This is a genomic window from Flavobacterium sp. IB48 (assembly GCF_016405855.1).
GTDB lineage: Bacteria > Bacteroidota > Bacteroidia > Flavobacteriales > Flavobacteriaceae > Flavobacterium > Flavobacterium ginsengisoli.
This window is the reverse complement of record NZ_JAEFCA010000001.1, coordinates 559533-617203: the sequence shown is the minus strand read 5'-3', so window position 1 is coordinate 617203 and position 57671 is coordinate 559533. Positions and strand designations below refer to the sequence as shown.

Here is a 57671-nt window from a genome sequence, read left to right as displayed (position 1 = left end):
ACAGGGACAGTATATGCCCAAAATAAAATGCGTGCTGTTTTAAGCAGTTTAATGGAAGTAACAGCTTCAAGCGAGGTTCCTGGCGTTACGGTAGGAAACACCGTAAAAATCAGCGGTGTTGATATACAGCAGGAAAGCACCTATCGCGTAACCGAAATTGTGCATACCTGCGATGACGGCGGCGGTTACGAGAATCATTTTAAAGCGGTAAATACCAGCGACTCTGTATTTTCGCCCAAAACAAATCCTGATTTAGTGCCTTATTGCAACAGTCAGACTGCGGTGGTTGTTGCTAACGCAGATCCTGACGGACTTAGTGCTGTAAAAGTACAAATGCCGTGGCAGAAAATAAAAGGCGAAACCACGCCCTATATACCATTAGTACAAGAATACGGAGGAAACGGAAGAGGTAGTCATATGCTGCCAGAAATTGGCGATACGGTGTTTGTAGATTTTCAAGGCAATAATGCCGAACTGCCAATTGTAGTGGGAACTATGACCAGCCGAAAAGAAAAAAGCGGGTATGTCACTGAAAATAATGATATTAAGGCAATAAGAACAAAAAGCGGAATAGAAAACATTAGTAACGATGCAGAAGGAAGCTGGAAACAAAGCACGCCAGATGGCAATTTTTTATCTTTTGATGGTAAAGGGAATGCAGTACTCAATATTCCTCAAGACTTACTTATAAATGTTGGACAGCATTTAAATATTAAAGTCGGAAATAATATGACTTTTGATGTCGGTGATATTGCGAAGTTTAACATTTTTAAAGAGATGCTGGTAAAAACGCCGCATCTGCAGCAGCTCATATCCGATTATTACTTTACTCAGGCGGGCAAAACTTTTATTAACGCCGAAAATGAGATAAAAATTGAAGCCAAGCAGACTCATGTAGCAGGTTCGCAAAAATTGTTGATGCATTCAGATGAAAATACTGTTGTTAATAGTAAAGGTGTTGTTGATCTTCATGGCAAGAAAGGAAATAACCATACTAATAAACCAGTAAAATATAAGTATGTTCCGGTTTATATTGATGAAAGATGCCTAGTCCATTTTAGACCAAAAAATGACTGGGATGGCAATGGTTACGGGTTTGACTGGATACGAACCGGGGACACTGCGATTCCCGGAGATGTTTATTACGGACAAATTATGGGAAAATACGGATCTATTTATGCATCACAACCGGGTGCAGTTATGGCAAAAGATAAAAATGAATTTATTAAACTGATGTCTTTATTTGATCCGCATGTATTTACAAGCAAAGATAAAAACGGTAAGAAAACGAAACTAAATTACTGTGTGCCATGGCTGTCTCTTTATCCTCAAACAATTTTGAAAAATGTTAAACAATCTGATGGCAAAATTAAGCGGACAGAAGTAAAAACATCTTATTCTAATACCGCTGCAACCTTAAGAGTAATTATAAATATTCAGAAGAAACCAGAAAAATTATATCTAGAGTACGATGATAAATTATTTAAAATTACACACAAACCATTCCCTTTAGAAATTGGCAATCACGAACTGGAAATGACAATAGTCTGCTTAAAAGAATTCTCAAATGACCAGCCTATTAAAGTAATTACAGCTTATAAAAATGCAGAAGAAAAAGAAGAGCTTTCGTTAGCAGGAAAACTTAAAGTCGCTAAAAACAAAGATCGATATAAAGCTAACGTAGTTTTTATCCAAGTATGGACAGATATTGGAAATGGATTAATAAAAGGAGAGCCAACTGGAAGGGCAACAGAGTTAAAAAAATATATGAAGCAGGCATTGGTAACGCCTTATTTTGCAAAGACATTGACATTAAAATTTAATACAGATATTGATCCTGTAACAAAACAACGACATAACCGGAAAACTAATTTTAATGCGATAGTAACCCCTGTTAATGGTCCTTATAGCGGTGCTAACAAGTGGATTTATGATGGAACTGATGATAAAATTTATAAGTTTTTGAATGAAGAATTGTACAAGCAATATGGCAACGTTTATGAAAAATTTTATAAAGTATATTTTATTGACGAAAACAATGGCCATTTAGATAGCAAAGGTGATTTAGTCGGGTCAGTTTTTGGTATTGGAAGAACTATGAATGATCCTGACCTTAAAACTATCTTAGTTTACACTTTAGGCTTTAATGACAGTACCATTGCACATGAAGTTTTTCATTCGATGGGGTTGCATCATAGTTTTGACAATGATGGCGAGTTTACATTTGAATATAAAAAGACAGATAACATTATGGATTATTCAGATAATATAGGAATACCGGTAATTAGTACGTACCACTGGCAATGGAAAATTTTACAAAAAAGAGCAGTAGAAAAAGAATAAGATATGAAAACAATAATATATATAAGCTTCATTCTTCTTATCACTTCTTGCAACCCGCAGGAAAAGAAGAAGATTGATCAGACAATAACAGTAAAGAAACCACAACCTGTAAAACATACCGCCATGGAAAATGAATATGATTATAAAAAACTCATAGGGGCAAAGACAGAATATTTTGATATTAAATATTTTGATGAGCATAAAGACCAAGAAGAAAATTTAATTTATACAGATAAAAGTGGAACACATGTTAACATGTTTGGAGACGTAGAAAGTGGATATGTAAGCAATAAAACACCCAATAAATCTATGTTTACAATCTACAAACAATATAATAATAAAGGTGTTATTTATAGAAAATGGGTATATTTTAGGAATAGGGGCTCAGCAGTAGGAAAAAAATATGAATTTGACGAATCAGGGAAATTAATTTCTGAGATAGATACCGATATACATTTTAAAATCACTCCGCAAGATATCATAAAATACTGCGAAGAGAAGAATATAGATTTATTTTCTAACTATAGTTATATTGAAAGGTTTGTAGAGGAAAATAAAAGTTTTTATAATATTAATTACAGGGGGAAATATGAGGAAAAACAAGGTGATAGAATCATTATTCAGATAGATGGAACTACAGGAGAAATTAGAAGAGTGGTCTGCATCAATGGGAAACATAATGATTCGGTAGAAACACTTTATGATGCGATAGCTGAAAAGCAAAAAAAAGAGGCAGAAGATAATGCTTATTACAAAACCTACAAAGGAAAAAAGTATACCAAAAAAGAATGGGAAATTTTTGAAGAAGAGTGGCATAAAAACTATGAGCAGAACAAAAACAAAGGTTTTTGGGATGATATATTTCCTCAACGAAAGAAATAGTGATTATTGTTGAATGGTTTTAAAATATTAATTCTGGTATTATTTAGATTATGAAAACAATACTTTACATAAGCTTCATTCTTCTTATCACTTCTTGCAATCCGCAGGAAAAGAAGAAAATTAAACAAACAATAACAGCAGATAAACCACAACCCGTAAAACATACCACCATGGAAAACGAATATGATTATAAAAAACTCATAGGTTCAAAAACAGAATATTTTGATATTAAATATTTTGATGAACATAAAAATAGTAATCATAATTTAGTATATACCGATAAAAATGGAGCAGATGTTGAAATATTTGGGGATGAAGGAAGTGGATATTTCAGCAACACCACCTATAAAAACTCTGTTTTTACAATTTATAAAGAATATAATCCCAAAGGTGTTATTTATAAAAAATGGGTAAATTTTAGGAATGATGGTGAAGTAGTGGGTATAAAATATGAGTTTGATGTGATTGGAAAATTAATTTCAGAGGAGGATACCGATTTACATTTCAAAATCACTCCGCAAGATGTTATAAAATACTGCCAAGAGAATAAAATAGACTTATTTTCTTTTTACACTAATATAGATAGATTTTTAGATGAAAAAAGTAAACAAGGTTTTTATAATATTAATTATAGAGGAAAATATGGAGAGAAATTTGGTGCTAAAATTATTATTCAGTTAGACGGTACTACAGGCGAAATTAGAAAAGTGATTTGTATTAATGGGAGAGATAGTGAATCGGTAGAAATACTTTATGATGCACAAGCTGAAAACAAAAAGAAAGAGAAGGAAGATAATTCTTATTACAAAACCTACAAAGGCAAAGACTACACCAAAAAAGAATGGGAAATTTTTGAAGAAGAATGGCATAAAAACTATGAGGAAAACAAAAACAAAGGTTTTTGGGATGATATATTTCCTGGGCGAAAGGAAAAGTGATTTGATTCTATATAAAAAAATTAAAGATGAAAAAACAGGCATTACTACAGGTATTGATCATAATATTTTCTTCCAATATTTATTCACAAAATCTGCTTAATGAGCATTGGAATATCAGTGAAATTATCGGTCAAGATACAACCAATACAGGAGAATTTACTTTACATTGGAATGATAAAACCGACAAATATTATTCAATATATGGAATGAAAATAATATTTAAAAAGGACAATTCATTTGTCTGCAGTTATTCTGCGAAATGTGGCAATGATTGCTTTCCATCTTCTATTGGAATGTTTAAAATGATTGATCGAAAACATATCAGTTTGTTTGTTAAAGAATTTCAGCAGTCTGGTGATTGTGATAGTAAAAATATTAAACTCAATCTCAGTTTAGGAAATTATTATATTTCTAAGAAATCGGATAAGATTATCAAGCTTATTAAAAGTAATGGAGATTTGTCTCAAGATAAATTGAATGAAAAGTATTCTAGTTTGATTGATAGCTATATTGAAGAAATAGGAAATGGAAGTTCTAATCTGCTAAATTTTAAGACTAAACTTCGAGATAATGATCAAAGAATAAAGGAGTTTATAAAAATGAAAATGAAGATCGAAAATTATAAAATATTGTATACTAAAAAACAGAATGATTCTTTTCTTATTAGTTTAATTAAAAGAGAGAATATTGAAGATGAATATTTTTATATCATAAATGCATTTCAAAATAATTATGAGTATCAGGTTGGTTATTATGAATTTGAGAAAAAGTAAAGCTTATGAGAATTAAACATGTAATATGATGTCAGAAAAAATAACAGAAACAGCAATTCTAATCTGCAATAAAGGAGCAAAACCCAGCGAACTAAAAGTGACAAGCCAGGATTTTTGTATGGCAGAAAATAAATTAATTGCTACAGAAAATGACAAACAAGCCGAAACTAATATTCCTAACTTTAGTGCTTGCAGCATTACGAGAAGCCAATGCAATCCTGCTGTACTTAAATGGGAGAATACGGCAGAAAGAGATACAATTAACAATTATAAAATCCTTACCGATAAATCTACTTGTCAATGTAGTACTGGGGGTAAAATTTCAGTTCAGTTTAAAGGGTATAATGAGAAACACAATCTTGATTATTAAGATGTTTTATTTAGATAACGTGTTTAAAATAAAAAAGCTGTTCAGAAATGAACAGCTTTTTTTAGTTGGTTTCCAATCGCAGTAAAAAAAATAGACACTGAACACGGGACTGCGACTGAAAACCTTGAAACTTTTATTTTTTAGCTTCGTCTATGCGTTTTTGGATTAAATCCCAAGTATAATAGTGGAAAGTCATTCCGTTGCTCATCGCTACGAAAAGTCCGTTTTTGAATTTTGGGCCTAAATTTACACTAGTAGCATCTGCGCCATCACATTCAATTGTAGAAGTTGGAACTTCAGCCAATAACGGATGATTGTTTGGATTTCCGTTTGCACCTTCTCTTGGGTAAACCATAAAAGAATTTGCCTGCTGGTTAGATACTAAAATATATCCTGTAGAATCTGTTTTTTTGTAAATAGCAATTCCTTCATGATCTGCTTTGAAATCTTTTTGACCAAAGAAAGCCAATTCTTTATTATCGTTTAAAGCCGGATCTGCTTTGTATTTTCTTATTCCAGCTTGTTCATCGCAATAGTACACAAAACCTAATTCGTTGTCTACTGCAATAGCTTCGATTTCTTTCTTTCCGCTGTACGTTCCAAATTTGCGAACCACTTTCGCAACAGCAAATTTTCCATTTCCAGAAAGTTCATATTGCCATAAATAACTTCCAGAAGGTCCCGTTTTTCTTCCTACAATAGCAAAAATCTTCCCATCGCTTGGGCGAGTGTATAATGAAACTCCCATTGGATCGCGTTGTGTTTCTCCTTCAAAAACAGGAATTCCGCCGTTATCAATTGGCTCTAAATCAGGTAAACTGAAAATTCTGATTTTGTTTTCTTCACGTTCAGTTGTTACGGCAACATCTACTTTTTTTCCGTCAATAATTAATCCGTAAGCGATATCAACGTTGTTCGGACGTTTTAGCGGAATTGATTTTTTAAGGATTTTTCCATTCAAATCAAAAGCGTACAAACCTCCGTCTGTATCTTTATCTGTTCCAACAATAATACTCTTTGAAGCATCTGTTGGATTGATCCAGATTGAAGGATCATCTGTGTCGTGTGGAAGTGCTTCTGTAACAATTGTAGGTTTTACTGCGTTTGGCTGAACTGGCGCTAATTTATCGTTTTTGCAAGCTGTAAAGGCTAAGCTTAAAAGTAAAAAAGCGACTAAAGATTTATTTTTCATTTGTATAGTATATTTTAATGCAATTAGACAGAGCATTAAACTCTGTCTAATTTAAGAATTTTATAAAAGTGCAGAATTACAAGTCTAATTTCAATCCGAAATTGTAACGTGGCTGGTAGTATTCTGCTTGTTTTGTATGTGCAGCAACTCCTTGGTAGTAACGTAACGGTTGGTTTGTTAAGTTATTAGCTTCTGCAAAAAAGCGCAATTTTGGAGTGATTTTATAAGCAGCATTTGCATCTAAGAAAAACTGTTTGTCATAGTAACTGTCTTTGTAAGACTCAGAACCTAATTCATCTAAATAATCAGATGTAAAGTTGGTTGAGATTCTTGCAGAGAAACGTTTGTTTTCCCAAGATAAAGATCCGTTAAACATGTGAGGTGTTGTTCCAGGAAGACTGATGTCGTTTCTTTCGTTTCCATCCTCATCAGCAATACCTTTTGCTTTAGATTGTGTATAAGTATAGTTTAAGTAGATTGCAAAACCTTTTAAGAATTTACCAGGCAAGAAATCCAATTGGCGTTGGAACGCAACTTCAAATCCGTAAACATCAACATTTTTTCCATTTCTTGATTGTAAGAACGACCAGTTTTCTCCCGCAGGAATTGGGTTTACTTGATTAGGGAAATCTGCGGCAAATTTCGCATCAGTATATTGATTGTCGCTGTAGTTGTAAATGAAATCATTTAATCTTTTGTAGAAAACGCCTCCAGAAATTAAACCAACAGATTTGAAATAGTTCTCTGCCATGAAATCATAATTGTATGAGTATGTAGCTTTAAGATCTGGATTTCCAGCTGTAATTTCTTTATCTGCAGCGATATTGTTTACATAAGGAGCTAATGCGTAATAGTTAGGTCTAGCTAAAGCTGTTGTAGCAGCTGCTCTTAAAACTAAATCTTTTGTTGCATTGTATTGGAATGAAATACTTGGCAATAAATTAGTGTAAGAGTTTGTATTGTTGATTTTGCTTTCTAATTCTTCCTCGTCTAATACACGGTTTCCTATGTAGTCAATGTGCGTGTTTTCCATACGGAAACCTAAAACCATAGAAAGTTTATCGTTAAAATCCTGATCCCATCTTACGTAAGCAGCAGTAATTCTTTCTTTAGCATTATAGTTTACAGCTAAATATTCTGCTGGATCTGCTTCTTTTTCGAATAGAGAAGCATTATTCAAATCTAAACTTCCTAAGAAAGAAGCTGAAGCAAAAGTTCCTGGTACATATTTGCTTCCTGGATTAAAATCTTTTCCGTCATAATAACTTGTTGGAACTTGTGATAATAATTCCATATCATCATTAAGTGGAGTATAAGAATAGAACATATTGTTTCTTTCTTTTTCTTTTAAACGAAGTCTAAGACCAGTTCTCAATCTTCCTTTTTCTCCAGCAATTACAGAGAAAGGGAAACGGATATTTACTTTTGCGCCAAATTCGCTTTCGCTTGTTTCGTCTGTGTTTTCAGTAACAGAATCAAATTTAAATTCGTCAACAGATTCTCCAACTGTTGTTATTAAAGGAAATCTGATATCAGATAAATCTTCAAACATTTCTAAACCTTTCTGACGGTATTCGATATAACGCTCACCCGGACGGTATTCTCTTGCTTTTGCATAGTTAGCAGACCAATCTAAATCTAAAGTTGAGTTGATTAAGTGCTCTCCACGAATAGAATAATTTTGTACTCTTTGGTCTTCTAACCTTCTGTTTTTATTTCTGCTGTTGTCTAAACCTCCTTTTGTCTGACGTTTTACACGACCTTCAAAACCAACAATTTCTTCACCATTATAAAGTGGCTCAATATCGTCGTAAGTAGTTCTAAAACGGTTTTCTCTATCATCTCTCCAGTTGTAAATTGCATTAGCAAAAATCGTATTGTTATCGTTGAATTTATAATCTAAAGCAACAGAAGCACTACGACGGATACGTTGTACATCATATTTTCTAATTTCTGAAGCTTGTAAATATTGATTTCCAAAATCATCTTTTACCCACTCGTTTTCGATGTTATCAGAACCGTAATCTACATTGTTGTAAGATCCGCTAAAAACTACTCCAAGTTTATCATTAGCAAAACGGTTACCGTAAACAAAACCAGCAGTGTAAGAAGCGTGGTCACGAATTGGCAAATATCCTCCAGCAAGAGTTGCAGAAATTCTTTCTCCGTTTGGAGTTGCTCTTGTAATTAAGTTTACAGAACCTCCAATTGCATCGGCATCCATATCTGATGTAAGCGTTTTGTTTACTTCAATAGTAGAAATCATATCAGACGGAATTAAGTCCATTTGTACGTTTCTGTTATCTCCTTCTGCAGATGGAATTCTATCACCATTTAAAGTAACGGAGTTCAAAGATGGAGCTAAACCTCTAATAATAATGTTACGCGCTTCACCTTGGTCATTTTGCATTGTGATACCAGGAACACGTTTTAAAGCGTCTCCAACGTTAGCATCAGGAAAACGACCCATTTGATCTGAAGAAATTACGTTTCCGATGTTTTTGTTGTTCTTTTGTTGGTTCAGCGCTTTTGCTTGACCTTTTAAGATGTCTCCAACAACAACTTCTTTCAATTCATTTTCAGAAGCTTTAAGAGCAAAGTCAATTACATTGTTTTTTCCTTGCTCTACTTTTATTTCTTGAGTTAAAGTAGCATATCCAATATATTTTACTTCAACTTTGTAAGTTCCTTCGTTAATATTTAATAACTCGAAACGACCGTTATAATCAGAAACGGTGTATTTTTTCTCGCCTACAATTTGAACCATAGCTCCAGGAAGAGGTAGTTTGTCATCGGCGTCTAATATCTTTCCAGATATAATCGCTTTCTGTGCAAAACCTGTAAAGGCGAATAAAAAGAATGCTGTTAATAGATAAAAATTTTTCATTGTGTGTGTTTAGTTTGATTTTCGGTTGCGAAACTAAAACCTACGTATTACTAAAGCCTTGAAAAAAAATTAACATAGTGTTATGATTCCCGGCCAACATTAGAGATAGATTAATGTTAAAATAACATTTAAAAAAAAGAAATTTTATAGAATCGATTAAAAACAAATTGACTATTTGCCTGAGAATTAAATTTTTGGCGCTAAATTTGCCGTATCATCTTAATCAAAAATCATCAATCATGTTAAAACAATTTTTTATTCTATGTTCAGGAGTCGACCGAGACATCCTGAAAGACTGCTCAGAAGGCGAACAAACCAAATATGTTGGTATTGGAGCCACGGTGTTCTTTACAGCAGTAATGGCTTTTCTAGCCAGTGCTTATGCACTTTTTACCGTTTTCGATTCTATTTATCCAGCTTTAATTTTCGGATTTGTTTGGAGTTTACTAATCTTCAATTTAGACCGATTCATTGTTTCTACTATTAAGAAAAGAGATCGTTTCTTAGACGAATTTTTGCAAGCAACTCCGCGTATTGCTTTGGCTATTATTATTGCTATTGTAATTTCGAAACCTTTGGAGATTAAAATCTTCGAAAAAGAAATCAATACCGTTTTGCTTAAAGAGAAAAACGAAATGGAATTGGCCAACAAGAAACAAATTGGAACATATTTCAAAACAGACTTAGATAAAAATAAAGCAGAAATTGCCACTTTAAAAGCTGATATTGTAAAGAAAGAGAAAGAAGTAAACGATTTGTATTCGGTTTATATTACCGAAGCAGAAGGAACTGCTGGAACTAAAAAGCTAGGCAAAGGACCAGTTTATAAAGAGAAGCGAGAAAAACACGATGCTGCTTTAAAAGAATTCGAAACGCTGAAAAAGACCAACGAAGCTAAAATTGCCGAAAAAGAAAAAGCAGGTGTACAGCTGCAAGCCGATTTAGACAAAAAGGTTTCGCAAACGCAGCCAATCATTGAATGTTTCGACGGACTAATGGCGCGTATTAATGCATTGAATAAACTGCCTTGGCTGCCATCATTTTTTATTATGCTGTTGTTTCTGGCAATTGAAACATCGCCTATTATTGCTAAATTATTAGCACCAAAAGGAGAATTCGACTTCAAGCAAGAAGAAGCCGAAACAGCAATGAAAGCAACATTGGCACAAAATAAATACCAACGTGATTTACTGATAAAAACAAGCGCCGAAATGCATGATAGAGTCTACGCTGACATTGCAGAAGACAAAGGATTATTTGACCTTCAGCGAAAGAATGCAAAAGAATTGCTAGAACTGCAATCGCATAAATTTGTAGAAAAACAGAAGGCGACTTTATAAGTCGAAAGTTGGAAAGTCTAAAGTCATAAAGTCGATGTAGAGACTTAAAAAAAGAAAACCAGAAATAGAATTTCTATTTCTGGCTTTTTTATTTATAAAGAGAAGAAAACTTTAAGACTTTTGACTTTCGGCTTTACGACTTAAAAATACTTTAAGACTTTCGACTTTTGACTTTAAGACTAACCTACATATAGCTTAAAATCTCTTTTTTATAAGCGTCATATTCTCCTTGCATGATTAGACCATTGTCAAGAAGTTTTTTGTAATTCTGTAATTTATCAAAAAGTTCTTCTTTAGATAAATCGCTTAATCTGCGTTCTCCAGCTGGTTGAGTTGGCTGAGTTGGAAGCGGTTCATAAGTTTCTGTAACAGCTGGCGCAGCTGGTAAAATTTCAGCAAAACTAGTTACTTCTTCAGTTTCTATTTCTTCTATTTCGTCTTCAACTTCTGCTTCTTCTACAATTTCTTGAACTGGAGCTGTTGCCTGAACAGGATTTTTTAATAAATCTAATTGTTCTTTAGCATAGGTATACATTTTTCTAGCCTGAATTTTCGGAATATAATCTATAGAAAGAATCAGGTCAGTATTAGTGCTAAATGAAAATTCAGAACCTAAAATATTTTCTTTTACAAATGAGCTTGTAATATCATCCCAAGTATAATCTGTAAAATTCATTGAAAGACCTAAATTTTTAGGCGTGCAAATAATAATACGTTTATTGGTTAAGATTATACTATCTGGAAAAACAGTAATAGCGGGTTTTTTCTGCACTGCGATATATCCAACCTCTTCGCCTTTCATTAATAAATCTGTAAGTTTCGAAGTGATTTTTTCAATCGCTTTTGGATCTTGTTCTTCGTTCAGAAATTTTTTAAATTGTTCTTTCATGATTGTTATAAGTTGCTAAGTCACACTGTAACTAAGTTGCTAAGATTTTTTTCTAACGATGCAAATGTAATGCCTAATTTTCTAATTGCTTCGCCTGTTCGATAAAAATTTTATCTCGAGTCGGTTATTTCAATTTGAATTTTCTTTGTCAAACTTTTGAAAACTAATTCGTACGAATGATCTATAAGTTCTTTCACGAATTTATCAGGCAAACCTCCGTTTAAAGCCACAGTATTCCAATGTACTTTACTCATATGAAAACCCGGTTGTATCTCGTCATATTCTGCTCTGAGTTCCTGTGCGCGTTCTGGATCACATTTTAAATTTGTCGATTGCTCATTTTTTTCCCATTGCGAAAGAGAAGACAAAGCAAACATTTTTCCGCCTACTTTAAAAACCAGCGTATCTTCATCAAAAGGAAAGTGCTCACTTACTCCTTTTTTCGACAAACAATATTCGTAAAACGTTTCTAAATTCATAATTGTTTATTTACCAATTTCACCTAAATGTGTGTATTTAAAACCTTTTTCGTATTTGAGACCATAGCCAAAAATACGATCCATTGCAGAATGTGAAAATAAAATAATTCCTGCTAACTGCGCAATTTCAATATTTAAATAACAGCCAGCGGCATAAATTAAAAGTGCTATTCCTTTATGGTGAAAGATGTTGTATAGAAGTGCTCCGATCTTGTTTCCAAAAGCGTAGCCAATCATAGATAAATCGGGAGCTAAAATTAAAACCAAAAACCACCACCATTCATAATTTAAACGGTTGAATAAAAATATTCCGAGAACAAATAAAGCGACTTCCTCAAGTTTTAAAACTGTTTTCATTTTATTATTTTTTCCATCATCTTTTCAGGATGATTCAGTTTTGTAAATCCGAACTTCTCGTATAAAAAGTGAGCGTCGGTAGTTGCTAATCGCCAGATTTTAACTTCTTGCAATTGAGGGTCGTTCATCAGAGCTTCAATTAAAATGGATGAAAACCCTTTTCCGCGATGCTCTTCAGTAATAAAAACATCCATTAAATAAGCAAACACAACATAATCAGTTATGACTCGCGCAAAACCAACTTGTTTACCATCTAAATAAATTCCGAAACAGACAGAAGCATCAATCGTACGTTGGACTTCTTCCATGGTTCGTCCCGCAGCCCAATAAATGTCTTTTAAAAAGTTCTGTATAAACGGAACGTCGAGTTTTGTTTTATCTGTAGAAACAGTAATCATATTGTTTAGTTTTTTTGTCACTAATTACACGAATTTGCACTAATTTTTTTGCCACAGATTAAAGGATTAAAATGATTAAATCTGTGCAAATCTTTTTAATCTGTGGCAAAATAAAAAAGAAATTCGTGGCAAACCTTAAATCGTATATAAAATTGGTTTTGATGGGCTAGCATCATTTTCAAACGAAGCGATTTGGAGATTTAGGATATAATTTCCGTCTTCAATTTCGTCTGAAACATAAATCATTTCAGTAATTGTAGCATTAAATCTTGCATCTGGATTTACCTTGTGCGTGTCTTTTACATTCCAAAACGCTTTGTGTGCTAATAATTTTCCTTCGTCATGTTCTTTGTCTACACTTGGCAAATCGATCAATAAATGCTGAATTTCGCTTTCGCGGATGAAAATCGCGGCTTCTTCAGACAAATATGGTGGATTTGTATTCGAATATTTTCTTGATTTCTTTTCTTTTTGATTTGGAACTGTTCTTATAATTAAAGCCTCATTTGTCACGCTGAGCGAAGTCGAAGCGCTTAAAGCTTTTTGAACCTGTTCTTTTGTAATCACAAAATCATCTCCAATTTTTTCAGGTTCAACTGTAATTAGTTTAGCAAAAAAGAAAAACTGTTTTAGCGATTGATTAATGCTGTAAAAATCATTCGTAATATGACCTAAACATTCCGTATGCGTTCCGTGTCCATGCGGATTGAAGAAAATATTATTGAAATTAGTAGATGATTTTCCTTCTGAAACTTTACCAATCCAGTCGCCAAAAACTACTGGTTCAATGACCGGTTTTTCAATATACCAAGCAATCGGATTTTCATCTGTATTGGTTAAAGGAATAGAAATATCAATGGGTTTTGATAAGTCAATTTCGAAGTTGTTGATTTTTGCTATCATAATTTAACCGCAAGGTTCGCTAAGGTTTACGCAAAGGTCGCTAGGATTTTATTAAAGATTGTTTGCTATTCTTTTAACTCCATGTTTTAGTAATGCAACATTAAAATTTATTAATAAGCCTAGTTTGCAATTTGTTAATTTTAAGTAAGTCAATAGTTGAGCAAAATGAACTTCATTTAAGCAATCTACAGACTTTATTTCCAAAATTAGTTTATTTTCTACTAAAATATCTAATCGATAACCAACATCTAATTTTACATCTTCGTAAATTAATGGTAGAGCCTTTTGTTTTTCAACTGTCAAGTTAAATTTTTTTAACTCATAAAATAGACATTCTTCATAAGCACTTTCTAAAAGTCCAGGTCCTAAAGTTTGATGAACCTTCAAAGCTGAATGAAACACAATTCGTGATAAATCATTTTCGGGCATAAAATCAATATTTAAAAGCTTCAAATATAATACTTGCGCCTTAAAAATATAGATTTATTCCTACAAAAAAAATAGATTGCGTTCTTTGCGTAAACCTTAGCGAACTTTGCGGTTAAACTTAACTTTCAACATAAAACAAATCTGAAGCAATTCCATCCGTTAAAAATTTTCCTTTTGGAGTGGGTTTTAAAATATTGTTTTCTATAGAAAGTAAATCGTCGTTTAAGAACTTTTGAGATTGTTCTAATAAATAATTCAAATATTCTGAACCGAATTCCTTTTCAATTCTTTCTAAAGAAACGCCCCAAATGGTTCGTAATCCTGTCATAATATATTCATTATAACGATCTGAAATGGTTAATATTTCTGTTTCAATAGGAAGTTCTTCGTTTTGAATCGCTTTTAAATACAGAGAATTATTGGCAATATTCCAGCCTCTTTTTTCACCATCATAACTATGTGCCGAAGGACCAATTCCGATATATTTTTTGCCCAGCCAATACGCCGAATTGTTTTTAGAGAAATAATTCTCTTTCCCGAAATTGGATAATTCGTAATGTATAAAACCATTTTTTTGAAGCATTTCAACCAAAATCATAAAATGGTTAGAAGCGACTTCATCCTGTGGTTCGGCAATTTTTCCAGTTTGAATCAATTTGCTTAAAGCCGTTTTAGGCTCAACGGTCAAAGCATAACTTGAAATATGCGGAATGCCAAAATCCAAAGCAGTTTGAATATTCTGCTTCCACATTTCGTCACTCAATCCTGGAATTCCATAAATCAAATCGAGCGAAATATTGTCAAAATATTTTGTTGCTTCTTCCAAACATTTTTTGGCTTCCGCCGAATTATGAGCGCGATTCATCATTTTCAAATCGTCTTCGTAAAAAGACTGAATTCCGATGCTTAAACGATTTATTGGGCTTTTAGATAATTCTAAAATTCTTTCAGGAGACAAATCATCAGGATTGGCCTCAAGCGTTATTTCTGGATTTTCTACAACTTTGTAATTCTTATAAACTTCAGAAATTAAAAAATTTATTTCGTCATTTGACAAAACCGAGGGAGTTCCTCCGCCAAAATAAATGGTTTCTACAATCTCATTTTCAAACTCATTTTTACGCATGCCAATTTCTTTGGCTAATGCCAAAACCATATCGTCTTTCTTTTTCATTGAAGTTGAAAAATGAAAGTCGCAATAATGGCAAGCTTGCTTGCAAAAAGGTATGTGAATGTAAATTCCTGACATTTTTAATTAGATAATTAGAGAATGTGTCAATTAGATAATTTATTCGTTGTCTACAGAATTATCTAATTATCAAATTGGCACATTGACTTATTTTTTCACCCGATCCTCGTTTTGTTTCACAAAAGCATCCCAACCCGAATAGCTTTTTCCCGCGACAACTTTCCCAGAATTAAAGTGATGACAAACCGCAGCTGCCAAACCATCTGTAGAATCGAGATTTTTTGGTAATTCTTTTAAGCCTAAAAGCTGTTGTAGCATTTTGGCAACTTGTTCTTTGCTGGCATTTCCGTTTCCGGTAATCGCCATTTTTATCTTTTTAGGTTCGTATTCCGTAATAGGAATTCCTCTTGAAAGTCCTGCTGCCATTGCAACACCTTGTGCACGGCCTAGTTTCAGCATTGATTGTACGTTTTTGCCAAAGAAAGGTGCTTCAATCGCAATTTCGTCTGGACAATGTGTTTCAATTAATTCGATGGTTCTTTCAAAAATGATTCTTAGTTTTTGGTAATGATTGTCGTATTTGGACAATTGCAATTCGTTTAATTGCAAAAATTCCATTTTTTTATTGATTACTTTAATCAATCCAAACCCCATAATTGTGGTTCCAGGGTCAATACCTAATATGATGCGTTCTTGTGTCAATTTTTTTAATTGTAATAATAAGAGAATTTATTTTCTACTTCATTTTTGGAAAGATCCGATTTAATTACTTCATTTTTATCGTTTATTATCGAATATTTACCATTCTTCAAGACATAAAATTCAGTTTCTTTTTTCTTTGAAAAGAAACTAGGCTCCAGATATATTTTTTCATACATAAATGGAATTACCTGTTTATTTTGAATCGTAACAACACCATATTGACCATTTTTAGATAGAATAATTATTTTATCACTATCATAAAAAAGACTATCATAGATTACTGGGATAACGGTTTTTCCTTCTTTAGTAATTAAACCTTGTTTTTTATCTTTTGTTACGAAATGAAAGTTCGAGCCAGGACCATATTCTACCCAATTTGACATTTGGGTATACTGAAAAGGAATAATAATTCCGCCCAACCTATCTATAACACCATATAAACCATTTTGCTTGGCGATAAATTTATTAATCTGGTCATAAAAACAGGGCTGTAAATCTTGATAATCAAAATTTATTATTGTTTTTAATTCTTTATTAATGATTCCAACTTTACCATTTTTCTTTATGATATAATAAGCTAAATCCCGACTATTTTGCTCGATTTCTTCGTTGTCAATAGGATAAGTGATTTTGTTGTTCAAATCAACAAGTCCAAATTTACCCTTATATTTTACGATTGCATTGTTATTGCTTCTAAAATCTCGAAATTCATCATACATAATAGGAATTACTAATTCTCCTGTGGTATTAATTGCACCATATTTTCCATTTAAGTCCTGAATATGGTAAATTTTTTGGATCTTGTTTCCTAAGGATGCATGATCAAATGAAAAGTCTTTTATCTTGTCGTAAATTTTCTTTCCATTCTTATCAAGTAAAACCAAATAATTGCCCTTTTTTGCAACAAAAATTTCAGATTCATGATATGATTCTTCAGGGTGTTCTATAGTATCATATTCTGGTTTTACGCGTTCTTTTCCAAATTCATCAATGATCCCATATTTATGATTTTTAGAAACAATGGCAATTCTATTTTTATTGAATCTTTCACCGGTGTTGTATTTTCCAAAAGAAACTACTTCTTTTAAGTTTTTATCCAAATAAGCAATTTGTTTGTTTTTTCGAACTAAGATCAATCCATTCTTCCAAAAGGTACTTTCGCTTTCTCCGCCAACACTAATATTAGTTAAAGCAATTTCATCATAAATAAAATCAGATTTTTGCTTTCCAAACGAATCAAAAAATGCCCATTCTCCTTTTTTATTCAGAGAAACTAAACTGTCTGCTGTACCTTCGTTTGCGTTTTGATAAATGATAGGAATTATTTCCTTTCCTTGTTTATTTATAAAGCCATACAGTTTATTTTTCTCTACCAGAGCTAATCCTGTTTTTTGAAAATATGTTTCATCTTCAAATTGAATGGGAATTACAATTTTTCCGTTTCGATCAACAAAACCATATTTATTGCCCTTTTTTACACATGCTAAATTTTGACTAAATAGGCTAATATCATCATAATCAAAAGGAACAATTACATTTTCATGAATGTCAATGTAGCCATGTTTGTTCTTTAATTCGGCTAATATCATTCCTTTCTCATCTATTGGATTTAGGAATTTATATTTTCCTAAAGGAATAATTACATTTCCTTTTTCATCATTATATCCCCAAGAGCCTTTGCCCATGATTCTAACATACTGTTTTGGCACATTATTGTCAATTTTGCTACATGAAATCATTAGCATTAATAAAAAAACAAATATGATGCGTTCTTGTTTCATTCTTAGTTGGTTACAAAAAATTTCGCCAAGTTAACACAGAGATTCACAAAGTTTTTATTTTCTCCGTGTATCTTTGTGATTTCTTCGTGAATCTTTGTGAAATAGCTTTACTTTTGCGGCATGATTTCAATTCCACACAAAGCTAAGCAATTCCTAGTTCTTCTGGCCAAACTTTTAATTGTTGGCGGCGCATTTTATTTTATTTACAATCAGTTGGCTAACAATGACAAATTGGACTGGCAGAAGTTTATTGTTTTGTTCAAGAAAAACCAGTCGGTTTTAGGGATTTCGTTTATCTTGCTTTTGAGTGTTTTGAATCGTTATTTCGAGATTTTGAAATGGCAGAATCTGGCAGAAGTAATTCATAAAATATCGGTTTATGAAGCCACAAAACAGGTTTTGGCTGCTTTGACAGCAGGAATTTTTACGCCAAATGGAGTGGGAGAGTATGCTGGAAAAGCGTTGTATTATCCAAAATCGGAAGCCAAAAGAGTGGTTTTCTTAAACCTGATTTGCAACGGAATCCAGATGATTTTAACGATCATTTTTGGAATTTTCGGATTGCTTTATTTTAATGCACAATTTAATGTAATTACAACCAGAACTGTTTTAATCTTCTTTGGCGGATTTGTATTGCTTCTGATTATTTTATTTTCAATTAAAAAGATAAAAGTAAAGGGCTATTCAATTGAAAAACTAATTCATAAAATCAATGAAATTCCTAAATCCGTTCATCAGAAAAATATCTTTTTAGGCATTTGCCGTTACTTGGTTTTCTCGCATCAATATTACTTTTTATTTTTAGGTTTTGATGTCGATTTGCCTTATTTAACCTTGATGGCTGCGATTACATCGGTTTACTTTTTGGCTTCTTCGCTACCGACATTTCAATTTTTGGATTTTGCAGTAAAAGGAAGTGTTGCCATATATTTCTTCGGAATTTTGGGCGTAAACGAATGGATTGTAATTTTCATCAGTACATTAATGTGGTTCTTAAATGTTGTTCTTCCAGTAGTTTTAGGAAGTTATTTTGTACTTAATTTTAGAACCAAAACAAAAGAATGATTTCTGGATTATTTTCCATATTAGCAATTTATGTTTTTAGCATCAGTTTGCTTGTTTATGGATTTTTCAAAGTCAAAAAATACCCAAAAACAGATTTAAAGCCGCAAACAAGTTTTACTATTGTAGTTCCGTTTCGGAATGAAGAAGAAAATCTTCCAAATCTTTTAAACAGCATTTCGAACTTAAATTATCCGACAGATTTATTTGAAGTGATTTTGGTTGATGATAATTCTATAGAAAAATTCCAAGTTTTAAATTCCAAATTCCAAGTTTCGATAATCGATAATATTCGGGTTTCAAATTCTCCTAAAAAAGACGCCATTACCACGGCAATGCAACATGTAAAAACCGACTGGGTTATTACTACAGATGCTGATTGTACTGTTTCTGAAAATTGGCTTTTGACATTTGATAATTACATTCAGGAGAATAAAGTTTCAATGCTTGCAGGTGCTGTAACATACAAATGCGAAAATTCTTTTTTAGATCATTTTCAGCAATTGGATTTAACAAGTTTACAAGGTGCGACAATTGGAAGTTTTGGTTTGAATAATGGATTTATGTGTAATGGAGCCAATTTTGCTTACACAAAAACATTGTTTGAAAGCTTAAACGGTTTTGAAGGGAATGATGAAATTGCCAGTGGAGATGATGTTTTTTTACTCCAAAAAACAATTGAAAAATTTCCAAATGAAGTTCATTATTTAAAAGCTGAAGAAGCAATTGTAATTACAAAACCAACAGAAAATTGGAAATCATTGTTTTATCAAAGAGTACGCTGGGCGGCCAAAACCAGTTCGTATAAAAGTACTTTCGGTAAATTCTTGGGATTGATTGTTTTCTTCGGAAATTTAAGTTTTGTAATTGGATTTTTCTTGTTTCTTTTCGGAGTTTGGTCCTATCCAATTTTTGTGCTTTTTGCTTTTTCTAAGTTTTTTATTGATTTTGTTTTGCTTTTAATAACCAATCAATTTTTGAGGAAAACGAGAATTAAAAGCCTTTTATTAAGCAGTTTGTTATATCCTTTTTTTAGCTCGGCTGTGGCTTTGTATAGTTTGGTCGGTTCTTATGAATGGAAAGGCCGAAAGTTTAAGAAATAGCTTTAAATCAAGTTATTTTTCTTCTTTTGCTTTTAGAATAACAGGCAAAATAAACTGTGTTTTTACAGGAATACCACGTTTTATGGCTGGATTTACTTTCGGGAAATCCACAAGACGAGCATGCAGAATACTGTCAATTTTTATGGTATCGTAAGCTACAGAATCTTTAGGAAACTGAGGTTCAAACTTCATAGTAGAGTTTGGAAAAACGGTTACTTTTACTTCGATCGTATCCAATTCTGGATATAAAATCGAAAGAGTATCAACATTTAGTTTTTCTTGAATAAGGCCAGACATTACCTCAAAAAAACATTGCTGGCGAAGCTTTTTATCAGCAATTTTATCACAATCTGGAACAGAGGGATATTCATCAACTTCTTTCCAATTAATTGATTTTAATTCTTTCTGAAGTAACTCTTTTTCAGACGGAACCTGCTTCTCAAAATATTGACAAGAATGAAAAGCTACGCATATAAAAAGAAGAAAAAACTGCCTCAAGATTTTGATGTTGAATGAATGAACAAAAATACGATTTATTTTTCTGAGAAACTTTAATACTATTGGAATCTTAATCTTTGCGAGAATACATTTGGGGATTTGTACAGCAAAGAATAAAATGGTACTTTGTAAGAACAAATTTATCAAAAAAATATGGATTTATTACTGCTCATTTTGGGTTTTATATGTATGATTGTTGGCATTTTTGGAAGTTTTATTCCTGTTCTTCCAGGATTATCGAGCTCTTGGGTAGGATTGCTTTTGCTGTATCTTACCAAAGCTGTTGCAAATAACTATTGGGTTTTAGGAATCACTTTCGTTCTAATGGTAAGCATTACTATATTAGATTATGTAATTCCAGCAAAAGGGACTAAAAAATTTGGAGGAAGTTCTTACGGCGTCTGGGGAACCAACATTGGTTTGATTGTCGGAATTATAGCTCCAATTCCGTTCGGGATTATAATTGGACCCTTTCTAGGCGCTTTAATTGGAGAATTAATATACGATTCCAAAAATCATAAAAGAGCTATAAAAGCAGCTACTGGATCGCTATTAGGATTCATTGCTTCGAGTTTTGTTAATTTTCTGTTTGCAGTCGTTTATTTGGGCATATTTTTAAATATTGTGTGGGAATATCGAAACATTTTATTTTAATTTTATAACATTTTAAGCTTTTTAGCGTTGTTGCAAAAAATAAACATAAAACTTTTCTTAACTTTTTTTCTTTTTTATTTGAGTACGAAAGGGTTGAGTTTACTAGTGTTAAAGCGTTTTTTATGTTAACGGCTGGTTATTAAGAAGGTAAATTTTTAACTTAATTTTTGGAAATGTTAAAATATTTTATATTTTTATCACGATAAACGATAAAAAGCCTCACTTTATCGGTTATTTTAAATAAGTATAAATAATCATTTTTTAAGTTATGAGTATGACCCCAAACCTACAAATTGAACTTAGACGCTTTATTTCTTCTAATGTTGTCTCCAAGTTAAACAAGTTTTATTTTGAGAATGATGCACTTTTAATAAAGGGAATAGACGTCTCGATCGGTACAATTTTAATGGGACTCTACAACAAAGCCGAAGAATCTGATTTTTATTCTGAAATCGTTTCACTAATCCAAGAAGATTCCACTTTTTATCAAGAAGTAGATTTTAATGCAGGCAGAATTTTATCAGTCGACGACTGTTACCGTTTAGAGGGAAATGTTTTACTGAAAGAACTATTCTCAAACAAAAAAGGCAGAATTTCAGAAATGGTCTCAAATGAAGTTGGCATAAAAAGCGAAACCGCTAGAGAAATACTTAACTTTTCAGCATTACTAGTAATGTCTTACTTAAGATACAATCTTCAATTAATAGAAAGTTTAAAACTCCTTTTAGAAGACCAAAAAAGAGATATTTTAAACAGCATTCCTCCCGGAATAAAAATCATCCTAGGTTTTTCATCTTACGAAACTGTAGAAGATAAAAACCAATCTATCGGAAGATCTATTTTTACCCTTTTCGGACATAATTTCTTTAGTTTCTAAAAAATAAAAAATCCCATTTTCTAGAAGAAAACAGGATTCATTTATAATTTAATTTGAAAAGCGATTACACGTTTTTCAAATTGATAACTTCTTGATCGGTCAAAAAGCGCCAGTTTCCGCGAGGAAGATTCTTTTTGGTCAGTCCAGCAAACGAAACACGGTCAATACGTAATACATTGTATTCGAAAGATTCAAAAATAGAACGTACCACCTTTACGTTAGCTGTACGTAATTTAAGGCCGACTTCGCTTTTTGGTTCATTATCAATATAGCTTACTTCTTCAACAAAAACGCGGTGCCCGTCAAGAACTAAACCTTTGCTAATTTTTTCTAAATCTTCAAACTTCAAGTTTTTGTCTAAAGAAACCTGATAGATTTTAGAAGATTTCTGATTTGGTAATGTAAACTTACGAATCATATCAGTATCGTTAGTAAACAATAATAAACCAGTTGTATTCTTGTCCATTCTTCCTACAGGAGCAATTTTTGCATTTGTAGCGCCACGAACAAGTTCTAGAACGTTACGATATTCCTGACCTTCATCAAGAGCAGTCGTGAAGTTTTTAGGCTTATTCAATAAAATATATTCTTTCTTTTCAGGAGTTAGTGTAACACCGTCAAAATTTACAACATCATTCAGTTTTACCAAATAACCCATTTCGGTAACTACATTACCGTTTACTTTTACGTTTCCAGACTGAATGTAAATGTCAGCATCACGACGAGAACAAACACCAGAATTAGAGATGTATTTGTTCAAACGAATTTCATCTGAAGCCTTCTGTCTCTTTGCAGGCTGATTTTGTTTTCTAAATTTTTCAGCTGCTGCTTCCTGTGCTGCCTTAACTTCAGGTTTTACTTTTTTAGGCCCTTGCGCGCGCTTAGCCATAGGAGGTTTTGGCTTGCTAGAGTTTGGTCTTGAGCTATTTGGTCTAGATCCGCCTCTTTTATTATTGCCTTCCTTGTTGTTCATAGAATCATTAATTTGTGCAAAGATAGTTTTTTCCTGCTAATAAATCTTAAGTTCAATGTTCTTAGATTAATAGCGTTTTATTTTAAGATGTTAAGAAGCAATACAATTGGCTTTTTTGTAATAGATTATTCCGCAGAGATTCACAAAGAATTTCATAGAATTACACAGAAATACTTTGTGAATCTCTGTGGAAGAAAAAAACTTAATAATTCGAAATCAATTCACGACCATGCCATAAGACACTTGGATTAATCAGAACAATACAGCAAACGCCTGATACAATTAGGAATTTAAGGACATTATGAAGTCTTAGATATTGTTCTTTAGAGTCAGATTTCCATAAATAAATCAAGAAGAAAAGTAAAACTCCAAAGGAGGCATAAAAGTAGATATCCATATAACCAACATCGTGTATGTTTACTAAAACATAAACAGGAACGATCGTTAAAATGGTTAAAGCTGTAATGATTTGTTTAGAAATTTTTTCTCCGTACAAAACAGGAATTGTTCTATAATCGGTTACTAAATCGCCCTTTAGATTTTCTAGATCTTTAATCATTTCACGAATTAGCAAAAGTAAAAACAAGAAAACCGCATGCGCAGAAATCACTACAAAATGACTCATATGATTTTCTATTTCTTCAAACGAAATTTTGTTGTAGAAATACAATAAAATGGCAAAAAATGGCGTGACAGCCAGCAATGCAGACATTAGGTTTCCGATAATTGGATACTTTTTGATTTTATGAGAATAAAACCAAATCATGAAAATATAGACAGAAAAGAACAAAAATGCGCGCCAAGAAACGATCGATGCCATAATTACAGCAAGAAAGTTTAAACTAAAGTACACATTTAGCTTTGTTTTCTGACTAACCAAACGATCCAACATCGATTTGTTTGGTCTATTGATTAAGTCTTTTTGGGAGTCGTAAAAATTATTGATAATATATCCTGAAGCAATGGTAATCGCCGAAGCAAAAACAATTAGAAATAAGTAAAAATCTAGTAGAATATCCAACGCTCTAATTTCTGGCGCAAGTATAAAAATTGCCGATAAATACTGTGCTAAAACAATAATTGGAATGTTATAACCTCTAACCACAGAGAACAGACTAACAATTTTCATCATTAAAAGTTTTTGCTGTCTGCTTAACATAAAGTTTGTTTTGAATGGATTAGGTTAGGGAAGTTAAAAGATATTTTTTAATTCAAAAATTTAGAGTTTGTTTTTTAACAATTCTTTAGAACCATAACCCAACTTTCGAATACAGGCTAAGGCTTGTTTTTGGGTTATTTCAATTTCTCGTATGTCTTTTTTTTCTACAAAAACTACCGATCCGCTCCAAGGATTTGGTGCGTCTGGAATAAAAACAGTAAATACATTCTCGCTTATCTGTTCAATCAAAAAGGCAAATTGCCAACCCGCATCTGTTGGCACCATAATTACTTTTAAATCTTCTTTAGATTCAAAACCTAATATATTTTCATTCATGCTTTTCATAAATGAATAGCCAGGAACAAAACTTAAAATACCATCTTCTAATTTCTGAACTAATTTTTCAGCTGCCGCAGTTTTTGCGAGCAATCCAGCAATAAAACAAATTAGAATTATGATTAATATTCCAACAAGTTCCTGGATCGCAAGTCCTAAAACACTAACTTTCGGTAAAGTGCTTACGAGTGGCAGTGTAGTTTTTTGTACAAGACCATATCCTTTTTCTAAAACAATTATTAGTACAACCAATGGTACTAGAAACAGAATTCCACCTAAAAAAGTTGCTTTGATAATCTTTAAAATACTATTCATATTCAGTAACTTTTTTAGGTTAAATTTTTAGGACAGTCTATTCAAATAATTATCGTTTTTTAGGAAATTAAAATTGATAAACAACTTCTAATTTGTAGTCTTTCAAAGAAGCTTTAGCACGTTCTAAATCTTCGGTAAAACCAAGAATATAACCGCCACCGCCAGAACCGCAAAGTTTTAGGTAATAATCGTTAGTATCTATTCCGTGTTGCCAGATTCCGTGAAATTGTTCCGGAATCATTGGTTTAAAGTGATTTAAAACAACTTTAGAAAGCTTTTTAGTATTGGTAAATAATGATTTCATATCGCCGTGTAAAAAGTTTTCTACGCAGGCATCTGTATATTTCACAAACTGGTTTTTAAGCATAGCACGGAAACCTTTGTCTTTTAGGTTTTCCATAAAAATGCTGACCATAGGAGCCGTTTCGCCCACAATTCCTGAATCTAATAAAAACACAGCACCTTTTCCGTCAAAACTCTGAGTTGGGATTCCAGTTGCTTCAATGTTATCTTTAGAATTAATCAGGATTGGAATACTCAAATAGCTGTTTAAAGGATCTAAACCAGAGCTTTTTCCGTGGAAAAAGCTTTCCATTTGAGAAAATATATTTTTTAAGTGTAATAATTTTTCACGAGTAAGATTCTCTAGAACAGTGATTTTGTTGGTAGCATATTTATCGTAAATAGCTGCAACAAGTGCACCACTACTTCCAACACCATATCCTTGCGGAATACTTGAGTCGAAATACATTCCAGTTTCAACATCGTTCTGAAGTGTTTCTAAATCAAAAGTAACCAATTCTGGCTGTTGAGTATGCAATACCTCAAGGTAAGAAGCAAAACTTCTTAAGCTTCTGTTTGATGAAATCGCTTCTTCTGTAGGCTCTTCAGATTTTTTTAAAGCGCCATTGTAAAAGTTATAAGGGATAGAAAGTCCTTTAGAGTCGCGGATAATTCCGTATTCTCCAAAGAGTAATATTTTTGAGTAAAATAGTGGTCCTTTCATGATTTATTTTATGTCTTTCTAATAAAAAATTTAACTAAAGATACGGAAAATTATAATGCAATTGCACCGTGTCCAATTTTGTCGCAAATGTATTGACTATTCTGACAAAATACAACTAATTCGTCCTGAATAAATTGAAGTACTTTTTCGCTAACGTTTTCAGGATACAGTACATGGACATTGGCACCGGCATCAAGTGTAAAACACACCGGAATCTGGGTTTCATTTCTGAATTTCCAGATTGCATTTATGATTTGAAGCGTATTTGGTTTCATTAAAATGAAATATGGCATCGATGTCATCATCATAGCGTGTAGTGTCAATGCTTCACTTTCTACAACTTTGATGAATTCGTCTAAGTTTCCACTTTCAAAAATAGCAATCAATTTATCTAGATTTTCATGCGCTTGAGCAAAACGTCTTTCAGCATATGGATGATTGTGCATTAAATCATGTCCAACAGTGCTGGAAACTTGTTTTTCGCCTTTGTCAACCAATAAAATAGTATCTTGATAATTCTTGAAGTTCTCATGAATTGTATATGGAAATTCAACTCCAAATAAATCTGTGCTTCCTTCAATATTTTCCTGATTTCCCCAAACTACCACATTTCCTTTTACGCTTCGACAGGCACTTCCAGAGCCTAAACGAGCTAGAAATGAAGCTTTTTGATAAAAATATTCGTCAGTCATTTCAGGATTCAGCTGTTTTTCCAAGCTCATAAAATTCATTGCCAAAGCCGCCATTCCAGAAGCCGAAGAAGCAATTCCTGAGCTGTGCGGAAATGTATTTTGAGTATCGATTGTAAAATGATAGTCTTTCAAAAACGGCAGATAAACCTCAACTCTTTCCAAAAACTTCTGAATTTTTGGTTTGAAATCTTCTTTTGGTTTTCCTTCAAAAAGTAAATCAAAAGAAAAACTATTTGTCCCGCTAAGCGGAGTCGAAGCGTCTTTTTTAGAAAAGGCAAGTTTTGTTATTGTTTTACAGTTATTTAAAGTAAAACTAACAGAAGGATTTGCTGGAATCTGGTTGTCTTTTTTCCCCCAGTATTTTACCAAAGCAATGTTGCTTGGCGCACTCCATTCAAAGTTTCCTTTTTCTATTGTTGAAGTATATGAATTTGGTATAAAATAGGCTGCTGTAAACATGAAAGTATAAATTTTGGCAAAGATAACTTTTTCATTTTTCAACCATATAAGTTATATAAGAAATTATAAGCGGAATTTGCTAAAATGAACTTACATCACTTATATGGTTTAAACTTTTCTTTTGACTATTTTTGAATTCAAAATTTAATACCATGAATAAGTTCGTAAAGATCGCCATAGCATTAGTAATTTGTTTAACAGTAGGATATTCTGCGAGTTTGGTTACAAGACCAAGTATTGAGACTTGGTACATAACGTTGGAAAAACCAGTTTTTAATCCGCCGAATTGGATTTTTATGCCAGTTTGGACAGTGCTTTATATTTTTATGGCAATTGCTGCGGCATTAGTTTGGGATAAAATAAAAGAAAATACAGAAGAAGTAAAAAAAGCATTGCTATTCTTTATAATTCAATTGATTTTAAATTCAATATGGTCTTATTTATTCTTCGGACTAAAAAATCCGATGTTAGCTTTAATCGAAATCGTGCTTTTATGGCTGATGATTTATGAAACGTATTTAAAATTCATCAAAATCAATAAAATTTCGGGTTATTTATTAATCCCATATTTAGCATGGGTTGGATTTGCTACTGTTTTGAATGCCAGTATTTGGTGGTTGAATAAGTAAAATTTTAGGTTCAGGTTTCAGGTTTAATCAATGCGTTTACTTTATGAATACATTAAAGGTTTTTATTACTGTTTTAGTTTTGATATCATTTAAAGCTTTTGCTTGTTTGAATGGTGAAACCAAAATTTTAAAAAATGGAGCTTATGCCTATCAAGATTATGATGGAAATAATCCTCAGGGACATTACTTTTTCAAGGGAGATTTTCCAAGATTGATTATTGAACTTGACAGTTTATATAAGAAGACGAAAGATCTAGATTATCTATCTGATAAAGGATATCTTTTAATTGTTCTGGGAAAATATGATGAAGCTTTAAAATTATATCTTAACATTGAAAAAATTAAACCTAATAGATATTCCACAGCATCTAATTTAGGAACACTTTATGAATTAATGGGTGAAAACCAAAAAGCCTACAATTGGATTAAAAAGTCTATTGTTATAAATCCCAAATCTCATGAAGGATCAGAATGGCTTCACTTGAAAATATTAGAAGCAAAAGTCAAGAATTTAAAGGATGTTTCAGGTCAGTTTTTAATTAATACAAATTTTGGAACTTCACGTGAGCCTAAAACAAAACTGTCTCAAAAAGAGATTGAGGAATTGGCACAATCAATTTATTTTCAGGTAAATGAAAGAATGTCGTTTATAGAGCCAAAAGATAAAATTATTTCTATTCTACTATTTGAACTTGGCAATCTTGCAGAATTGTTAGGAAAAAATAACAGTGCGCTTGAGACTTACAGAACTGCAAGAAATTATGGTTATGAGGGAGATTTGATTGTAGAAAGAATGATCAATAGCGCCCAAGGTGAAATTGACTACTATAGTGAAAGAGCTCAAAGTTACGGTTCTCAACTTCGTGCATTAAGAGAAAGCAAAGGGAACATATATTCAGGTTATATATCTCAAATTGAAACAATTATTATTATCCTTTCGGGAATAATACTAATTTTATTAATTGCTTTTGTTGTGTTTTTTATAAAATGGAGCAAGCGGAAAAAGTCTACTCCAGTTTCTTAAATTCTTCGTTTTTAGTATACAAGAAATCCATAATAGTCAAAACATTTGGGTTCTCCAGAAGCGTTTTTGATTTCGGATCTGAGTCGCAAAAATCAATGAAAAGTTCCTTTTCTTCCGATTTTATTTTTAAATTTTTAATAAAAAAATCGGGAGGGCAATAAGCTATTATCAGTTTCTTAAAACGGTCGTCGGCAATTTCAATTGTTTTCTTCTGCCTACCTTTTAAAGGAAACGAAACTCGAAGCGCTTCTCTTATTGTATTATCATTAACCCCTGTGTTCCAGAATAAATCTTTGGCATTTTTACTTATTAATACATCTGCAACGTCATCAGCACTAATCTTAACTTTGTCAAATTCAACCTTAGTTATTAAAACTTCATTCAATTCTTCAGGTTTCAAAATCATATTTACAACCATGTTGTTTTGATCTATGTTTTCCTGAGAAATTTTAAATCTTTTAAAGAAATAGTCTTTGGAGTAAAAAAGCAGGCTGTCTTGTGGACGGACTAAAATTGAAAATTCACCTAGCTCATTTGTTCTTGTGCTAGTTTTAGCTGTTTTGTTAATCACCTCTACTTTATTAAGCGGAATGTTTTGCGCAAGAACTTTTCCGTTTAATAGTTTTTCTGTTTGAGAAACGCTGAGCTGATAAGTAAAAATAGAAATTGTGGTAAGTAATTTTACTCTCATATAGGATTAATTAGTTGAGAGTAAAATTATTAGAATAGTCTTAACGAAAACTTACAGAATCTGTAAATTCTTGTTAATTAAATAAAATAGAATTTTTGAATTTCTCTAATTCTCCATTATTAAATAAAACAGGCCCGTGACCAAAACAAAGTATTTTTGGTTTTAGCGAAGCCAATTTTAGAATGGATTTTCTATTGGTTTCTTTGTCAGCAGTAAACAAATGTGGTGGTTCATGTAAACCGACTTTTGTAGTTAAAAGGTTCATATTGGTCATCACATCTCCAACAATTAAAACACGATCTTTTTCTCTGAAAAAAGAGATATGTCCGCTTGAATGTCCTGGAGTTTCGATAACTGTGAATCCACCAATTTGATCGCCTTCTTTTAAGATTTGAGAAACTGGATGTCCTTTTCCTGCCCAAAAGTTCTTCTGAAATTTTGAAATAAAATGATTCGGATTTGAGTATTCTGTAATTACATTTCCGTTTTCGGCAAATTCTTTTTCAGGTTCGCTACATAAAAGCGGAATATTCAAGGTTTCACAGATTACTTTACTGCTTCCCTGATGATCGGCGTGGGCGTGCGTTAAGGCGTGTTTGGTTACCGTTTTGTTTTTTAAAGTTTTTAAAATTGTATTTGCTGAAGTTCGAATTCCTGCATCAATTAAAACATCTTCAATTACATAACAATTAATGGCATTTCTTGGAAATAAAGGGATTTGGTAAACGTCTTGGGCAATATTCTTCATCTTTTTCAAATTTTATTTTGACAAAGATTTGAATTCCATTTTTCAATCCACTTGATAAATGTTAAGAAATGTCTTGACGGATTCTGCTTAAAGATTCTGGAGTAATTCCCAGAAAAGAAGCGATATAAATTAAAGGTGTTCGCTGAATTATTTTGGCTGGAGCCGAAGTTAAAAAAGTCTGGTATTTTTCTTTGGCAGGAATCATTTGGAGTTTTAAAACACGATCGGCCATACATAGGTAATTCTGTTCGGCAAGAATTCTTCCGATACGTTCCCAATTTGGAATTTCGTTATACAAAAACTGCATTTTTTCGAAAGTAATCGAAAGCACTTCGCAATCTTCAATACATTGAATACTTTCAAAAGAAACCGATTGATTTATAAAACTGGAATACGAAGCGATAAAACCCTCATCACAGCTTAAATAAGTGGTAATTTCTTTTCCGTCTTTCAGATAATAAACTCGTGCTAATCCTTCAACAATAAAGAAAATCTTGTTGCTGATTTTTCCCATTGAAGAAAGATATTCTTTGGCCGTGATTTTTTCGTATTCAAAACAAGAAGCAATTGTTTCGATTTCATTTTCAGAAAAAGAGACAATTGCTGTAATCTGTTTTTGTAATGAAGAATATTTTTTTGTCAATTATATTAATAATAGTTTTTATGGAATACTTATTTTTTCTATTGCCCATTCTTTGGCTAAACCTGCTCCCGTTGCTTTTACTATTACAAATAAATTATTTCCTGTAGAATTACTAAACACAAAAAATGGTTCGGCATCATAAAATACTTTATCTGATTCATTTTTAGAAACGAGAAATTGCTCTAATGTTATTTTGTTTTTAAGAGCAAGATCTAAGTCATTATATACATAAATGTATGGAAGTTTCTTTTGATTCCAATTATCAGATACTAGTAGTAGATAGATATTGTTTTTTACTGATGAATGATCTAACCATTCAATAGGTGTGTATGGGTTTGTTTCAGTATTGATTGTACCGTTATATATCATATCCTGGCTTCTAAGTTCGGAAGTTTTAAAAACAGTTTTTCCTCTCGTAAATATTCTATTCCCATCTTCAGAAAACCATAGATTTCCGTTCATAATATAATCTCCATGATAAGGAGAATCGTAGCTATATTCTGCATTTCCATTTTGAATGTCATATTTCTCTATATCCATTGGAGACAAATTGTTTTCTGCACCATATATATATTTGCCTGACGGATGTAATCGTGCTTTATTTCCTTCGTAAATTTTTTCACCAACATGCTCATATTCATTATCGGTTGTCAAGCTTAAATTTATTGATCTTATAAAAGTCGATTGACCTTTGGCAGGGAAAACATACGCCCATTTATTGTTTCCAAGTACAATATCATATGCGTAACAAGATACTGGATATGTTTTTATAATAGTTTTGTTGGTTAGATTGATATAAGAAATATATCGATCATGTCCGGTTACTGCAGTTTTTCCATCAGGAGATATTGAGACACATGTTGGGGCATATGGTAAAGTTATACTTTCAATTAAACCTGTATTTGTTGATAAAATATTTACAGCAGAAGGACTTGCGGAGACATATACAAGCTGATTGGTAACTTTAGAAAATTCTGCATCAACAACATCAGAATTTAAAGTTACTTTCTGCTCTACAAAATTGGTTACACTTACAACTATAGAATCTTTTTTATTATTGATATTTATATATAATTTTGAATAAGATTTGCCATTTGGTAAGTTTTGTTTATCAACAGTAACCGTAATTTCATCATGATTTAGTGAAGTTACAGCTCCTTCTTTTTTAGAAAGCTCGACATAGTTTTTTGAACTTGTTATAGTGTAATTTAAAGCTGTTTCTCCTTGATTTTCAATATTAAGGACAAGTTTGTTATTGAAAATAGTAAAATTTAATGTGTCTGGTACTGAATAATTTGCTTCTTTGTTTTTTTCGTTTGAATCATTATTAGAACATCCAACAATGGTTGACAATATTATTAATGATAAAATAATTTTTTTCATAATTTTTAATAGTGTTTTAGAACTATAGTATAATGGAAATAATTAAGAGGTTTTAATTAAAAGAAATAGTGATTAATTAATATTGATTTTTTGAATTGCCCATTCATTAACCAAATCAGAATCAAGTGCCTTTGTTATTACAAATAGATTTTTTCCAGTTGAGTTGCTAAAAGCAAAATAAGGCATAGCATCAAAAGTTTCTACATTGTTTCTTCCCGTTTGATTGGAATATTTTTCCAATTCAAGTTTATTTACATAACTAAGATCTGCATCGTTAAAAACATAAATGCTATTCGATTTAATTAAATTCCATTGATCGCCACTTGAAAAGATTACATATAATTTTCCTTTTAAAGAAGAATGATCAAGCCAATCAATCTTATAATTATTTTCTGAAGGAATTCTGCCATTATATGCCCCATCTAAACTATTAAGTTCAGAGGTTTTTAAAACACTTCTTTCTCTAGTAAAAAGTCTATCGCCGTTTTCTGAAAACCATATGCTTGGAATAGTGTAGTTTTCTTCTTCAAAGTTAGATTCGTATCTATCATCAATATCTCCATTTTTAATTGTTAGACGTTGAACTTGTCCTCTTGATAGTGGACTTTGCATGTAAATATAATTACCTGAAGGATGTAACCTTCCTTTAGCTCCAGCGTGTAATTGATTGTATATACTTATGGGCATTTCATAATTATATTCCAAATTCATGTTAACACTTTTTATGTATGTCCATTGATCTTTTTCTGGAAAAACATACGCCCATCTATTTTTTCCAAGAACAATATCAAGTGCAGAGCAAGAAATGTTGTAGGTTTGGATTATGGATGGATTTTTTAAATTAACATGTGTGATGTGGCCATCATGACCTACAACAGCTGTATTGCCATCTTGCGAAATAGAAATACATGTTGGGGCATAAGCCAATGAAATTTTTTGAAATGTTTCGGTGTTGGAGTTAAAAATGTTTACTTGAGAAGGATTTGATGAGATAAAGACTAATTGATCTGTCTTTTTGGAATATTCAGCATCTATAACATTCGTCTTTAATATTATTTTTTCGTCTTTATTTTTTGGAGAATCGTTGTCGTTTTCACAACTATAAATTGTAAACAAAAGTATAGCTGCTAATAATATTTTTTGCATTTTTTTTGTAAGTTTTGCCCTGTTTTTGGAGGCAAATATATACAAGTCTTTTGTAAATAACTATAGAATTGCAATTAATTCAGAGGCATTATTAATAACCGCTTTTGCTCCACTGTTTTTCAATTCATCTTCGGTTCTGTAGCCCCAAGTAACGCCAACAGGAAACATATTAGCGTTTACTGCCGTTTTCATATCAATATCAGAATCGCCTACAAACAGGATTTCTTCTGGTTTTAAATTCCATTTTTTGCTAATCTCAATCGCCTCAAACGGATTTGGTTTTTTAAGTTCTTCTGTGCTTAAACCAACCGCAATATCAAATTGTTTTGGGAATATTTCTGATGCTATTTTCTTCGTTAATTCATCGGCTTTGTTGGAGAAAACAGCCATTTTGATATTTTGTGAAGTCAGGTTTTCTAATAACTCTACAATTCCGTCATAAGGTTTTGTTTTGAGCGTACAGATTTTAGTGTATTCATCGACCATACATTCAAAACAACTTTCGATTTCGTCATCAGAATTGTTTGTGGCTGGCAATGCTTTGCTTACTAAATTTCGTAAACCACTTCCGATAAAATATTGGTAAGTGTCGTAATCATGTGTTGGGTAACTTAGAGCGGTAAGCACTTTGTTCATCGCATCTGAAATGTCATGTAATGAATCTACTAGCGTTCCGTCTAAATCAAAAATAATTCCTTTAAATTTCATTTTATATTAAATATTTTGAGCCAGAATGAACCCGCTTGTCCAGGCATTCTGAAAATTAAATCCGCCTGTAATAGCGTCGATGTTTACAATTTCACCAGCAAAATAAAGGTTTTCGTGAATTTTGCTTTCCATGGTTTTAAAGTTGATTTCCTTTAAATCGATTCCGCCTGCCGTTACAAATTCTTCCTTAAAAGTACTTTTTCCGTTTACTTTAAATTCAGCTTTTGTTAATTGTGAAGCTAGGTTTTGCAATTGGTTTTTAGATAAATCTGCCCATTTCGTTTCAGAATCAATCCCCGAAGCTAGAACCAAACTTTCCCACAAACGATTCGGAAAGTCAAAAGGAGATTTTTTAGAAACGGCTTTTTTAGCGTGTTCTTGTTTTAAATCTTTTAGGACTTTTTCTGCATCTTCAAAATCAACATCATTTAACCAATTCACAAAAATGGTAAATTGATAATTTTTGTCGTGCAGAATGCGTGCGCCCCAAGCCGAAAGTTTCAGAATTGCAGGTCCGCTCATTCCCCAATGTGTAATTAACAAAGGTCCTGTCGATTCTAGTTTCGTCTCTTTTACATTTACGGTAACTTGTGCTGCAACTCCTGGTAATTCTTTAATTCTAGAATCTTTGATATTGAAAGTAAATAGGGAAGGAACGGGGCTTACAATTGCGTGTCCGTGTTCCTGAAGCATTTCCCAGATTTTGGGATTACTTCCCGTTGCCATTACTAATTTTTCGGCAGCATAATTATCAGTTTGTGTATCAATTTTCCAATGATTTTCTTTTTTGAAAATGGATTGTACACTTTGTCCTGTCAAAACTTTTATGCCTAATTTTTCAGTTGCTTTTAAGAAGCAATCGATAATAGTTTGTGAAGAGTTTGAAACCGGAAACATTCTTCCGTCTTCTTCAATTTTTAATTCTACGCCATGTTTCTCGAACCATTCAATTGTATCACCCGAACAAAATTGGTGAAATGGCCCACGAAGTTCTTTTTCGCCACGAGGATAAAATTTAACCAACTCGTTTGGTTCAAAACAAGCGTGCGTGACATTGCATCTTCCTCCTCCGGAAACACGGACTTTAGAAAGCACTTCTTTTCCTCTTTCTAAAATAGCAATTTTCAGTTTCGGATTTTTCTCTGCAATATTAATTGCGGTAAAAAAACCTGCAGCGCCTCCGCCAACAATTATTATGTCGAAATTTTTGATCATATTTTTTTGAGTTGCCACAAATTACACGAATTGGCACTAATTTTTTTTCTTGCCACAGATTACACAGATTAAAAGGATTTTTTCTTTCGCCACGAATTACACTAATTTCCGCGAATTATTTTAGGATGATAAATTTGTGTCAATTCGTGAAATTCGTGGCAAACAAATCTGTGTTAATCTGCGTAATCTGTGGCTATTTATATTTTGTCTGGATTATCAGAGATAATTCCGTTTACTTGATAACTTTTTACTTTTTGAATGTCTTCTTCTGTGTTTACTGTCCAAGGTAAAACCAGAAATCCTTTTTCCTGCATTTGTTGCACATTTTCGTTATTCAATAAATTAAAATCAGGATGTATGGCTTTTGCTTTTATTTTTTCGGCGAAAGCCAAAGCGGTTTCAACATTTTCTTCTGTTAAAACACCAATCGGAATATTTGGATTTAGGTTTGATGTTTCCTCCAACATATTCCATTCGAAACTTGAAATGATAAAATGATTGTAATTCCAGTCTTTTTTTGAAATATATTCTTCAATTAAGCTGACAACTTTCGGTGCAGTTCCTAAGCCTTTTAATTCGATATTGATCAGGCATTTTTTGTCAACCAAATCAAAAACTTCGATTAAAGTTGGGATTTGGTATTTTCCATCAATTAAAAATGATTCTAATTCTGCTAGAGTAAAATCACCCACTAAACCTTTTCCATTGGTTGTTCTGTCGATGGTTTCATCGTGAATTACGATGATATGCCCATCAGAGCTTAATTGAACATCAAGTTCAATTCCGTCTGAATTTAGGTTTAATGCTTTTTGGAAAGCTTGTAAAGTATTTTCGGGTTCGTAGGCTTTGGCACCTCGATGTGCAATCTTTAAAACATTCATTTTATAAAGGTTCAGAGTTGCAAAGGTACAAAGGAGCAAAGGAAAAATAATAGCCACAGATTAAAAGGATTAAAGTGATTTTTAAATCCGTGGTAAATTATGTCTCTCGCAGATTTTGCAGATTCGGCAGATTGCTTTTAAATTATCTGCTCAATTTCCTAAATCTGCGAGAGAAAAGTATTTTAAATCTCTTCTAATAAAACAATATCAAAATCATTGTCAATAATCACTTTTCCATCAATAACTTCAACTTCTTGATTTGAGTAATTATCTTTTAATTTAGTTCCGTTTGGAAAGACGTCGCCAACAGGAAGTTCTTTTCTGCCTTTTGGTAAATCTACTCCCATCACTACTTTATCTGTAAAAGAGCCTTTTGTAAACGTTCTGGAAAAAGTATAAGGATACGGATTAATCAATTTGTGAACACCAGCACCAACAGCAGGGTGATTTCGTCTAAACTGACCTAATTTTTGCCAATGTAAAAGTGTTTTTTGTGTTTCAGGATTGTTCTGAATATCCTCCCAATTCATATTAGAACGTAAAGTGGCATCGCCCTGAGTTCCTTCGACAACTAAAGATCGTGCCGATTCATCTCCATAATAAACCTGAGACATTCCAGGAGAAAGCAGTAGTTTGTTTGCTGTTTCAATGCTTTTTGTTCTGTTGGCATCAAAAGGCTGTCCGTCGTCGTGAGAAGACATATAATTAAGGACAGAATATCCTTTTAAGTCATTGTTAAGTGCATTCGAATATTTAGAAAATAAACCTTCGTAATCGTTTTGTGCTGCATTCCATTTAAACTCAAAATTGATCATGCTGTTGAAACCATTTTGAAAATAATTGACTTTTCGATCTCCAAAATCATAATCCTGACCACCGCTGATTCCGTAACCGTAAACTTCGGCAATCGTGTAAAACGGATTTTGGTCTAAAACCTGCATTGGATGATGTTTTTTCCAGGTTTCAAATGCATAATCGCATTCTTTTTTAAAATCTGCCCAAACGTTTTCGTCGGTATGTTTTACAGTATCTCCTCGGTAACCATCAATTCCAAATTCTAAAATGTAATCTGTAAGCCATTTAATGATGTAATATTTTGGTGTTCTTGGATAATTTGTTCTTTTGAAAAATTCATCCAAAGAAGATACTTCTTTTTCGTAACGACCTTCTTTTTTCCATTTTTCAATTAAAAAAGGAGGGAGCGCTACTTCCTGAGTACTTTCTGTTCTTACATCTGGAAGATTTTCTACCAAAGTACACATCGTTGTATTTTCGAATGATTTATAATCGCAGACAACGCCGGTTCTTACCCAGTCAGAAGGCCAAACGGGATCTTCGGGAGTTACTGGTCCGGTATGATTAATTACGCCATCCAGAATGATTCTGATGCCTTTTTCGTGTGCTTTTTTTACCAAATTGGCTAAATCTTCTTTGGTTCCAAAGTTTGGGTCTAAAGCTGTCCAATCTTTTGCCCAATAGCCGTGAAAACCGTAGCTAAGTCCAGTTCCCTCATCAACGCCGTCGTGAATTTGCTCGACAATCGGCGTAAGCCAAATGGCATTGATTCCTAATTTTTCAAAATATCCTGATTCGATTTTTTTAGTGATTCCGATGATGTCACCGCCTTCAAATCCGCGAAGTTTTCCGGGAGTTTTGGTTCGGTTAAAATTAACATCGTTTGAAGTATCTCCGTTGTAAAAACGATCTGTAAGTAAAAAATAAACATTTGCTCCTTCCCAAACGAAAGGTGTTTTCGAAGTATTATTCATTGTAACTGATTTTGAGCCAGAACAACTCATTATTAAGTATACTAAAGATAGATAAAGGAAAGTGTATTTTTTCATTATTTAAGAGTTTTTTAGATAAACATCATGTTGAAAAAAATAGCCACAGATTACACAGATTAAAATGATTTTTTTCTTTTGCCACGAATTACACGAATCTCCACGAATTAATTTATCATATTTAAATTTGTGAAAATTTGTGAAATTCGTGGCAAACAAATCTGTGCTAATCTTTATAATCTGTGGCAAAAAGATACTGCGAACTTCGCGGTTAAGCTTTATTCTAATTCTAAAACTAAAGCTGATTTTGGTTCTAATGTAATTTCAGAAGCTAAATCGAATGTTTTTCCTGTGATAACATCTTTACCAGATTTGTAGTTTTTGATGCTTTCTTTAAAACGGTTTGTTTTTACAACCTGTTCTTTTGCATTGTTATTGAAAACTACCATTACGGTTTTAGCATCAGTATATCTGAAATATACATACGTGTTATTTTCTGGAATGTAATGCGTCATTTTTCCGAAATGAACCGCTTCGTTTGATTTTCTCCAGTTGAATAATTTCGAACTGAAATCAAAATAAGCTGCTTGTTCTGGAGTTCTTCCTTCTTTTGTAAAAGCATTGTTTTTGTCGCCAATCCAACCGCCTGGGAAATCTTGACGAATATCGGCATCGCCGCCTTTGCCTTTATCTCCACCCATTCCGATTTCTGAACCGTAATAGATTTGCGGAATTCCACGAACTGTTGCTAACAAAGTCATCGCCAGTTTGTATTTTGGTAAATCATATTTGAACTTTTCGTTCATACGATCTGTATCATGATTTTCGGAAAAAATCAAAATGTTATTGGTATTTGGATATAAAAAATCCATTGCAAAATTGTTGTAGAATTTAATCAATCCGCTGTCCCAGTTTGGTTCATCTTCACTGAAAGCAGAAGTGATTTGGCTTTGAAGCGTAAAATCCATTACAGAAGGAAGGTTTGAATTGTAGTTTTCAATAGCTCCAATTTTACTGTCTTTTTGCCAAAAAGCTAAATTCGCTTGATTGTGCATCCAGATTTCACCTACAATATTAAAGTTCGGATATTCATCTGTAATAGATTTTGCCCAATTTGCCATGGCAGTTTTATCTGAATAGTTGTAAGTATCTACTCTAAACCCATCAAGATTAGCAAATTCAATCCACCAAATAGCATTTTGCGTTAAGTATTTTGCAACAAGAGGATTTCTAAGATTCAAATCTGGCATTGAAGGAACAAACCAGCCATCAACACAAACTTCCTGATCTATTTTTGAAGCGTGAATATCGGTTATTACCTCTCGTCTGTGATGCGTTTGCGTGAAAGTTTCGAATTGATTGAACCATGTTTTGGTTGGAATATCTTTCATCATCCAATGCGTAATTCCCCAGTGATTGGTTACATAATCCATAACCAGTTTCATGTTCTTTTTGTGCATTTCTGCCGATAAACGAGCATAATCGTCATTAGTTCCGTAACGCGGATCAATTTTATAAACATCCGACTGTCCGTAAGTATGATACGAATGCTGTTTGTCGTTATCTTCGCATAAAGGCGTGCTCCAAATTGTAGTTGCGCCAAGAGACGAAATATAATCTAAGTTTTTAATGATTCCTTCGATATCGCCACCGTGACGTCCGCTTGGATCTTGACGGTTTCCTTTTTCAGTTAAAGAAGCGTCGCTGTCGTTTTTCGGATTTCCGTTAGCAAAACGATCCGGCATGATTAGATAAATCAGGTCAGAGGCATCGTAGCTCTTTCTTTCTGCAGAATTGGCTCTTCTTTCTTTTAGAGCATATTTTTGTTTAAAGGAAACTTTATTATTGTTTTTGAAGGAGAAAGTTAGTTCAGAAGCTTTTACGTCTTTGGTATCGATGGTTACGAAAAGATAGTTTGGGTTTTCTGTTTTTTCTACATTTTTGATCGCAACATTGTTTGAAACCGAAGCTTCATATTGTGCAATATTTTTTCCGTAGAACATAATCTGCAGTTCTGAATTTTTCATTCCTGCGTACCAAAATGGTGGTTCTACTTTTTGGATTTGCGCTTTCGCGGAAGCGGAAAACAACAGAACCAAAAGGATTAGTTTATAGAGATGTGATGTTTTTTGGTTTTTCATAGTTTGTATTTTTTATTTCTTCTGTTCAAGCATCCATTTATATATTTCAGGTTTTGTTTCGTATAAATACTGAATTTCATGACCTTCATTTTCTAAACGGGTAAACTTGAAATTGTTTTTGGTTTCGCACGACTCAAGGCCTTTCGCAATTCTCTCCGTTTCACTAAATGGAATTTTATCATCGGCTGTGCCATGAAAAGCCCAAACAGGAATTTTACTGAGATTGCAGACTCTCGTTAGATCACTGTCGTTAATTCCTCCACAAAATGCAACAACAGCTGCAAATGTATCAGGAAAATCTAAAGCGGTAATATAAGCTCCATAACCGCCCATGCTAATGCCGGTTATGTAAATTCTACTTTTATCTATTCTATACTTTGATTCTAAATCGGCATATAATGTTTCGAACCAATTTTCTGTTGACCAGTATTTATTGTCGGGACATTGAGGCGAGGCAATTATAAAATCAAAATCCTGACCTTTTTCTACTAAATAGGGAAGACCGTAGACTTTTAGTTTATTCAGATCATTCCCTTTTTGCGAACCACCATGTAAATAAATTACTAGTGGATATTTTTTGGTTCCTTTGGCATAGTCTTTTGGCAAATACAAAAGATAATCATAAGATGCTTTTGTTTTGGTTTGGGAATATGTATTAAATCCAAAAATGGTAAAAAGGAAAATCAAGAAATTAAGTTTGAAGCGCATATTAAATTTATCTAGAGATGAAGAAAATAGTTACCTCAAATTTAATTTCTTAATTTGAATTTATAGTAAAAAGACAAGTAATCTATGGGGGAAATTACTTGTCTTTTAAAAAATTACTTAGTTTCAATAATGCTTATCGCATAACCTCCTCCAGGAGCAGAAAACTGGGATAATTTTGATTTATTGGTTACAGCAATTTTCTTGATAATATAAGCTTGCGGATTAGTTTTGTAATGCGCATCTTTTGCGTCAGCATAAATTGTTGCAGTATATTTTTTACCTTTTTCAAGGAAACTGAAATCGATGTTTGACGTGCGAGGAGTTTCTCCGTTTACGTTTCCAACGAACCAGTTGTTTGTTCCTTTTGCTTTACGCGCAACTGTGATAAAATCTCCTGGCTCAGCTTCAATATATTTACTTTCAGACCAATCAACAGCCACATCTTTAATGAATTGAAATGCATCTGGAAAACGGTTGTAGTTTTCTGGAGTATCAGCTGCCATTTGTAATGGGCTGTACATTGTTACGTATAAAGCCAATTGATTACAGATCGTGCTGTTTACATGTGATTTGTTATCAGGATTCATTTTACTGATATCCATTTCAAAGATTCCAGGAGTATAATCCATTGGACCACCGATTAAACGTGTAAAAGGTAAAACCGTAACGTGATTTGGTTTAGAACCTCCAAAAGCTTGGTATTCTGTTCCTCTTGCTGCTTCGTTTCCAATTAAGTTAGGATACGTTCTTGCAATTCCCGTTGGGCGAACTGCTTCGTGAGCGTTCACCATAATTTTGTAATCAGCTGCTTTTTCTATAGCGTATTGATAGTGGTTTACAATCCATTGGCTGTAGTGGTTTTCGCCTCTTGGTAAAATATCACCTACGTAACCGCTTTTTACAGCATCGTATCCGTTATCGTTCATGAATTTGTAAGCAGCGTCCATGTGGCGCTCGTAGTTACGAACAGATCCTGAAGTTTCGTGGTGCATGATGATTTTTACGCCTTTAGATTTTGCATATTCGTGTAAACCTTTTACATCAAAATCTGGGTAAGGAGTTAAGAAATCAAAAACATAATCTTTTGAGTGACCGAACCAGTCTTCCCAGCCTTCATTCCATCCTTCAACTAAAACAGCATCGAAACCATTTGCAGCAGCGAAGTCAATGTATTTTTTTACATTAGCATTGTTAGCTCCGTGAGTTCCGTTTGGTTTTGCTTTTGAGAAATCAGAAACTCCTAACTGAACAGTTGGAAAATCGTTTGTGTATGACCAAGTGCTTTTTCCTGTGATCATTTCCCACCAAACACCAACATATTTTACTGGCTTAATCCAAGAAGTATTTTCAATTTTTGATGGATCATTTAAGTTGTAAGTCATTTTTGAAGCTAAGATTTCTCTAGCATCATCGCTCACGATAATCGTTCTCCAAGGAGAGTGATTTGGCGCTTGCATATGTCCTTTATCTCCTTTTGCATCTGGCGTTAGCCAAGATTCGAAAACCAAGTTTTTATCATCTAAATTTAAGTGCATACAAGAATAGTCAATCAAAGCCGCTTCGTGCAAGTTGATGTAGATTCCGTCAGCAGTTTTTAACATCAAAGAAGTTTGAACTCCTGTTGGTGAAAAAGATTTTTGAGAAACGTTTGCTGTATATGCTTTCTCAGATAAACCTCTAATTTCAGATAATTTAGATTTTGTATAATCGTATTCCTGTGTGTCATAATCTCCTGGAATCCAGAAAGCAGTATGATCTCCAGTCATTGCAAATTGAGATCTTTCTTCTTTAATTACAAAGTAAGTTAGATTCTTTTGTGCTGGAAACTCATATCGGAATCCTAAACCGTCATCAAATAAACGGAAACGGATTACGATTTGTCTGTCTGTTCCTTTTTGGTTTAAAGTCACAGCCAATTCATTATAATGATTTCTGATGTGATCTACTTCTCCCCAAACTGGTTTCCAAGTTTCATCAAAAGTTGAGGTTTTAGTGTCAGCAATTGTAAAGTCGTTCAATAAAGATTTTTTATCATCTTTAAGTTCAAGACCCAATTTACTGGTTTTTACAACTTCTTTGTTTTTGTATTTTAAATTGTACGTTGGAGTTCCGTCGTTTTGAAGAGAAAATTCCATTACGAACTTTCCTTCGGGTGATTTTAATTGTTGTGCTTCTGCAATTGAGCTAAAAGCAAACAAGATTAAACTTGCGAAAAATAAGTTTTTCATGTTTTTTTGATTTTTAGATGTATTGTAATTTATTTTATTTGTACAAATTTACTTGCAATTACAGGATTTCCATTTACGATAATTGTTAAATCTTGATCGCCGTCTACAGTAAAAGTTGTTTCGTTATGATTTACAGCTACTTTTAAAATTTGGTTTCTGAAATTAATTTTAAAAGAGTAACCATTCCATTCTTTCGGAATTTTTGGAGAGAAATGCAATTGGTCATTTTTAACACGCATTCCTCCAAAGCCTTCCACGATACTCATCCATGTACCGGCCATTGACGTGATATGACAACCTTCTTCCACTTCTTTATTATAGTCGTCCAAATCTAAACGAGAAGTTCTTAAATAAAATGTATATGCCATGTCCATTTTATCTAAAGCTGCAGCCTGAATCGAGTGAACGCAAGGAGAAAGTGAACTTTCATGAACCGTAAATGATTCATAGAATTCGAAATTGCGTTTTAATTCTTCTTTAGAAAAATGATCTTCGAAGAAATAAAAACCTTGTAAAACGTCAGCCTGTTTGATGTAAGGTGAACGCAATACGCGATCCCAAGACCATTTTTGGTTAATTGGGCGCTGTGATTTATCTAAATCTTTTACTGGAACTAAATCTTTGTCTAAGAATCCGTCTTGCTGTAAATAGATGCCAAGTTCTTGAGAAATTGGAAAGTACATATCATCAGCTACTTTTTTCCATTCCTGAATTTCATTCGCCGAAAGGCTCACTTTATCCATCACTCTTTTGTGATCTGCAGGATATTCTGAAGCTACTTTTTCGATTTGTTCAGCAGCAAAATCAATACACCATTTTGCAATATAATTGGTATAGAAATTATTGTTGATGTTGTTTTCGTATTCGTTTGGTCCTGTAACACCAAGAATTACATATTGATTTTTATCTTTTGAGAAAGAAGCTCTTTGGTGCCAGAAACGCGCAATTCCGATTAAAACTTCTAAACCTTTTTCTGGAATATAAGAGTAATCGCCCGTGTAACGGTTGTAATTGTAAATCGCAAAAGCAATCGCTCCATTTCTGTGGATTTCTTCGTGTGTGATTTCCCATTCGTTGTGGCATTCTTCACCGTTCATGGTAACCATTGGATACAACGCTGCACCGTTTTTGAAACCTAAATTATCTTTAGCATTTTCAATCGCTTTGTCTAATTGATTGTAACGATAAGTCAGTAAGTTTCTTGCGACCTGCTGGTCTTTCGTAGCCATGTAAAACGGAATACAATAAGCCTCAGTATCCCAATAAGTCGATCCGCCGTATTTTTCTCCAGTGAAACCTTTTGGTCCAATGTTCAAACGAGAATCTTTTCCTGAATAGGTTTGGTTTAATTGGAAAATGTTGAAACGAATTCCCTGTTGCGCTTTTACGTCGCCTTCAATAGTAATATCTGACATTTCCCAGATTTTTGCCCAAGCATCAATTTGGTTTTGAAGCAAAGCATCATATCCTAAAGCAACTGCCGATTTGATTACTTTTTCGGCACCAGCCAAAGTATTTTCGTGGTTTAAAGAAACCGTATAACCTCCAATTTTTTGAATTGTTGAGGTTTGTCCTTTTGCAATTATAGTTCCGTAAGTATATTGAACTTTATCGACAGTTGAATCGATTGTTGAAGGCGAAATATTTGCATTTTCACCATTAGCAAAAATCGTATTGTGCATGAAAGTTGTAACCTTAAAATGCGTTTTGAAAGTCTGAGCTGTTACAAAAGCTTCGTTTGTTCCCTTTTTAACTTCAAGCGGTTCCCAGAATTTCTCTTCCCAGTTGGCATCTTCATTGGTTACACCAGCATCAACGTAAGGTTTGTAAACGATTTTTGCATCTTTATTTAAAGGCGTAATATCGTATTTGATAACTCCAGCTTCGTCTAAATCTAATGAAAGAAAACGACGAATGTTTACTGCGATTTCAGTTCCGTTTTTAAGAATAGCTTCAAAAGAACGATTGTACCATCCTTCTTTCATGTTCAATTCTCTGCGGAAATTTCTAACTTCTTTACAATTATGTAAATCAAGATTTTCTTCGTTGACTTCAATATCAATTCCAATCCAGTTTGGAGCATTTAAAACTTTAGCGAAATATTTCGGATAACCGTTTTTCCACCAGCCCACTTTTGTTTTGTCTGGGTAATAAATCCCTGCAATATAACTTCCTTGGAAAGTTTCTCCAGAATATGTTTCTTCAAAATTCGCACGTTGTCCCATAGCACCGTTTCCGATACTAAAAAGACTTTCAGACGATTTTACTCTTTCGACATCAAATCCTTCTTCTATTATGGACCAATTGTCTGGTTTTATATAATCTTGATTCATTTTTTCTTTAAATTAGAAAATACGGCAATTAAGGGAATTAGATAATTGCCTTGGTTCTTATTAACTTTTTTACATTCATTTGAGTAATTGAGGTATTAGAATATCTGTCAGTGAGATCATTATCTCATTGACACATTTTCTAATTATCCAATTAGCTCTTCAATAAAGCTTGTTGTGATTTGGGTAAAATCTTTAAAAATATGATCAGCTTCATGTAAAATTGTTTCCTCACCAATTCCAACACTTACCATTTCTGCAATATTTGCCGCTTGAATTCCGGCAACAGAATCTTCAAATACAATTGAATTTTTGGGATCAATATGTAATAATTGAGCCGCTTTTAAGAATACTTCTGGATCTGGTTTTGCATTGGTAACGTCATTTCCGTCAACAATAACATCGAAGTAAGATAGAACTCCAGTTTTTTCTAAAATTGGTCTTGCATTTTTGCTAGCAGAGCCCAATGCAATTCCTTGATTTTTCTCTTTTAATAGTTGTAGAATTTTTAAAACTCCTGGAAGAACCTCACTTTCATCCATGTGAACTAAATAAGATAAATAATCTTCGTTTTTTTGAACTAGCCATTTGTCTTTGTCTTCCTGAGAAGCTTGAACATTGCCTAACCCAAGTATAATATCCAACGAACGAACTCGGCTAACACCTTTTAAAAGTTCATTGTCTTCATGCGTAAAATTTATATTTAATGACTGAGCGATTTTTTGCCACGCCAAAAAGTGATATTTAGCGGTGTCAACGATTACACCGTCCAAGTCGAATATAAATGCTTTTTTATTCATTTTAGTGAAAAAATTATTCTTAATTATGATTTTTGAGAAACGTCGTCTACGTCTTTTACTTTAAAAACTAAAGCTGCAGCGATTAGGAAACTTACCCCGCTTGTAACTAAAGCATAAATGGCATCTCCGTTGTAAAGATATTTGACGATTGGGCCACCAATTAATGCATTTACAATTTGCGGAATAACAACAAAGAAGTTGAAGATTCCCATGTAAACTCCCATTTTTTTAGGTGTGATAGATCCTGCAAGAATTGCATATGGCATAGCCAAAATACTTGCCCAGGCAACTCCAATTAAAATCATTGGCAATACAACCCAGTCTTCATTTGGCATGAAATAAATTGAGATTAAACCAATTCCCCCAATGATTAATGAAAGTGAATGTGTTGCTTTTCGACCGATTTTTTTAGCGATGTATGGTAAGAAAAATAAAGCAACAATGGCAGAAACTAAGTTGTAAACACCAAATAGAATTCCGACCCAGTCTCCAGCATCTTGATATTGCTGGCTTGAAGTATCTTCTAATGGCAAACCGTAAATATGATGTGCAATTGCTGGAGTTGTAAAAACCCACATTCCAAATAATCCGAACCAAGAGAAAAATTGCACCCAGCTAAGCTGACGCATTGTTACTGGCATTTTTGCAAAATCAGTAAAGATGTCTGTAATTTTTGATTTTTCCTCAGAATCAACAATCACTTCATTTTGAGGATCTTCAAATTTTGCCAGTTCTTCTGGTGAATATTCTTTGGTTGTGAATAAGGTCACTAAGATTGAACCAATTAAAACCGCTGCACCAATGATAAACGACAAAGTCAAATTCAATGGAACACTTCCCGGAACAGTGCTGTTTGGTACACCAAAATATTTCGTTAAAATGTATGGAAGTGCTGAACCAATCACGGCTCCAAAACCAATTAATGAGGTTTGAATACTAAATCCTGCAGTACGCTGATCTGTTCTTAAATTATCTCCAACAAGTGCACGAAAAGGCTCCATGGCAATGTTGAAAGAGGCATCCATTATCATTAACATTCCAGCGCCAACCCATAAAGCAGGAAGTACAGAAATGAAAATATTAGCTTGTGGCATTAGAATTAATCCTACCGAAGCTAAAACGGCTCCCACTAAAAAGAAAGGTTTTCGTCTGCCGAATTTTCCCCAAGTTTTGTCGCTGTAATGACCAATGATGGGCTGTACTATTAATCCCATAAGAGGAGCAATAATCCAGAACCACGAAAGTTCATGTACGTCGGCACCAAAAATTTGAAGAATTCTGCTGGCATTTGCATTTTGAAGTGCAAACCCCATTTGGATTCCTAAGAAACCGAAACTCATATTCCAGATTTCCCAGAAACTTAATTTACGCTTTTCCATTATCGTAATTTGAAAAATTATACGATAAGCGCCTTGCTTATCAAAACTTTGTTCTTTTCGAAGTAAAACTAAAAGCCTTGATGGGCGTAAAATTATAAATTATTTTTTTATTTATGCTAATAAAAAAGCCATAAATATTTTTTATGGCTTTAGAAAGTGTTGATTTTAAGTTTTTTAGTCAGTAGATTCTCTTTTTATTAAATGAGTTTCTATGACTTCTGTGGTATAGTTTTCAGTATGTTCTTCGTCGTCATCTTCTTCGGCCTCAAGTCTTTCGATAAGCATTTTAGCTGCTTTGTTGCCCATTTTTTCACCACTTTGACTAACGGTTGTAATTGTTGGAGTAGAATATTTTGAAATAATTCCGTCAGTAAATGCAATTACTGCTAAATCTTCAGGAACTTTAAGCCCCATTTTATTAGCCGTTTTTATAATTGTTACGGCAAAAAGCTCGTTTACAGCAAAAACAGCATCAAAAGCTCTTTCGTGCAAAAGCTGACTGATAGTTATTTCGCAAGTTTCTACATCTTCAATTTTGATGATCAGGTCTTCATTAAAGGGTAATCCATTATCTAATAAAGCTTTTTCGTAGCCATCGGTTCTCAATTTTCCAACGCTTACATAATCGACTGTAGTAACTAGAGCAATCTTTTTGCGGCCATTGTCGATTAAGCTTTGAACTGCTTCATAAGCAGCAGATTTATCATCAATAATTACTTTATCGCATAAAATATCATTAGTAACACGATCAAACATTACTACAGGCATCCCTTGATTGATAACTTCGGTGATATGATGGAAGTCTCCTTTAAACTGTGTTTCTTTAGAAAGAGACATGATAAAACCATCGATACTTCCGTTGGCTAACATTTCCATGTTTAGAACTTCTTTGTCAAAAGAATCATCTGATACACAGATTACTACACTGTATCCGTGTTCGTTTGCAACCTGCTCTACACCATTGATAACAGTTGAGAAAAAGTAGTGTACAATTTCTGGAATAATAATCCCGATACTCTTTGTTTTTCGGTTTTTTAAACTCAGAGCAATATTGTTTGGTTTGTAGTTGTAAAACTTCGCAAAAGCCTGCACTTTCAGTCGTGTTTCTTCTCCAATTTCGAGACTGTTTCTTAGTGATTTTGAGACAGTTGAGATAGACACGTCAAGCTCCTTTGCAATCTGTTTGAGGGTTATTTTACGTTTCATGAGGTTAGTTGAAAAAAATCTAATTAGTAATAAAGGTGTATAATATTTTTGGTATTTGCAATTTTAACGCTAAAAGATTACAAAAAATAGAAAGTTTTCAACACTACCACGTTTTCGTAAAGCAATAAAAATAGCCTCCTGTCGAGCATGTTAATAAATTCATAATTTTGAAATTCGAAGTAAAATTAAAAACTTAACTAACATTCAAAAACTCAAAACTAATTTAAACAAAAAGTATGAAAACAATTTACAAAAAGTTGTTATTTTTATTCCTATTGTTGCCTTTTACAGTGTTGGCTCAGAACACTTTAAAAGGGACTGTTGTTGACAAAACAACTGGTCAGCCAATCCCAGGAGTAAATGTAAATGTACAAGGTGCTCCAAATGGTGCATCAACTGGATTTGATGGAAATTACCAGCTGTCAAATGTTAAAAACGGTAACAAAATCGTTGTTTCTTTTATTGGATACAAGACAGAAACAATTGAGTACAATGGCCAAAAAACGCTTAACATTTCTTTAGAAGAAGATACAAATCAGCTTAAAGAAGTTGTGGTGCAAGTTGGTTACGGTACTGTGAAGAAAAAAGATGCAACAGGATCTGTTTCGCAAATTGCAGCAAAAGATTTTAATAAAGGGATTAACGTAACTCCAGAATCATTAATCAGCGGACGTATAGCTGGTGTTAATGTAGTTGGGGGTGGAGCTCCTGGAGCAAAAGCTGATATTAGAATTCGTGGAGGATCTTCATTAAGTGCTTCTAATGAGCCATTAATTGTAATTGATGGACTTCCAATGAGTAATGCAGTTCCTAGTGGAGCAACTAGTATATTGTCTACAATAGATCCTAGTGATATCGAATCATTTACTGTTTTGAAAGATGCATCTGCAGCAGCAATTTACGGTTCTCGTGCCGCAAATGGTGTAATCGTAATTACTACTAAAAAAGGAACTAAAGGTGGCGTAAAAGTAAACTTTAGCTCTCAAGTTGGTATCAATACTGTTGCTAACACTGTTGATGTGATGAGTGCAGATGAATATCGTGCTATTGTAAATGCAAATGGTACTTCAGCTCAAAAAGCTTTATTGGGTACAGCAAACACAAATTGGCAAGATGAAATTTTTCATACTGCTCTTACAACCAACAATAATATATCTGTAAGCGGTTCTTTATTCAATAAATTACCAGCACGTTTATCTGTTGGAAATGTTGATAATCCTGGAATTTTAAGAAATACTTCTTTTGAGAGAACTACGACATCGTTATCGTTAAATCCAGTTTTATTTGATAATCATTTAAAAATAGATATTACAGGAAATTTAGCTTTTGGAAAAAATCAATTCCAAAATGAAGGAGCAGTAATTAGTAGTGCAATCATATTTGATCCAACACAACCAGTTTATCAAGCAGGTTCTCGTTACGGAGGATACTTCGAGTGGTTGGAAGGAAATGGAAATGTACCGTTATTGCCAGCAAGAAACCCTGTGGCAAGATTAAATCAAGAAGATAGAAGAGCAACTTCTACAAGAAAATGGGGTAATATTAGATTAGATTATAAATTTCATTTCTTCGAAGATTTAAGAATCGTTGCCGAAGCAGGTATCGATAAATTTGACAGTGATGGGTACAATGCAATAAGTACTGAAAGTATTTTAGGATATCAGCCTAATTCATTTGATAAAGGTAATTGGGTAAACTTAGGAGGTTATACTCACTATACAGATAATCGTCAGAACAAAAACTTAAACACATACTTTAACTATACTAAAGATATCGGTAAGTTTAAAATTGATGCAACAGCTGGTTATAACTATCAGTTATTCCAGAGAGAAGGATTTAATTCTGGAGATATCAAACAACCAAATCCACCAGCAGACGTTACAACTGATCCAGACATCAATTTGCAATCGTATTTTGGGCGTGTGAATTTAGGATATGACAGTAGATATTTATTAACTGTTAATTACAGAAGAGATGGGACTTCACGTTTCTCTAAAGAAAATAGATGGGGTAACTTCGCCGGAGGTGCTTTTGCATGGAATGTAGCTGAAGAGTCATTCTTAAAAGATAATGAAACATTATCTAGTTTAAAATTAAGAGTTGGATACGGAACTACTGGTCAGCAAGATATTCCACCTGCATATGATTTCTTAAGAAGGGTAACTTTTGGAACGATTAATACGCAGTATCTATTTGATGGTGTTATTTACAAAGCAGCAAGACCAGAAGGATACAATGAGAATATTAAATGGGAAGATTTGGCTGAGATGAACATTGGTGTTGATTTTGGTTTCTTTAAAGAAAGATTGACAGGTTCTATTAACTATTTTGATAAAAAATCTAGTGATTTATTAGCAGATATCCCAGTTCCAGATGGAGCAAACATTCGTAACCAAGGATATAGCAACATTGGAAGCGTTAGAACTAAAGGGGTTGAATTTAGCCTTCAATCGGATATTATTAAAAATGATAAATTAACATGGAATGTTGCTGCCAACGTAACTTACATTGATCAAAAAATTTCTGACTTAGGGGTAACAGCTCCAGGATTTCAGGGATATATCACCGGAGATGTAATTGCCGGAGGTACTGGTAACCAAGTGTTAATTCACTCTGAAGGTTATGCTCCAAATTCATTCTTTGTATTTGAGCAATTATACGATGCAAACAAAAGACCTATTCAAGGGGCTTACGCAGATAGAAATGGTGATGGTGTAATTACAGATGCTGACCGTTATAAATATCATAAGCCAACAGCAGATTATACTTTTGGATTGTACTCTACTTTGAATTACAAAAAATTCGATTTTACAATGAACTGGAGAGCTAGTTTAGGAAATTATATTTTTGATAACGTAAGTTCTGATAAAGGATATTTACAAGCAGGTTTAAGAAGAGATTCTGATCTAGCAAATATTACAAAAGATTATTACAATACAGGTTTTACAACTGAAAGTAATTCAAATGGAACTCAACGTAATTACTCAAATTATTACGTAAAAGATGCTTCTTTTATTAAGTTAGATAACATTGTATTAGGATATACATTTGATAAATCATTACTAAAAGCAGCTTCATTACGATTTACAGCGGGAGTTCAAAATGTTTTTGTACTTACAAAATACAATGGTTTAGATCCTGAAAAATTCAACGGAATAGATAATAATGTTTATCCAAGAGCGAGAACATTCTTGTTTGGAGTAAATGCGAATTTCTAATAGTACATTGAAAATTAAATTTAAAAAATAAACAAAATGAAAATATCATTTAAATATATATCTTACTTTCTCCTATTGATTTTGGGAGTGAGTATGACACTTGCTTCATGTACAAGCGACTTAGATGTAACGCCAAAGGATGATGACGAGTTTCTTTCTGATGACTTTTTTAAAGATCCAACATCTTACAAACAAGTATTAGCAAAATTATATGCTGGTTTATATGTAGGAGGAAATGATGGTGATGGTCAAGCAGATATTGCTGGTCTTGGAGGAGATTTCAGTAGTTACCTTAGGTTGATGTTTGTTACTCAGGAATTTCCAACAGATGAAGCTATTGTTGCTTGGAGTGATGATGGTTTGCCAGCTATAAATGGACAAAAATGGAGCCCAAGTAATCAGTTCTTGTACGGAATTTTTTCAAGAGCTTTTTATGAAATTAGTGTTGCGAATGAATTTTTAAGACAAAGTACAGACGAAAAACTTGAAGAAAGAGGTTTTGATGCAAAAGTAAAAGCAGAAGTAACTACTTTAAGGGCAGAAGCACGTTTTTTAAGAGCTTTTTCGTATGTGAATTTAATGGATTTGTTTGGAAACGTGCCTATTACAACTGAAAAAGATCCAGTTGGGTATTATTTTCCAGAACAAAAAACAAGAGCAGAAGTTTTTGCTTTTGTAGAGTCAGAATTAAAAGACATGGATGCTACTTTAGCAGCTTCTGGATCTAATGAATATGGTAGAGTTGATAAAACAGCAGCTAAATTTTTATTAGCACAAATTTATTTAAACTCTAAAGTTTATACAGGAACAGAAAGATATAATGATGTAGCTACAATATGTAACGAAATTGTAACAGGTTCTGCATATACTTTTGCTAATGTTCCTTACCGCTATTTATTTTCTGCAGATAATGATAGAAATGGAGCGCAAAATGAAGTTATTTTCCCTGTTGTTGGAGATGGAAATGCAATTAGAGCAATTGGTGGAGGTATGAGTTTTATTTTACACGCTTCTATTGGAGGAAAAATGGTTAGTGCAGATCAAGGAATGGATGGAGGTTGGTCTGGTATCAGAACAAGACCAGAGTTTGTTAGTTTATTTCCTGACGTAAATGCAGCTTCTGATAAAAGAGGAACATTTTTTACTGACGGACAGACTTTGGATATAGCTGATTACGGAGTGTTTACTAATGGTTATGCAGTTACAAAATTTACAAATGTAAATTCTGATGGTTCTAAAGCACAAAGACCTGATATGCCAGATACAGATTTTCCAATGTACAGATTATCAGATGTATATTTAATGTATGCTGAAGCTACGCTTAGAGGAGCATCAACAGGAAATATGACTACGGCTTTGGAATATATCAATAAAATTAGAGCAAGAGCAAGCGCTGGTATTATTACAAGTTCTGAATTAACATTAGATTTTCTTTTAGATGAAAGAGGTCGTGAGTTATTTTGGGAATGTCACAGAAGAACAGATTTGATTCGTTTTGGTAAATTCACAGGATCATCTAAAATTTGGCAATGGAAAGGCGGAATTAAAAATGGTAGCGGTACAGATTCATATAGAGATTTGATGCCTATTCCGTCAAGAGCTATTCAAGCAAACCCAACTTTAAAACAAAATCCAGGATACTAACTAACCCTTATAAAAAATAAATAAAATGAAAAATATATATAAAATTTTAATCGCATTCATTGGTGTATTAGCGGTGTCATGTAATGCAGATGATGTAGAAGAAAGACCAGTAATTACGCCAGAGTCAACACCTGTTTTACTTAGCCCACAAAATGACTTTAACATTGTTCTTACTAAAGAAAATGAAAAAGAAATTGCAACTACAGTAATTTGGGATTATGCAAAATATAGCGGTACTGCTACTGTTGTTAATTATACTATCGAAATTGCAAAAGCAGGTACAAGCTTTGCTGCACCTGTTGCAGTTACTACAACAACAGAGCGTTATAAAGCGTTAACTGTAGCTGAATTAAACTCTGCTTTGGTTAATGGTGGCTTTATTGAGAAAGAAGAAAACAGTGTTGATATTCGTATCAAAGCTACAGTTGGTACTGGAGCAGAAGCACAATATTCTAATTTTTATACTTTTAAAGCAACTCCTTACCATACACCATTAGCAACTTCTCACTGGTTAGTGGGTGCTGCAACTCCTGGAGGATGGACTTGGGATGGTGATGCTGAAACTGAGTTCCCACTAGTAGTTGGTAAAACAGATGTTTACCGAGTAACTGTTGTTCTTAAAAGCGGAGAAGCATTTAGAGAATTCTTAGGAAATAACTTTACAAGTAATGGTAACTGGGATGCAAGTCATAACTATACTTACTACTCTGGATTAGGTTATACTATTGATGACGAATTAGTAAACGCTGGAGATGGTGACAGTAACTTTAAATATACTGGACCAACGGGACCAAGAGTTTTAACAATCGATAACGGTGCTAAAACGATCACATTAGATTAATTTTTCGAACACAATATTTCAAAAGGGCTGTCTTGATAGACAGCCCTTTTTTTATGCAATTTTCTCAAAACAGTCAATCGTTTTATTTTTATTATTTTATGGTTAAAAATGAAATACTGATAATTATTTTATTATTTTTTTAATGTTATTGTTATTTATTAACACTATAACGTTATAGTTTGATTCAGAAATACCTTACCGTTAATCGGTAAGGTATTTTTTATATTTTTAAAAAATCAATAGCATTTTACTGCTAAAAATTCCCATTTTTTTTGATTTATTAGTCTGATTAGTTTGTAGTTGCAAATGCAAATTAAAAGACTCTTAAATACAGGTTGCGCAACCTAAGACCGAGCCTGAAATTGATGTCACTAAAAGATGATTTTGTAACACCCAAAAAGCGGAAGCCGAAAAGCTTACGAGTAGGCTAGTTTAACTTATTAATAATGAAAAAAATTAATTTAAAAAGTATTAATGAGGGAATGAAAAGAGAAGAAATGCGAATGATAAAAGGTGGCTGCGGATGCGGCGCTGGTCTGGGCAGTTCTTGTATTCCTAATAGTCCAGTGTTTAATTGTGCTGCTCCTTTAAAATGTATTCCTAAACCACTATTTCCGGGAGATACATTTACTGCAGTTTGCTCTTAAGCTTTAAAAATGCATTTCAAACAACAACCAAAAAGCGGAAGTCGAAAAGCTAATGAGTAGACAAGTAAAACATTAAAATTTATTAAAAATGAAAAAGATTAGTTTAAAAAATATTACAGAAGGTTTAAAAAGAGACGAAATGAGAATGATTCAAGGAGGATCTGGATGTGGATCTCCAGCAGGAAGTTTCTGCTATGTAAACCATGGTATTTTTAATTGCGCACCAACTTTAAAATGTGTTCCAAAACCACAATATCCAGGAGACATTTATACAGGAATTTGCTACTAAGCGATTCTTTAAATTTTATAAAAAGACTATGCTATAAGTAATCTTATAGTATAGTCTGTTTTTTTAGCTCGAGAAAATGAATAAAATAATATTACTAAACTGTTACTTAGGAAAGCTTCCTTGGTATTTTGATTTTTTTCTAAAGTCTTGTGAGACTAATCCAAGTATTGATTTTGTTATTTTTTCTGATGATGAAGAAGAAAGAGAAATTCCGAAGAATGTAAAAATTATAAAATTTACATTGGAGGATTTCAATTCTTTAGCTTCACAAAAACTCAATCTTGATATTCAAATCTCTAGCGCTTATAAAATTTGTGATTTTAAACCCGCATTTGGTGTCATCTTTCAAGATCAGATTTCTGGATATGACTTTTGGGGCGTTTGCGATATCGATTTGGTTTTTGGAAGAATTAGAGAATTTATGACCGAAGAGCTACTGGATAATTTTGATGTCATTTCGGTTAAAGATTCTTTTCCGTCGGGTTATTTTTTACTTTTTAGAAATAATTCTATTGTCAATTATCTATTTGAAAAAAGTAAGGACTATAAATTCATTTTTACATCCAATGACAATTATTGTTTTGATGAATGCGGTGGAGCTTATGATGAAGTAATTTCTGGAATAAATATTCTTGATGTACCTACAGAAACAGAAAGTATTCATCATGTTTTAGTAAAAGAACAAAACAATATTAGAGTACATTTTGATTTGTTTATTATTGAGGGCACACCTGGAAAAATAAAATGGGACAATGGAATTTTGAGCTATAAAAATGAGTATGAAGTTTTACTCTATCATTTTAGCAGTTATAAGAATAACATTTTTGCCGTTCAAAAAAGATGGAAGAAAATACCCAAGTCCTATTATATTGATAAATACAACGTCAGAAAAAGTTCAAACATTTTTTTTGCTAAATGGACAGATCATATAAATCCAAATTTTAAAAATTTTCTTTTTAGAACAGACATGTTTTGGTCCAAAAAGTTAAATGTTACAGCATTGCGAAATTTGGAAAAAGGACAATATTCTTACATGAATCGGACTGTTTTTATTGGAAAAAATGCCAAACAGCAAAATTATTTATGTTATGAAAATCTGGAGAATCAGTTTGATTTGACTCAGATGATTTTTCATTCTAAGTATTTTTTCAATACACAAACCAAGCATTATTATAGACATGAAAAAAATAGTTTCTCGCAAGTATTTCTTGATGGAAACTTAATTAAATACTCCAAATTATAAAATCAATGAAAATAATTCAATCATTTTGGTCACAAAATCTAGACAATCCATTAGCTGAAAGTTACGGATGGCTTTCTGAAGCACACAATTGGTTAAGCTGGATATTAAGTGCAAATCAATTAGCTAAATTTTATAAGGTAGAGTTATATACCGATCAAAAAGGGTATGAAATATTGATTAATCAGCTTCAGTTGCCCTATCATAAAGTTCATGTTGTTTTAGATGAGCTCAATCATTATCATAAAAGTCTTTGGGCAATGCCTAAAATTAAGACGTATAGTCTTCAAGACGAGCCTTTTTTACACATCGATGGAGATGTATTTATTTGGAAAGAATTCTCAGATGAATTGTTGAACGGAGAATTTATTGCCCAAAATCTAGAAGTTACTACAGAATATTATGCAGAAATGTGGAAAGACATTTATCCTCATTTAGTATATGTTCCAGAAGAGATGAAAGATTACATCAATAATCATAAAAATTACGCTTATAATATGGGTATAATCGGAGGTCGTAATTATGAATATTTCAAGAAATATGCAGCAATTTCATCAGAGTTTGTAGACAAAAATAAATTGGTTTGGGATTCTATTAACGGATTTAATTTTAATATTTTTTTTGAGCAAGTATTGTTTTACAATATGGTAAAACAGTCTTCAAAAAAAGTCAATTGCTTGTTTGCGGATACACCAAATGATAGTAACTATATCGGATTTGGAGATTTTGATAAAGTGCCAAACCAAAAAAGCTATTTGCATTTGTTAGGTACATACAAAAAAAGCGTGCGTATTTGCAGTAGTTTAGAGACTTATGTCATTAAAGAATATCCAGAGTATTTTGAGCGATTGAGAAAATTGTTCCCTTTTAATTTTTCACAATATAATATGTCATTTGATCATTCTAAAAACTGGAATTTGAAAAATGATTTTAAGCTTAAAAATACTTTAGATGTAAAACAAGAATTTACAAACGAATATTTAGTAGGAAGAAATTTTATGTCTTTGGAGTTTCCACAGGAATTTGATTTTTTAATTGCTAATGATAAACCTTTTGAATTATCGAAATTATCTGAAACAGAAATTACTGATTTTTTTGATGAGCAATTAAATGAAAATGTTAGATATGTAGTGCTGCCAGAATTAGATCAAAAAATATCACG

General features: G+C 32.9%; 52 protein-coding genes (2 of these 52 cut by a window edge). 19 read left to right on the top strand and 33 right to left on the bottom strand.

What is annotated here, in order from left to right; all coding sequences use genetic code 11:
• The 5 genes in view from JC605_RS02695 to JC605_RS02675 are tightly spaced (at most 50 nt apart) and all read left to right on the top strand, a layout consistent with a single transcriptional unit that may run on beyond the window.
• Positions 1 to 2343: the 3' portion of a phage baseplate assembly protein V gene (locus tag JC605_RS02695; protein ID WP_198854761.1), read on the top strand. The gene continues 846 nt to the left of window position 1, outside the view; only the last 2343 of its 3189 coding nucleotides appear in the window; its start codon lies beyond the left edge, outside the window; the stop codon is at positions 2341 to 2343.
• 3 nt (positions 2344 to 2346) lie between these two features.
• A complete protein-coding gene (locus tag JC605_RS02690; protein WP_198854760.1) occupies positions 2347 to 3225 on the top strand; it encodes a hypothetical protein in 879 nt (292 codons plus the stop codon).
• A gap of 50 nt (positions 3226 to 3275) precedes the next feature.
• Positions 3276 to 4163: a hypothetical protein gene (locus JC605_RS02685; RefSeq protein WP_198854759.1), complete on the top strand. Its 888-nt coding sequence runs from the start codon at positions 3276 to 3278 to the stop codon at positions 4161 to 4163.
• Positions 4164 to 4189: 26 nt separating this feature from the next.
• A complete protein-coding gene (locus tag JC605_RS02680; protein ID WP_198854758.1) occupies positions 4190 to 4936 on the top strand; it encodes a hypothetical protein in 747 nt (248 codons plus the stop codon).
• Positions 4937 to 4961: 25 nt separating this feature from the next.
• Positions 4962 to 5306: a DUF4280 domain-containing protein gene (locus JC605_RS02675; RefSeq protein ID WP_370569046.1), complete on the top strand. Its 345-nt coding sequence runs from the start codon at positions 4962 to 4964 to the stop codon at positions 5304 to 5306.
• 133 nt (positions 5307 to 5439) lie between these two features.
• Here the strand turns inward: JC605_RS02675 and JC605_RS02670 are convergent, their stop codons facing one another.
• Both JC605_RS02670 and JC605_RS02665 read right to left on the bottom strand, forming a co-directional pair.
• On the bottom strand, positions 5440 to 6498 hold the full coding sequence (locus JC605_RS02670; RefSeq protein WP_198854757.1) for a phytase: 1059 nt from the start codon (positions 6496 to 6498) through the stop codon (positions 5440 to 5442).
• 76 nt (positions 6499 to 6574) lie between these two features.
• Entirely contained in the window at positions 6575 to 9385 is a 2811-nt protein-coding gene (locus tag JC605_RS02665; RefSeq protein ID WP_198854756.1) for a TonB-dependent receptor, read from the bottom strand.
• Positions 9386 to 9624: 239 nt separating this feature from the next.
• On the opposite strand from JC605_RS02665, the gene JC605_RS02660 reads away from it, so the two are divergent.
• Positions 9625 to 10725, top strand: a complete 1101-nt coding sequence (locus JC605_RS02660; RefSeq protein ID WP_198854755.1) for a DUF4407 domain-containing protein — start codon at positions 9625 to 9627, stop codon at positions 10723 to 10725.
• Positions 10726 to 10909: 184 nt separating this feature from the next.
• Here JC605_RS02660 and JC605_RS02655 read toward each other — a convergent pair whose 3' ends face one another.
• From JC605_RS02655 to JC605_RS02615, 9 genes are all read right to left on the bottom strand, one after another.
• Complete coding sequence (locus JC605_RS02655; RefSeq protein ID WP_198854754.1) at positions 10910 to 11614, bottom strand: PH domain-containing protein; 705 nt, start codon at positions 11612 to 11614, stop codon at positions 10910 to 10912.
• Positions 11615 to 11724: 110 nt separating this feature from the next.
• Entirely contained in the window at positions 11725 to 12093 is a 369-nt protein-coding gene (locus tag JC605_RS02650; protein ID WP_198854753.1) for an MmcQ/YjbR family DNA-binding protein, read from the bottom strand.
• 6 nt (positions 12094 to 12099) lie between these two features.
• Positions 12100 to 12450, bottom strand: coding sequence for a DUF4260 domain-containing protein (locus JC605_RS02645; protein WP_198854752.1), 351 nt, complete (start codon positions 12448 to 12450; stop codon positions 12100 to 12102).
• Positions 12447 to 12848, bottom strand: coding sequence for a GNAT family N-acetyltransferase (locus tag JC605_RS02640; RefSeq protein ID WP_198854751.1), 402 nt, complete (start codon positions 12846 to 12848; stop codon positions 12447 to 12449). The genes JC605_RS02645 and JC605_RS02640 overlap by 4 nt, the downstream gene beginning before the upstream one ends.
• Positions 12849 to 12983: 135 nt before the next feature.
• Entirely contained in the window at positions 12984 to 13751 is a 768-nt protein-coding gene (locus tag JC605_RS02635) for a cyclase family protein (RefSeq protein WP_198854750.1), read from the bottom strand.
• Positions 13752 to 13802: 51 nt separating this feature from the next.
• Positions 13803 to 14180, bottom strand: a complete 378-nt coding sequence (locus tag JC605_RS02630; protein WP_198854749.1) for a GxxExxY protein — start codon at positions 14178 to 14180, stop codon at positions 13803 to 13805.
• A 118-nt stretch (positions 14181 to 14298) separates the two neighbouring features.
• Positions 14299 to 15429 (bottom strand): radical SAM family heme chaperone HemW, encoded by a 1131-nt coding sequence (gene hemW / locus JC605_RS02625; RefSeq protein WP_198854748.1) that lies wholly within the window; start codon positions 15427 to 15429, stop codon positions 14299 to 14301.
• A gap of 87 nt (positions 15430 to 15516) precedes the next feature.
• On the bottom strand, positions 15517 to 16071 hold the full coding sequence (gene ruvC / locus JC605_RS02620) for a crossover junction endodeoxyribonuclease RuvC (protein WP_111288456.1): 555 nt from the start codon (positions 16069 to 16071) through the stop codon (positions 15517 to 15519).
• 5 nt (positions 16072 to 16076) lie between these two features.
• Positions 16077 to 17852: a WG repeat-containing protein gene (locus tag JC605_RS02615; RefSeq protein WP_198854747.1), complete on the bottom strand. Its 1776-nt coding sequence runs from the start codon at positions 17850 to 17852 to the stop codon at positions 16077 to 16079.
• A gap of 120 nt (positions 17853 to 17972) precedes the next feature.
• Here JC605_RS02615 and JC605_RS02610 point away from each other — a divergent pair, with 120 nt between their 5' ends.
• Complete coding sequence (locus JC605_RS02610; protein ID WP_198854746.1) at positions 17973 to 18917, top strand: lysylphosphatidylglycerol synthase domain-containing protein; 945 nt, start codon at positions 17973 to 17975, stop codon at positions 18915 to 18917.
• Positions 18914 to 20017 carry a glycosyltransferase gene (locus JC605_RS02605; RefSeq protein WP_198854745.1) on the top strand — a complete coding sequence of 368 codons (1104 nt, stop codon included), beginning with the start codon at positions 18914 to 18916 and terminating at the stop codon, positions 20015 to 20017. Before JC605_RS02610 ends, JC605_RS02605 begins: the two co-directional genes overlap by 4 nt.
• Positions 20018 to 20029: 12 nt before the next feature.
• Here the strand turns inward: JC605_RS02605 and JC605_RS02600 are convergent, their stop codons facing one another.
• On the bottom strand, positions 20030 to 20515 hold the full coding sequence (locus JC605_RS02600; RefSeq protein ID WP_198854744.1) for a hypothetical protein: 486 nt from the start codon (positions 20513 to 20515) through the stop codon (positions 20030 to 20032).
• A 153-nt stretch (positions 20516 to 20668) separates the two neighbouring features.
• On the opposite strand from JC605_RS02600, the gene JC605_RS02595 reads away from it, so the two are divergent.
• Both JC605_RS02595 and JC605_RS02590 read left to right on the top strand, forming a co-directional pair.
• Positions 20669 to 21169, top strand: a complete 501-nt coding sequence (locus JC605_RS02595; RefSeq protein ID WP_198854743.1) for a DUF456 domain-containing protein — start codon at positions 20669 to 20671, stop codon at positions 21167 to 21169.
• Between the two features lie 274 nt (positions 21170 to 21443).
• The gene (locus JC605_RS02590) at positions 21444 to 22046 is read left to right on the top strand and encodes a DUF937 domain-containing protein (protein ID WP_198854742.1); all 603 of its coding nucleotides are present in this window, start codon (positions 21444 to 21446) and stop codon (positions 22044 to 22046) included.
• A 64-nt stretch (positions 22047 to 22110) separates the two neighbouring features.
• On the opposite strand, the gene JC605_RS02585 is transcribed toward JC605_RS02590, so the two are convergent.
• From JC605_RS02585 to JC605_RS02565, 5 genes are all read right to left on the bottom strand, one after another.
• A complete protein-coding gene (locus tag JC605_RS02585) occupies positions 22111 to 23019 on the bottom strand; it encodes a pseudouridine synthase (RefSeq protein WP_198854741.1) in 909 nt (302 codons plus the stop codon).
• A gap of 202 nt (positions 23020 to 23221) precedes the next feature.
• Positions 23222 to 24178, bottom strand: coding sequence for a geranylgeranylglycerol-phosphate geranylgeranyltransferase (locus tag JC605_RS02580; RefSeq protein WP_198854740.1), 957 nt, complete (start codon positions 24176 to 24178; stop codon positions 23222 to 23224).
• A gap of 60 nt (positions 24179 to 24238) precedes the next feature.
• Positions 24239 to 24829, bottom strand: a complete 591-nt coding sequence (locus JC605_RS02575; protein WP_198854739.1) for a DUF502 domain-containing protein — start codon at positions 24827 to 24829, stop codon at positions 24239 to 24241.
• A 67-nt stretch (positions 24830 to 24896) separates the two neighbouring features.
• Positions 24897 to 25835, bottom strand: a complete 939-nt coding sequence (locus JC605_RS02570; RefSeq protein WP_111379584.1) for a mevalonate kinase — start codon at positions 25833 to 25835, stop codon at positions 24897 to 24899.
• Between the two features lie 50 nt (positions 25836 to 25885).
• A complete protein-coding gene (locus tag JC605_RS02565; protein WP_198854738.1) occupies positions 25886 to 26986 on the bottom strand; it encodes a diphosphomevalonate/mevalonate 3,5-bisphosphate decarboxylase family protein in 1101 nt (366 codons plus the stop codon).
• 152 nt (positions 26987 to 27138) lie between these two features.
• Here JC605_RS02565 and JC605_RS02560 point away from each other — a divergent pair, with 152 nt between their 5' ends.
• Complete coding sequence (locus JC605_RS02560) at positions 27139 to 27615, top strand: TspO/MBR family protein (protein ID WP_198854737.1); 477 nt, start codon at positions 27139 to 27141, stop codon at positions 27613 to 27615.
• A 43-nt stretch (positions 27616 to 27658) separates the two neighbouring features.
• Positions 27659 to 28639, top strand: a complete 981-nt coding sequence (locus JC605_RS02555; protein ID WP_198854736.1) for a tetratricopeptide repeat protein — start codon at positions 27659 to 27661, stop codon at positions 28637 to 28639.
• On the opposite strand, the gene JC605_RS02550 is transcribed toward JC605_RS02555, so the two are convergent.
• The 16 genes from JC605_RS02550 to JC605_RS02475 all read right to left on the bottom strand — a co-directional run bounded on the left by JC605_RS02550 (position 28623) and on the right by JC605_RS02475 (position 48630).
• Entirely contained in the window at positions 28623 to 29330 is a 708-nt protein-coding gene (locus JC605_RS02550) for a hypothetical protein (RefSeq protein WP_198854735.1), read from the bottom strand. The genes JC605_RS02555 and JC605_RS02550 overlap by 17 nt on opposite strands.
• 73 nt (positions 29331 to 29403) lie before the next feature.
• Positions 29404 to 30078, bottom strand: coding sequence for an MBL fold metallo-hydrolase (locus JC605_RS02545; protein WP_198854734.1), 675 nt, complete (start codon positions 30076 to 30078; stop codon positions 29404 to 29406).
• 61 nt (positions 30079 to 30139) lie between these two features.
• On the bottom strand, positions 30140 to 30721 hold the full coding sequence (locus JC605_RS02540; protein WP_198854733.1) for a Crp/Fnr family transcriptional regulator: 582 nt from the start codon (positions 30719 to 30721) through the stop codon (positions 30140 to 30142).
• An 18-nt stretch (positions 30722 to 30739) separates the two neighbouring features.
• Complete coding sequence (locus JC605_RS02535) at positions 30740 to 32104, bottom strand: YncE family protein (RefSeq protein ID WP_198854732.1); 1365 nt, start codon at positions 32102 to 32104, stop codon at positions 30740 to 30742.
• A gap of 72 nt (positions 32105 to 32176) precedes the next feature.
• Entirely contained in the window at positions 32177 to 33250 is a 1074-nt protein-coding gene (locus JC605_RS02530) for a hypothetical protein (protein WP_198854731.1), read from the bottom strand.
• 60 nt (positions 33251 to 33310) lie between these two features.
• Complete coding sequence (locus JC605_RS02525; protein ID WP_198854730.1) at positions 33311 to 33958, bottom strand: HAD family hydrolase; 648 nt, start codon at positions 33956 to 33958, stop codon at positions 33311 to 33313.
• A gap of 6 nt (positions 33959 to 33964) precedes the next feature.
• Complete coding sequence (locus JC605_RS02520; protein ID WP_198854729.1) at positions 33965 to 35173, bottom strand: NAD(P)/FAD-dependent oxidoreductase; 1209 nt, start codon at positions 35171 to 35173, stop codon at positions 33965 to 33967.
• Positions 35174 to 35370: 197 nt separating this feature from the next.
• Positions 35371 to 36054: a glycerophosphodiester phosphodiesterase family protein gene (locus tag JC605_RS02515; RefSeq protein ID WP_198854728.1), complete on the bottom strand. Its 684-nt coding sequence runs from the start codon at positions 36052 to 36054 to the stop codon at positions 35371 to 35373.
• A 182-nt stretch (positions 36055 to 36236) separates the two neighbouring features.
• Entirely contained in the window at positions 36237 to 37898 is a 1662-nt protein-coding gene (locus JC605_RS02510) for an alpha-amylase family glycosyl hydrolase (RefSeq protein WP_198854727.1), read from the bottom strand.
• A 218-nt stretch (positions 37899 to 38116) separates the two neighbouring features.
• Entirely contained in the window at positions 38117 to 39979 is a 1863-nt protein-coding gene (locus JC605_RS02505; protein ID WP_198854726.1) for a glycoside hydrolase family 13 protein, read from the bottom strand.
• 12 nt (positions 39980 to 39991) lie between these two features.
• Positions 39992 to 40687: a prolyl oligopeptidase family serine peptidase gene (locus tag JC605_RS02500; protein WP_198854725.1), complete on the bottom strand. Its 696-nt coding sequence runs from the start codon at positions 40685 to 40687 to the stop codon at positions 39992 to 39994.
• Between the two features lie 113 nt (positions 40688 to 40800).
• The gene (locus JC605_RS02495; protein ID WP_198854724.1) at positions 40801 to 42915 is read right to left on the bottom strand and encodes a glycoside hydrolase family 97 protein; all 2115 of its coding nucleotides are present in this window, start codon (positions 42913 to 42915) and stop codon (positions 40801 to 40803) included.
• Positions 42916 to 42944: 29 nt separating this feature from the next.
• Positions 42945 to 45248 (bottom strand): glycoside hydrolase family 65 protein, encoded by a 2304-nt coding sequence (locus JC605_RS02490; RefSeq protein ID WP_198854723.1) that lies wholly within the window; start codon positions 45246 to 45248, stop codon positions 42945 to 42947.
• 143 nt (positions 45249 to 45391) lie between these two features.
• Positions 45392 to 46045 (bottom strand): beta-phosphoglucomutase, encoded by a 654-nt coding sequence (gene pgmB, locus JC605_RS02485; RefSeq protein ID WP_198854722.1) that lies wholly within the window; start codon positions 46043 to 46045, stop codon positions 45392 to 45394.
• Between the two features lie 23 nt (positions 46046 to 46068).
• Positions 46069 to 47424: an MFS transporter gene (locus tag JC605_RS02480; protein ID WP_198854721.1), complete on the bottom strand. Its 1356-nt coding sequence runs from the start codon at positions 47422 to 47424 to the stop codon at positions 46069 to 46071.
• A 174-nt stretch (positions 47425 to 47598) separates the two neighbouring features.
• Positions 47599 to 48630 (bottom strand): LacI family DNA-binding transcriptional regulator, encoded by a 1032-nt coding sequence (locus JC605_RS02475; protein WP_198854720.1) that lies wholly within the window; start codon positions 48628 to 48630, stop codon positions 47599 to 47601.
• A gap of 236 nt (positions 48631 to 48866) precedes the next feature.
• Here JC605_RS02475 and JC605_RS02470 point away from each other — a divergent pair, with 236 nt between their 5' ends.
• The 7 genes from JC605_RS02470 to JC605_RS02440 form a co-directional block, all read left to right on the top strand.
• Complete coding sequence (locus tag JC605_RS02470) at positions 48867 to 51848, top strand: TonB-dependent receptor (RefSeq protein ID WP_198854719.1); 2982 nt, start codon at positions 48867 to 48869, stop codon at positions 51846 to 51848.
• Between the two features lie 36 nt (positions 51849 to 51884).
• Complete coding sequence (locus JC605_RS02465) at positions 51885 to 53492, top strand: RagB/SusD family nutrient uptake outer membrane protein (RefSeq protein ID WP_198854718.1); 1608 nt, start codon at positions 51885 to 51887, stop codon at positions 53490 to 53492.
• A gap of 25 nt (positions 53493 to 53517) precedes the next feature.
• A complete protein-coding gene (locus tag JC605_RS02460) occupies positions 53518 to 54333 on the top strand; it encodes a SusE domain-containing protein (protein ID WP_198854717.1) in 816 nt (271 codons plus the stop codon).
• 446 nt (positions 54334 to 54779) lie between these two features.
• On the top strand, positions 54780 to 54980 hold the full coding sequence (locus JC605_RS02455) for a hypothetical protein (RefSeq protein WP_198854716.1): 201 nt from the start codon (positions 54780 to 54782) through the stop codon (positions 54978 to 54980).
• An 88-nt stretch (positions 54981 to 55068) separates the two neighbouring features.
• On the top strand, positions 55069 to 55269 hold the full coding sequence (locus JC605_RS02450) for a hypothetical protein (RefSeq protein ID WP_198854715.1): 201 nt from the start codon (positions 55069 to 55071) through the stop codon (positions 55267 to 55269).
• Between the two features lie 76 nt (positions 55270 to 55345).
• The gene (locus JC605_RS02445) at positions 55346 to 56512 is read left to right on the top strand and encodes a DUF6625 family protein (RefSeq protein WP_198854714.1); all 1167 of its coding nucleotides are present in this window, start codon (positions 55346 to 55348) and stop codon (positions 56510 to 56512) included.
• A 5-nt stretch (positions 56513 to 56517) separates the two neighbouring features.
• Positions 56518 to 57671 carry the 5' portion of a DUF6734 family protein gene (locus tag JC605_RS02440; RefSeq protein ID WP_198854713.1) on the top strand. 229 nt of this gene lie beyond the right edge of the window, so the window shows 1154 of its 1383 coding nt (coding positions 1–1154); it begins with the start codon at positions 56518 to 56520; its stop codon lies off the right edge, out of view.

What these genes read in the sequence shown, in the direction of transcription:
- JC605_RS02690 (WP_198854760.1), top strand. Translation starts at nt 2,347, where the DNA reads ATGAAAACAATAATATATATAAGCTTCATTCTTCTTATCACTTCTTGC.
- JC605_RS02685 (WP_198854759.1), top strand. Translation starts at nt 3,276, where the DNA reads ATGAAAACAATACTTTACATAAGCTTCATTCTTCTTATCACTTCTTGC.
- JC605_RS02680 (WP_198854758.1), top strand. Translation starts at nt 4,190, where the DNA reads ATGAAAAAACAGGCATTACTACAGGTATTGATCATAATATTTTCTTCC.
- JC605_RS02675 (WP_370569046.1), top strand. Translation starts at nt 4,962, where the DNA reads ATGATGTCAGAAAAAATAACAGAAACAGCAATTCTAATCTGCAATAAA.
- JC605_RS02670 (WP_198854757.1), bottom strand. Translation starts at nt 6,498, where the DNA reads ATGAAAAATAAATCTTTAGTCGCTTTTTTACTTTTAAGCTTAGCCTTT.
- JC605_RS02665 (WP_198854756.1), bottom strand. Translation starts at nt 9,385, where the DNA reads ATGAAAAATTTTTATCTATTAACAGCATTCTTTTTATTCGCCTTTACA.
- JC605_RS02660 (WP_198854755.1), top strand. Translation starts at nt 9,625, where the DNA reads ATGTTAAAACAATTTTTTATTCTATGTTCAGGAGTCGACCGAGACATC.
- JC605_RS02655 (WP_198854754.1), bottom strand. Translation starts at nt 11,614, where the DNA reads ATGAAAGAACAATTTAAAAAATTTCTGAACGAAGAACAAGATCCAAAA.
- JC605_RS02650 (WP_198854753.1), bottom strand. Translation starts at nt 12,093, where the DNA reads ATGAATTTAGAAACGTTTTACGAATATTGTTTGTCGAAAAAAGGAGTA.
- JC605_RS02645 (WP_198854752.1), bottom strand. Translation starts at nt 12,450, where the DNA reads ATGAAAACAGTTTTAAAACTTGAGGAAGTCGCTTTATTTGTTCTCGGA.
- JC605_RS02640 (WP_198854751.1), bottom strand. Translation starts at nt 12,848, where the DNA reads ATGATTACTGTTTCTACAGATAAAACAAAACTCGACGTTCCGTTTATA.
- JC605_RS02635 (WP_198854750.1), bottom strand. Translation starts at nt 13,751, where the DNA reads ATGATAGCAAAAATCAACAACTTCGAAATTGACTTATCAAAACCCATT.
- JC605_RS02630 (WP_198854749.1), bottom strand. Translation starts at nt 14,180, where the DNA reads ATGCCCGAAAATGATTTATCACGAATTGTGTTTCATTCAGCTTTGAAG.
- hemW (WP_198854748.1), bottom strand. Translation starts at nt 15,429, where the DNA reads ATGTCAGGAATTTACATTCACATACCTTTTTGCAAGCAAGCTTGCCAT.
- JC605_RS02615 (WP_198854747.1), bottom strand. Translation starts at nt 17,852, where the DNA reads ATGAAACAAGAACGCATCATATTTGTTTTTTTATTAATGCTAATGATT.
- JC605_RS02610 (WP_198854746.1), top strand. Translation starts at nt 17,973, where the DNA reads ATGATTTCAATTCCACACAAAGCTAAGCAATTCCTAGTTCTTCTGGCC.
- JC605_RS02605 (WP_198854745.1), top strand. Translation starts at nt 18,914, where the DNA reads ATGATTTCTGGATTATTTTCCATATTAGCAATTTATGTTTTTAGCATC.
- JC605_RS02595 (WP_198854743.1), top strand. Translation starts at nt 20,669, where the DNA reads ATGGATTTATTACTGCTCATTTTGGGTTTTATATGTATGATTGTTGGC.
- JC605_RS02590 (WP_198854742.1), top strand. Translation starts at nt 21,444, where the DNA reads ATGACCCCAAACCTACAAATTGAACTTAGACGCTTTATTTCTTCTAAT.
- JC605_RS02585 (WP_198854741.1), bottom strand. Translation starts at nt 23,019, where the DNA reads ATGAACAACAAGGAAGGCAATAATAAAAGAGGCGGATCTAGACCAAAT.
- JC605_RS02580 (WP_198854740.1), bottom strand. Translation starts at nt 24,178, where the DNA reads ATGTTAAGCAGACAGCAAAAACTTTTAATGATGAAAATTGTTAGTCTG.
- JC605_RS02575 (WP_198854739.1), bottom strand. Translation starts at nt 24,829, where the DNA reads ATGAATAGTATTTTAAAGATTATCAAAGCAACTTTTTTAGGTGGAATT.
- JC605_RS02570 (WP_111379584.1), bottom strand. Translation starts at nt 25,835, where the DNA reads ATGAAAGGACCACTATTTTACTCAAAAATATTACTCTTTGGAGAATAC.
- JC605_RS02565 (WP_198854738.1), bottom strand. Translation starts at nt 26,986, where the DNA reads ATGTTTACAGCAGCCTATTTTATACCAAATTCATATACTTCAACAATA.
- JC605_RS02560 (WP_198854737.1), top strand. Translation starts at nt 27,139, where the DNA reads ATGAATAAGTTCGTAAAGATCGCCATAGCATTAGTAATTTGTTTAACA.
- JC605_RS02555 (WP_198854736.1), top strand. Translation starts at nt 27,659, where the DNA reads ATGAATACATTAAAGGTTTTTATTACTGTTTTAGTTTTGATATCATTT.
- JC605_RS02550 (WP_198854735.1), bottom strand. Translation starts at nt 29,330, where the DNA reads ATGAGAGTAAAATTACTTACCACAATTTCTATTTTTACTTATCAGCTC.
- JC605_RS02545 (WP_198854734.1), bottom strand. Translation starts at nt 30,078, where the DNA reads ATGAAGAATATTGCCCAAGACGTTTACCAAATCCCTTTATTTCCAAGA.
- JC605_RS02535 (WP_198854732.1), bottom strand. Translation starts at nt 32,104, where the DNA reads ATGAAAAAAATTATTTTATCATTAATAATATTGTCAACCATTGTTGGA.
- JC605_RS02530 (WP_198854731.1), bottom strand. Translation starts at nt 33,250, where the DNA reads ATGCAAAAAATATTATTAGCAGCTATACTTTTGTTTACAATTTATAGT.
- JC605_RS02525 (WP_198854730.1), bottom strand. Translation starts at nt 33,958, where the DNA reads ATGAAATTTAAAGGAATTATTTTTGATTTAGACGGAACGCTAGTAGAT.
- JC605_RS02520 (WP_198854729.1), bottom strand. Translation starts at nt 35,173, where the DNA reads ATGATCAAAAATTTCGACATAATAATTGTTGGCGGAGGCGCTGCAGGT.
- JC605_RS02515 (WP_198854728.1), bottom strand. Translation starts at nt 36,054, where the DNA reads ATGAATGTTTTAAAGATTGCACATCGAGGTGCCAAAGCCTACGAACCC.
- JC605_RS02510 (WP_198854727.1), bottom strand. Translation starts at nt 37,898, where the DNA reads ATGAAAAAATACACTTTCCTTTATCTATCTTTAGTATACTTAATAATG.
- JC605_RS02505 (WP_198854726.1), bottom strand. Translation starts at nt 39,979, where the DNA reads ATGAAAAACCAAAAAACATCACATCTCTATAAACTAATCCTTTTGGTT.
- JC605_RS02500 (WP_198854725.1), bottom strand. Translation starts at nt 40,687, where the DNA reads ATGCGCTTCAAACTTAATTTCTTGATTTTCCTTTTTACCATTTTTGGA.
- JC605_RS02495 (WP_198854724.1), bottom strand. Translation starts at nt 42,915, where the DNA reads ATGAAAAACTTATTTTTCGCAAGTTTAATCTTGTTTGCTTTTAGCTCA.
- JC605_RS02490 (WP_198854723.1), bottom strand. Translation starts at nt 45,248, where the DNA reads ATGAATCAAGATTATATAAAACCAGACAATTGGTCCATAATAGAAGAA.
- pgmB (WP_198854722.1), bottom strand. Translation starts at nt 46,045, where the DNA reads ATGAATAAAAAAGCATTTATATTCGACTTGGACGGTGTAATCGTTGAC.
- JC605_RS02480 (WP_198854721.1), bottom strand. Translation starts at nt 47,424, where the DNA reads ATGGAAAAGCGTAAATTAAGTTTCTGGGAAATCTGGAATATGAGTTTC.
- JC605_RS02475 (WP_198854720.1), bottom strand. Translation starts at nt 48,630, where the DNA reads ATGAAACGTAAAATAACCCTCAAACAGATTGCAAAGGAGCTTGACGTG.
- JC605_RS02470 (WP_198854719.1), top strand. Translation starts at nt 48,867, where the DNA reads ATGAAAACAATTTACAAAAAGTTGTTATTTTTATTCCTATTGTTGCCT.
- JC605_RS02465 (WP_198854718.1), top strand. Translation starts at nt 51,885, where the DNA reads ATGAAAATATCATTTAAATATATATCTTACTTTCTCCTATTGATTTTG.
- JC605_RS02460 (WP_198854717.1), top strand. Translation starts at nt 53,518, where the DNA reads ATGAAAAATATATATAAAATTTTAATCGCATTCATTGGTGTATTAGCG.
- JC605_RS02455 (WP_198854716.1), top strand. Translation starts at nt 54,780, where the DNA reads ATGAAAAAAATTAATTTAAAAAGTATTAATGAGGGAATGAAAAGAGAA.
- JC605_RS02450 (WP_198854715.1), top strand. Translation starts at nt 55,069, where the DNA reads ATGAAAAAGATTAGTTTAAAAAATATTACAGAAGGTTTAAAAAGAGAC.
- JC605_RS02445 (WP_198854714.1), top strand. Translation starts at nt 55,346, where the DNA reads ATGAATAAAATAATATTACTAAACTGTTACTTAGGAAAGCTTCCTTGG.